Source organism: Nocardia puris (genome assembly GCF_003315035.1).
In the GTDB taxonomy this organism is placed as follows: Bacteria; Actinomycetota; Actinomycetes; order Mycobacteriales; family Mycobacteriaceae; genus Nocardia; species Nocardia puris.
On sequence record NZ_QNRE01000012.1, the window covers coordinates 170,236 to 223,659 of the forward strand.

General features: G+C 69.4%; 68 protein-coding genes, 2 tRNA genes and 1 pseudogene (1 of these 71 only partly in view). 12 read left to right on the plus strand and 59 right to left on the minus strand.

The features are described from left to right. Positions 1–298 precede the first annotated feature (298 nt). Complete coding sequence (locus DFR74_RS25890) at positions 299–1,600, plus strand: glycosyltransferase 87 family protein (RefSeq protein WP_084537390.1); 1,302 nt, start codon at positions 299–301, stop codon at positions 1,598–1,600. Between the two features lie 151 nt (positions 1,601–1,751). On the opposite strand, the gene DFR74_RS25895 is transcribed toward DFR74_RS25890, so the two are convergent. Then, positions 1,752–3,041, minus strand: coding sequence for a M18 family aminopeptidase (locus DFR74_RS25895; RefSeq protein ID WP_067504863.1), 1,290 nt, complete (start codon positions 3,039–3,041; stop codon positions 1,752–1,754). Between the two features lie 289 nt (positions 3,042–3,330). Between DFR74_RS25895 and DFR74_RS25900 the strand changes: the two genes are divergently transcribed. Continuing rightward, positions 3,331–4,383, plus strand: coding sequence for an ABC transporter substrate-binding protein (locus DFR74_RS25900; protein WP_067504866.1), 1,053 nt, complete (start codon positions 3,331–3,333; stop codon positions 4,381–4,383). 36 nt (positions 4,384–4,419) lie between these two features. On the opposite strand, the gene DFR74_RS25905 is transcribed toward DFR74_RS25900, so the two are convergent. Continuing rightward, positions 4,420–4,845: a MarR family winged helix-turn-helix transcriptional regulator gene (locus DFR74_RS25905; RefSeq protein WP_067504870.1), complete on the minus strand. Its 426-nt coding sequence runs from the start codon at positions 4,843–4,845 to the stop codon at positions 4,420–4,422. 47 nt (positions 4,846–4,892) lie between these two features. On the opposite strand from DFR74_RS25905, the gene DFR74_RS25910 reads away from it, so the two are divergent. Next, positions 4,893–5,966 (plus strand): substrate-binding domain-containing protein, encoded by a 1,074-nt coding sequence (locus DFR74_RS25910; RefSeq protein WP_067504874.1) that lies wholly within the window; start codon positions 4,893–4,895, stop codon positions 5,964–5,966. A 45-nt stretch (positions 5,967–6,011) separates the two neighbouring features. Here the strand turns inward: DFR74_RS25910 and purQ are convergent, their stop codons facing one another. Beyond that, positions 6,012–6,689, minus strand: a complete 678-nt coding sequence (gene purQ / locus DFR74_RS25915; RefSeq protein WP_067504878.1) for a phosphoribosylformylglycinamidine synthase subunit PurQ — start codon at positions 6,687–6,689, stop codon at positions 6,012–6,014. After that, positions 6,686–6,922 (minus strand): phosphoribosylformylglycinamidine synthase subunit PurS, encoded by a 237-nt coding sequence (gene purS / locus DFR74_RS25920; protein ID WP_067504881.1) that lies wholly within the window; start codon positions 6,920–6,922, stop codon positions 6,686–6,688. Before purS ends, purQ begins: the two co-directional genes overlap by 4 nt. A gap of 188 nt (positions 6,923–7,110) precedes the next feature. On the opposite strand from purS, the gene DFR74_RS25925 reads away from it, so the two are divergent. Both DFR74_RS25925 and DFR74_RS25930 read left to right on the plus strand, forming a co-directional pair. Next, positions 7,111–7,755 (plus strand): MBL fold metallo-hydrolase, encoded by a 645-nt coding sequence (locus DFR74_RS25925; RefSeq protein ID WP_067504883.1) that lies wholly within the window; start codon positions 7,111–7,113, stop codon positions 7,753–7,755. Between the two features lie 146 nt (positions 7,756–7,901). After that, positions 7,902–8,351, plus strand: coding sequence for a hypothetical protein (locus DFR74_RS25930; protein WP_147265926.1), 450 nt, complete (start codon positions 7,902–7,904; stop codon positions 8,349–8,351). Here the strand turns inward: DFR74_RS25930 and DFR74_RS25935 are convergent. The 3 genes from DFR74_RS25935 to DFR74_RS25945 are packed head-to-tail and all read right to left on the minus strand — an operon-like array spanning position 8,348 to position 11,577. Next, on the minus strand, positions 8,348–9,709 hold the full coding sequence (locus DFR74_RS25935) for a dipeptidase (RefSeq protein WP_067504888.1): 1,362 nt from the start codon (positions 9,707–9,709) through the stop codon (positions 8,348–8,350). The genes DFR74_RS25930 and DFR74_RS25935 overlap by 4 nt on opposite strands. A 9-nt stretch (positions 9,710–9,718) precedes the next feature. Beyond that, positions 9,719–10,156, minus strand: a complete 438-nt coding sequence (locus DFR74_RS25940) for a hypothetical protein (protein ID WP_067504891.1) — start codon at positions 10,154–10,156, stop codon at positions 9,719–9,721. After that, positions 10,153–11,577 carry an APC family permease gene (locus DFR74_RS25945; protein WP_067505098.1) on the minus strand — a complete coding sequence of 475 codons (1,425 nt, stop codon included), beginning with the start codon at positions 11,575–11,577 and terminating at the stop codon, positions 10,153–10,155. The genes DFR74_RS25940 and DFR74_RS25945 overlap by 4 nt, the downstream gene beginning before the upstream one ends. Before the next feature lie 199 nt (positions 11,578–11,776). On the opposite strand from DFR74_RS25945, the gene DFR74_RS25950 reads away from it, so the two are divergent. The 3 genes from DFR74_RS25950 to DFR74_RS25960 are packed head-to-tail and all read left to right on the plus strand — an operon-like array spanning position 11,777 to position 13,089. Continuing rightward, on the plus strand, positions 11,777–12,241 hold the full coding sequence (locus DFR74_RS25950) for a pyridoxal-dependent decarboxylase (RefSeq protein ID WP_067504894.1): 465 nt from the start codon (positions 11,777–11,779) through the stop codon (positions 12,239–12,241). Positions 12,242–12,288: 47 nt separating this feature from the next. After that, positions 12,289–12,813 (plus strand): hypothetical protein, encoded by a 525-nt coding sequence (locus DFR74_RS25955; RefSeq protein WP_067504898.1) that lies wholly within the window; start codon positions 12,289–12,291, stop codon positions 12,811–12,813. 15 nt (positions 12,814–12,828) lie between these two features. After that, entirely contained in the window at positions 12,829–13,089 is a 261-nt protein-coding gene (locus tag DFR74_RS25960) for a hypothetical protein (protein ID WP_067504901.1), read from the plus strand. Between the two features lie 147 nt (positions 13,090–13,236). Here DFR74_RS25960 and DFR74_RS25965 read toward each other — a convergent pair whose 3' ends face one another. Together DFR74_RS25965 and DFR74_RS25970 are read right to left on the minus strand one after the other, a co-directional pair. Continuing rightward, positions 13,237–13,470 (minus strand): hypothetical protein, encoded by a 234-nt coding sequence (locus DFR74_RS25965; protein ID WP_067504905.1) that lies wholly within the window; start codon positions 13,468–13,470, stop codon positions 13,237–13,239. Beyond that, on the minus strand, positions 13,470–14,804 hold the full coding sequence (locus DFR74_RS25970) for a helix-turn-helix domain-containing protein (RefSeq protein ID WP_147265927.1): 1,335 nt from the start codon (positions 14,802–14,804) through the stop codon (positions 13,470–13,472). The genes DFR74_RS25965 and DFR74_RS25970 overlap by 1 nt, the downstream gene beginning before the upstream one ends. A gap of 20 nt (positions 14,805–14,824) precedes the next feature. On the opposite strand from DFR74_RS25970, the gene DFR74_RS25975 reads away from it, so the two are divergent. The 3 genes from DFR74_RS25975 (at position 14,825) to DFR74_RS25990 (ending at position 16,295) form a co-directional block, all read left to right on the plus strand. Continuing rightward, entirely contained in the window at positions 14,825–15,073 is a 249-nt protein-coding gene (locus DFR74_RS25975) for a helix-turn-helix domain-containing protein (RefSeq protein WP_067504911.1), read from the plus strand. A gap of 190 nt (positions 15,074–15,263) precedes the next feature. Then, a complete protein-coding gene (locus DFR74_RS25985) occupies positions 15,264–15,566 on the plus strand; it encodes a hypothetical protein (protein ID WP_067504916.1) in 303 nt (100 codons plus the stop codon). A 324-nt stretch (positions 15,567–15,890) separates the two neighbouring features. After that, positions 15,891–16,295: a hypothetical protein gene (locus DFR74_RS25990; protein WP_147265928.1), complete on the plus strand. Its 405-nt coding sequence runs from the start codon at positions 15,891–15,893 to the stop codon at positions 16,293–16,295. Here the strand turns inward: DFR74_RS25990 and DFR74_RS25995 are convergent. The 38 genes from DFR74_RS25995 to DFR74_RS26180 form a co-directional block, all read right to left on the minus strand. Next, complete coding sequence (locus DFR74_RS25995; protein WP_067504920.1) at positions 16,292–17,572, minus strand: hypothetical protein; 1,281 nt, start codon at positions 17,570–17,572, stop codon at positions 16,292–16,294. The genes DFR74_RS25990 and DFR74_RS25995 overlap by 4 nt on opposite strands. A 13-nt stretch (positions 17,573–17,585) precedes the next feature. Then, positions 17,586–18,023, minus strand: a complete 438-nt coding sequence (locus DFR74_RS26000) for a hypothetical protein (RefSeq protein ID WP_067504924.1) — start codon at positions 18,021–18,023, stop codon at positions 17,586–17,588. Between the two features lie 10 nt (positions 18,024–18,033). Beyond that, on the minus strand, positions 18,034–18,441 hold the full coding sequence (locus tag DFR74_RS26005; RefSeq protein WP_067504927.1) for a phage upper tail fiber protein: 408 nt from the start codon (positions 18,439–18,441) through the stop codon (positions 18,034–18,036). Continuing rightward, positions 18,438–18,758, minus strand: coding sequence for a hypothetical protein (locus DFR74_RS26010; RefSeq protein ID WP_067504930.1), 321 nt, complete (start codon positions 18,756–18,758; stop codon positions 18,438–18,440). The genes DFR74_RS26005 and DFR74_RS26010 overlap by 4 nt, the downstream gene beginning before the upstream one ends. Further along, entirely contained in the window at positions 18,758–19,318 is a 561-nt protein-coding gene (locus DFR74_RS26015; RefSeq protein WP_147265929.1) for a glycine-rich domain-containing protein, read from the minus strand. The genes DFR74_RS26010 and DFR74_RS26015 overlap by 1 nt, the downstream gene beginning before the upstream one ends. A gap of 50 nt (positions 19,319–19,368) precedes the next feature. Next, complete coding sequence (locus tag DFR74_RS26020) at positions 19,369–20,550, minus strand: hypothetical protein (RefSeq protein ID WP_067504936.1); 1,182 nt, start codon at positions 20,548–20,550, stop codon at positions 19,369–19,371. 1 nt (position 20,551) lies between these two features. Then, positions 20,552–20,839 carry a hypothetical protein gene (locus tag DFR74_RS26025; RefSeq protein WP_067504945.1) on the minus strand — a complete coding sequence of 96 codons (288 nt, stop codon included), beginning with the start codon at positions 20,837–20,839 and terminating at the stop codon, positions 20,552–20,554. Continuing rightward, positions 20,836–21,123: a hypothetical protein gene (locus DFR74_RS26030; protein ID WP_067504948.1), complete on the minus strand. Its 288-nt coding sequence runs from the start codon at positions 21,121–21,123 to the stop codon at positions 20,836–20,838. The genes DFR74_RS26025 and DFR74_RS26030 overlap by 4 nt, the downstream gene beginning before the upstream one ends. After that, positions 21,120–21,593 carry a hypothetical protein gene (locus DFR74_RS37320; protein WP_232331662.1) on the minus strand — a complete coding sequence of 158 codons (474 nt, stop codon included), beginning with the start codon at positions 21,591–21,593 and terminating at the stop codon, positions 21,120–21,122. Before DFR74_RS37320 ends, DFR74_RS26030 begins: the two co-directional genes overlap by 4 nt. Then, entirely contained in the window at positions 21,593–22,030 is a 438-nt protein-coding gene (locus tag DFR74_RS37325) for a peptidoglycan recognition protein family protein (RefSeq protein WP_232331663.1), read from the minus strand. Before DFR74_RS37325 ends, DFR74_RS37320 begins: the two co-directional genes overlap by 1 nt. Beyond that, positions 22,014–22,547 carry a hypothetical protein gene (locus tag DFR74_RS26040; RefSeq protein WP_067504951.1) on the minus strand — a complete coding sequence of 178 codons (534 nt, stop codon included), beginning with the start codon at positions 22,545–22,547 and terminating at the stop codon, positions 22,014–22,016. Before DFR74_RS26040 ends, DFR74_RS37325 begins: the two co-directional genes overlap by 17 nt. A 16-nt stretch (positions 22,548–22,563) precedes the next feature. Beyond that, a complete protein-coding gene (locus tag DFR74_RS26045; RefSeq protein ID WP_084537391.1) occupies positions 22,564–24,270 on the minus strand; it encodes a Gp37-like protein in 1,707 nt (568 codons plus the stop codon). Continuing rightward, positions 24,267–25,187, minus strand: a complete 921-nt coding sequence (locus tag DFR74_RS26050) for a hypothetical protein (RefSeq protein ID WP_067504955.1) — start codon at positions 25,185–25,187, stop codon at positions 24,267–24,269. The genes DFR74_RS26045 and DFR74_RS26050 overlap by 4 nt, the downstream gene beginning before the upstream one ends. Beyond that, a complete protein-coding gene (locus DFR74_RS37330) occupies positions 25,184–29,425 on the minus strand; it encodes a lytic transglycosylase domain-containing protein (protein WP_067504958.1) in 4,242 nt (1,413 codons plus the stop codon). The genes DFR74_RS26050 and DFR74_RS37330 overlap by 4 nt, the downstream gene beginning before the upstream one ends. Next, positions 29,425–29,742 (minus strand): hypothetical protein, encoded by a 318-nt coding sequence (locus DFR74_RS26060; RefSeq protein ID WP_067504961.1) that lies wholly within the window; start codon positions 29,740–29,742, stop codon positions 29,425–29,427. Before DFR74_RS26060 ends, DFR74_RS37330 begins: the two co-directional genes overlap by 1 nt. 110 nt (positions 29,743–29,852) lie before the next feature. Next, positions 29,853–30,290 carry a hypothetical protein gene (locus tag DFR74_RS26065; protein ID WP_067504964.1) on the minus strand — a complete coding sequence of 146 codons (438 nt, stop codon included), beginning with the start codon at positions 30,288–30,290 and terminating at the stop codon, positions 29,853–29,855. Between the two features lie 86 nt (positions 30,291–30,376). Next, positions 30,377–31,297, minus strand: coding sequence for an Ig-like domain-containing protein (locus DFR74_RS36760; RefSeq protein WP_198161684.1), 921 nt, complete (start codon positions 31,295–31,297; stop codon positions 30,377–30,379). Between the two features lie 63 nt (positions 31,298–31,360). Further along, complete coding sequence (locus DFR74_RS26075) at positions 31,361–31,858, minus strand: phage tail termination protein (RefSeq protein WP_067504970.1); 498 nt, start codon at positions 31,856–31,858, stop codon at positions 31,361–31,363. Further along, positions 31,855–32,202, minus strand: a complete 348-nt coding sequence (locus DFR74_RS26080) for a hypothetical protein (RefSeq protein ID WP_067504973.1) — start codon at positions 32,200–32,202, stop codon at positions 31,855–31,857. The genes DFR74_RS26075 and DFR74_RS26080 overlap by 4 nt, the downstream gene beginning before the upstream one ends. Beyond that, the gene (locus DFR74_RS26085) at positions 32,192–32,545 is read right to left on the minus strand and encodes a hypothetical protein (RefSeq protein ID WP_067504976.1); all 354 of its coding nucleotides are present in this window, start codon (positions 32,543–32,545) and stop codon (positions 32,192–32,194) included. Before DFR74_RS26085 ends, DFR74_RS26080 begins: the two co-directional genes overlap by 11 nt. Next, complete coding sequence (locus tag DFR74_RS26090; RefSeq protein WP_067504978.1) at positions 32,529–32,912, minus strand: Gp19/Gp15/Gp42 family protein; 384 nt, start codon at positions 32,910–32,912, stop codon at positions 32,529–32,531. Before DFR74_RS26090 ends, DFR74_RS26085 begins: the two co-directional genes overlap by 17 nt. Further along, positions 32,912–33,319 (minus strand): hypothetical protein, encoded by a 408-nt coding sequence (locus tag DFR74_RS26095; RefSeq protein ID WP_067504981.1) that lies wholly within the window; start codon positions 33,317–33,319, stop codon positions 32,912–32,914. Before DFR74_RS26095 ends, DFR74_RS26090 begins: the two co-directional genes overlap by 1 nt. Further along, positions 33,316–34,350 (minus strand): major capsid protein, encoded by a 1,035-nt coding sequence (locus DFR74_RS26100; protein ID WP_067504984.1) that lies wholly within the window; start codon positions 34,348–34,350, stop codon positions 33,316–33,318. Before DFR74_RS26100 ends, DFR74_RS26095 begins: the two co-directional genes overlap by 4 nt. Positions 34,351–34,362: 12 nt before the next feature. Beyond that, positions 34,363–35,097, minus strand: a complete 735-nt coding sequence (locus tag DFR74_RS26105) for a head decoration protein (RefSeq protein WP_067504987.1) — start codon at positions 35,095–35,097, stop codon at positions 34,363–34,365. Between the two features lie 15 nt (positions 35,098–35,112). Beyond that, positions 35,113–35,865 (minus strand): hypothetical protein, encoded by a 753-nt coding sequence (locus tag DFR74_RS26110; protein ID WP_157115801.1) that lies wholly within the window; start codon positions 35,863–35,865, stop codon positions 35,113–35,115. Positions 35,866–35,999: 134 nt separating this feature from the next. After that, positions 36,000–37,082 (minus strand): hypothetical protein, encoded by a 1,083-nt coding sequence (locus DFR74_RS26120; protein ID WP_067504993.1) that lies wholly within the window; start codon positions 37,080–37,082, stop codon positions 36,000–36,002. Further along, positions 37,079–38,587, minus strand: a complete 1,509-nt coding sequence (locus DFR74_RS26125) for a phage portal protein (protein WP_067504996.1) — start codon at positions 38,585–38,587, stop codon at positions 37,079–37,081. The genes DFR74_RS26120 and DFR74_RS26125 overlap by 4 nt, the downstream gene beginning before the upstream one ends. Positions 38,588–38,591: 4 nt before the next feature. Next, complete coding sequence (locus DFR74_RS26130; protein ID WP_084537393.1) at positions 38,592–40,217, minus strand: terminase; 1,626 nt, start codon at positions 40,215–40,217, stop codon at positions 38,592–38,594. Then, the gene (locus DFR74_RS26135; RefSeq protein WP_147265930.1) at positions 40,217–40,663 is read right to left on the minus strand and encodes a phage terminase small subunit; all 447 of its coding nucleotides are present in this window, start codon (positions 40,661–40,663) and stop codon (positions 40,217–40,219) included. The genes DFR74_RS26130 and DFR74_RS26135 overlap by 1 nt, the downstream gene beginning before the upstream one ends. Positions 40,664–40,801: 138 nt before the next feature. Further along, a complete protein-coding gene (locus tag DFR74_RS26140) occupies positions 40,802–41,143 on the minus strand; it encodes an HNH endonuclease (RefSeq protein WP_067505002.1) in 342 nt (113 codons plus the stop codon). A gap of 92 nt (positions 41,144–41,235) precedes the next feature. Next, positions 41,236–41,895 carry a hypothetical protein gene (locus DFR74_RS26145; RefSeq protein ID WP_067505005.1) on the minus strand — a complete coding sequence of 220 codons (660 nt, stop codon included), beginning with the start codon at positions 41,893–41,895 and terminating at the stop codon, positions 41,236–41,238. After that, positions 41,892–42,203 carry a hypothetical protein gene (locus DFR74_RS26150; RefSeq protein WP_067505008.1) on the minus strand — a complete coding sequence of 104 codons (312 nt, stop codon included), beginning with the start codon at positions 42,201–42,203 and terminating at the stop codon, positions 41,892–41,894. The genes DFR74_RS26145 and DFR74_RS26150 overlap by 4 nt, the downstream gene beginning before the upstream one ends. Next, positions 42,200–42,532 carry a hypothetical protein gene (locus DFR74_RS26155; protein WP_147265931.1) on the minus strand — a complete coding sequence of 111 codons (333 nt, stop codon included), beginning with the start codon at positions 42,530–42,532 and terminating at the stop codon, positions 42,200–42,202. Before DFR74_RS26155 ends, DFR74_RS26150 begins: the two co-directional genes overlap by 4 nt. Before the next feature lie 130 nt (positions 42,533–42,662). After that, positions 42,663–42,734: transfer RNA gene (locus DFR74_RS26160), tRNA-Trp, on the minus strand. A gap of 301 nt (positions 42,735–43,035) precedes the next feature. After that, positions 43,036–43,107: transfer RNA gene (locus tag DFR74_RS26165), tRNA-Met, on the minus strand. Beyond that, positions 43,098–43,877 carry a DNA-methyltransferase gene (locus DFR74_RS26170; protein ID WP_067505015.1) on the minus strand — a complete coding sequence of 260 codons (780 nt, stop codon included), beginning with the start codon at positions 43,875–43,877 and terminating at the stop codon, positions 43,098–43,100. Before DFR74_RS26170 ends, DFR74_RS26165 begins: the two co-directional genes overlap by 10 nt. A 285-nt stretch (positions 43,878–44,162) precedes the next feature. Beyond that, positions 44,163–45,134: a hypothetical protein gene (locus DFR74_RS26175; RefSeq protein ID WP_067505018.1), complete on the minus strand. Its 972-nt coding sequence runs from the start codon at positions 45,132–45,134 to the stop codon at positions 44,163–44,165. Between the two features lie 24 nt (positions 45,135–45,158). Then, positions 45,159–45,695 carry a hypothetical protein gene (locus DFR74_RS26180; RefSeq protein ID WP_067505021.1) on the minus strand — a complete coding sequence of 179 codons (537 nt, stop codon included), beginning with the start codon at positions 45,693–45,695 and terminating at the stop codon, positions 45,159–45,161. A gap of 138 nt (positions 45,696–45,833) precedes the next feature. Here DFR74_RS26180 and DFR74_RS26185 point away from each other — a divergent pair, with 138 nt between their 5' ends. Next, entirely contained in the window at positions 45,834–46,319 is a 486-nt protein-coding gene (locus tag DFR74_RS26185; RefSeq protein WP_067505024.1) for a hypothetical protein, read from the plus strand. A gap of 69 nt (positions 46,320–46,388) precedes the next feature. Here the strand turns inward: DFR74_RS26185 and DFR74_RS26190 are convergent, their stop codons facing one another. The 12 genes and pseudogenes from DFR74_RS26190 to DFR74_RS26245 all read right to left on the minus strand — a co-directional run. Beyond that, positions 46,389–46,598 carry a hypothetical protein gene (locus DFR74_RS26190; RefSeq protein ID WP_067505028.1) on the minus strand — a complete coding sequence of 70 codons (210 nt, stop codon included), beginning with the start codon at positions 46,596–46,598 and terminating at the stop codon, positions 46,389–46,391. Between the two features lie 2 nt (positions 46,599–46,600). Continuing rightward, on the minus strand, positions 46,601–47,701 hold the full coding sequence (locus DFR74_RS26195; RefSeq protein ID WP_084537394.1) for a TROVE domain-containing protein: 1,101 nt from the start codon (positions 47,699–47,701) through the stop codon (positions 46,601–46,603). A gap of 104 nt (positions 47,702–47,805) precedes the next feature. Beyond that, positions 47,806–48,123: pseudogene (locus tag DFR74_RS38075) on the minus strand (TROVE domain-containing protein); the annotation flags it as partial. Positions 48,124–48,644: 521 nt separating this feature from the next. Further along, a complete protein-coding gene (locus tag DFR74_RS26205) occupies positions 48,645–49,430 on the minus strand; it encodes a DNA polymerase beta superfamily protein (RefSeq protein WP_067505031.1) in 786 nt (261 codons plus the stop codon). Beyond that, positions 49,427–50,407, minus strand: a complete 981-nt coding sequence (locus tag DFR74_RS26210; RefSeq protein ID WP_067505034.1) for a hypothetical protein — start codon at positions 50,405–50,407, stop codon at positions 49,427–49,429. Before DFR74_RS26210 ends, DFR74_RS26205 begins: the two co-directional genes overlap by 4 nt. Beyond that, positions 50,404–51,000, minus strand: coding sequence for a hypothetical protein (locus DFR74_RS26215; protein WP_067505037.1), 597 nt, complete (start codon positions 50,998–51,000; stop codon positions 50,404–50,406). The genes DFR74_RS26210 and DFR74_RS26215 overlap by 4 nt, the downstream gene beginning before the upstream one ends. 3 nt (positions 51,001–51,003) lie before the next feature. Continuing rightward, positions 51,004–51,228: a hypothetical protein gene (locus DFR74_RS26220; RefSeq protein WP_147265932.1), complete on the minus strand. Its 225-nt coding sequence runs from the start codon at positions 51,226–51,228 to the stop codon at positions 51,004–51,006. A gap of 4 nt (positions 51,229–51,232) precedes the next feature. Beyond that, on the minus strand, positions 51,233–51,634 hold the full coding sequence (locus DFR74_RS26225) for a RusA family crossover junction endodeoxyribonuclease (RefSeq protein ID WP_113975289.1): 402 nt from the start codon (positions 51,632–51,634) through the stop codon (positions 51,233–51,235). Continuing rightward, positions 51,631–51,996 carry a hypothetical protein gene (locus DFR74_RS26230; protein WP_113975290.1) on the minus strand — a complete coding sequence of 122 codons (366 nt, stop codon included), beginning with the start codon at positions 51,994–51,996 and terminating at the stop codon, positions 51,631–51,633. The genes DFR74_RS26225 and DFR74_RS26230 overlap by 4 nt, the downstream gene beginning before the upstream one ends. A 212-nt stretch (positions 51,997–52,208) precedes the next feature. Beyond that, on the minus strand, positions 52,209–52,547 hold the full coding sequence (locus tag DFR74_RS26235) for a hypothetical protein (protein ID WP_067505044.1): 339 nt from the start codon (positions 52,545–52,547) through the stop codon (positions 52,209–52,211). Beyond that, on the minus strand, positions 52,540–52,896 hold the full coding sequence (locus tag DFR74_RS26240) for a hypothetical protein (RefSeq protein ID WP_067505047.1): 357 nt from the start codon (positions 52,894–52,896) through the stop codon (positions 52,540–52,542). The genes DFR74_RS26235 and DFR74_RS26240 overlap by 8 nt, the downstream gene beginning before the upstream one ends. After that, a protein-coding gene (locus DFR74_RS26245; RefSeq protein ID WP_067505050.1) for a hypothetical protein crosses the window boundary here: on the minus strand, positions 52,896–53,424 show its 3' portion. The gene runs 23 nt beyond the window's last position; the window shows 529 of its 552 coding nt (coding positions 24–552); its start codon lies beyond the right edge, outside the window; the stop codon is at positions 52,896–52,898. Before DFR74_RS26245 ends, DFR74_RS26240 begins: the two co-directional genes overlap by 1 nt.

The following is a 53,424-nucleotide window of genomic DNA, read 5'->3' on the forward strand; positions in this document are numbered from 1 at the left end:
GCGGGTAGGCGAACTCGGTGCGGCGACGGACGTTGTCGCAGGGTTCCGGCGAGTTGCCCGGCTGCCAGTCTAGAGGGCGGGCGCGGCGGCCCCGCAGGTGAGGGGCGCGATCCGGGGGTGCGCGGGCCGGCTCCGGTGAAGTGCCGGTCGCTGGATTGTTGCCCGAGCGTTCGGGGCGGTGCCGCGGGCGGTGTGGTTTTGCACGGTCAGCGCGCGGTCGCGACGGGTCGGACCGGGCGGTTTGCCCCGCCGGGGTGCAGCGCCCCGACGAGCGGGCGGCACCGGATACTCTGTGCGGGTGAGCGAACGAACGGGGGTTGCGAATTCGGCCGGTGCCGCGCCCGGCGTCCAGGAGCCGAACCCCTCCTCCTCTCCGGCGGCCACCGCCTCGTCCCGGCACCTGCGGTGGCTGGCCGCGGCCCTGGCGCTGTTCCTGCTGTCCGCGGTGATCTCCCTGCTCGCGCACTGGTGGTACGGGTACATCGATCTCCAGGTCTATCGCAACGGCGCGCGGACCTGGCTGGACGGCGGGGATCTGTACGGACCGATGCCCCCGGTGTTCGGGATCGGCCTGCCGTTCACCTATCCCCCGCTGGCCGCGCTGTTCTTCGCGCCTTTGGCCCTGATGCCGTTGCAGTTGGCCGAGATCGCGGTGCTGCTGACCTCGCTCGGCAGCCTCGGCATCACGCTGTGGCTGGTGCTCGCGCGGGTGCGGCCGCAACTGGATCGCACGGTGGCGGTGCCGCTGGTGATCGCGGCGCTCGCGTTCTCGCTGTACCTCGAGCCGGTGCGCCAGACATTCGGATTCGGGCAGATCAACCTGGTCCTGATGGCCGCGATCGCGCTGGACTGCCTGGTGCGCAAGCCTTTCTGGCCGCGCGGCATGCTCATCGGGATCGCGGTGTCGATCAAGCTGATTCCGGCCGCATACCTGCTGTACTTCCTGCTGCGGCGGGACTGGAAGGCCGCGGGCACCATGGTCGCGTCGGCGATAGGCGCGGTCGGCGTCGGGTTCCTGCTCTTCCCCCGCGACTCGGTGGACTACTGGTTCCACACCCTGCACGACACCGGTCGCATCGGCCCGCCCTACTTCGCGGGCAACCAGTCGTTGAAGGGGTTCGCGTTCCGCCTCGGGGTGTCCGACGGGGCCGCGACCGCGATCTGGATCACGTTGTCGCTCATCGCGATCGCGCTGGCCGCCGTGTGGATGCACCGGCTGATCCAGGCCGGCGCCACCGTGGCCGCGCTGCTGGTCAACGCCGCCGCCATCCTCCTGGTCTCCCCGGTTTCGTGGTCGCACCACTGGGTCTGGATCGCGCCCGCCCTGCTCGTCGCCGCCGACGCCCTCGCCCGCATCCGCGTCGGCACCCGCCGCGGCCGTGGCTTCACCGCGACCGTCCTCGGCTTCACCGTGCTCTTCCTCATCGGCCCCCAGTGGCTGCTCCCCCACTCCGACGACCTCGAACTCGACTGGACCTGGTGGCAGCAGATCCTCGGCAGCAGCTATGTCCTCGCGACCTTCGCGGTGCTCGTCGTCGCCGTCGCCCTCTACCGCCCGGTGGTCGCTCGGGCGTCCGAAACCAACTCGGCCCCAGCCTGATCGGGGTCCGGTCGCACTGCCGAGTAGCCAGCCGATTCGGGTACCGGGGACGACCTTGCGCGCCGGGATGACCGAGGCGCTCGGCTCGCAGCTGCGCAACCGTGTGACATCGACGATCGCTCCGCATCTTGCGGACTCGGCCGCCTTGGGCTCAGGCGTTCACCGTGTCCGGGGTGAGGAAGGCGGTGAGGGCGGCGGCGTAGGCGGGGACGTCGGCGGTGCCCATGAGTTCGCGGGCGGAGTGCATGGCGAGTTGGGGGGCGCCGACGTCGACGGTGGGCATGCCGGTGCGGGCGGCGGTCATGGGGCCGATGGTGGAACCGCAGGGGAGGTCGGCGCGGTGGACGTAGCGCTGGAGCGGGACGTCGGCCTGGGCGCAGGCCAGGGCGAAGGCGCCGGCGCCGACGGAATCGGTGGCGTACCGGAGGTTTTGGTTGACCTTCAGCACCGGCCCGCCGTTCACCTCGATGCGGTGGGCGGGTTCGTGGCGCTCGGGGTAGTTGGGGTGGGTGGCGTGCGCCATGTCGCCCGAGGCACAGACCGAACCGGCAAGGGCCGCAAGGTATTCGGCGCGCCCACCCCCGCGCGCCAGCACGATGCGCTCCAATACCGAAGGCAGCAGATCGGATTGCGCGCCGCGATCGGACTGGCTGCCGACCTCCTCATGGTCGAACATCGCCAGCACCGGCACCGCCGCGCCGGGCTCCTCGATCGCGGCCAGGAACGCGCGCAGGCCCGCGTAGCAGGTGCCCTGATTGTCCAAGCGCGGCGCGCTCACCAGATCGGCGTCGCGGCCCACCAGCCTGCTCGGCGCGAGGTCGTGGGTCATCAGCTCCCAGCCCAACACGGCGGCCGGGTCCACCTCGGCGGTCTCGGCGACGAACGAGAGGAACGAGCGCGGCCGCTCCCCCACGCCCCACACCGCGTTCACGTGCCGCTGCGGGTCCAGCGTCACGCCGCGCCGGTCCTCGGCGAGGTGGATGGCCAGCTGCGGCACCCGCAAGATCGGCTCGTCGACGCGAATCAGGTGCTCGCGCACCGCGTTTCCGTCGCGCACGGTGAGCCGTCCGGAGACGCCCAGCTCCCGATCCAGCCACGAGTTCAGCCACGCGCCGCCGTACGGTTCCAGGCCCACCAGCTGCCAACCCGCCACCGCGAGATCCGGATGCTGCTTGACCCGCAGGTTCGGGCTGTCGGTGTGCGCGCCGACCACCCGGAACGGCGTGTCCCCGCCCGCGTCGGCCCACGCCACCAGCGACCCGCCGCGCACCACGTAGTAGCGCCCCGCCGCCTGCGGCCACGCCGCCGCCTCCGCCAACCGGGTGAACCCCAGCGCGTCCAGTTCCGCCGCGACCGTGCGGCACACGTGGAACGGCGAGGGCGAGGCATCGATGAACGCGCACAGCCCTTCGGCGGTCGCGCTGGTCGTGACAACGGGCATGCCGCCGATCCTATGCGCAGCCGCACAGCCGCGGCCCGCACGCCCGCGACGCTCCTCGGCGCATCCCCGATCCGGAGCAGCGAGCGGCCACGCAGGTCGCGACGATCCGCCTCGTCACCGGGTATCGGTTCCTGCGCCGCTGACCACAGCAAACGACAACACTCCGCATTAATCCCCTTGTATCGCACGGGTAATTGCCGGGAAACTCATCGCGATACTCCGGCGCTAGACTGTTCGGCGAGCTGGAAAAGAGAATGTCCGGTGAATTCTGGACGGAGGGGCGGCGATCATGAACGCGCCCGTGGAAATCATCAATATCGCGCCGCGCACCGGGGCGGGCGCGATCGTGGGGCCGTCGTGTGAGGCGGCCGCGGCGCTGGCGGCCGCCGAGATGAACGAGGGCACCGGCATCCTGGGCCGCGAGGTGTGCGTCACCACCATCGACGGCGGCGGGCCGCCGCAGCGCGTGGCCGACGAGGTATCCGCCCTGCTCGCCACGGGAATGGTCCACGCTATCACCGGAATTCCCATGCCGGAGAACCGCTCCGCCGTCACCAGGGCCGCGGCGGGTCGCGCGCCGTGCGTATTCGGCGTCGGCCACGACGGCCTCGACCCCGAACTGCCCGGTGTATTCATGATCGGCGAGCACCCCGGTATCCAAACGCTCGTCGCCGTGAACTGGCTGTACCGCGAATTCGGCGCGCGCCGGTGGGCGGTGGTGGCCAGCGAATACGGCTGGTCGCGCCGAATCACCCCGGCGCTGCGGACAATCCTCGCGCCCACCCACGAGATCGTGGCCGAACATTTCGTCCCACTGGGCGCGACCGCATTCGACGACGTGCTCGGCGATCCCCGTCTCGACGACGCCGACGGCGTGATCCTGCTGCTCGTGGGCGGCGACGCGGCCCGCTTCAACCGCGCGTTCACCCGGGCGGGCCGCGCCGACCGCCAGTTCCGCACCGGCCCGACGATCGATGAGAACGTCCTGCTGGCGGGCGGTCTCGACGCCAACCGCAACATCTACGTGCCCTCGCGCGTGATCCCCGACCGCCGCTGCGCGGGCGACCGCGACCTGCTGGACCGCTACCGCCGCCTGCACCGCGGCTTCGCCCCCACCTTCAGCCGCTTCGCCAACGGCGTCTACCGCTCCCTGCACGCGCTGCGCGCCGTAGCCGACGCCACGGGCTCCTTCGACACCACCACCATGCACCGCACCCTGGCCGACCGCCCGGTACTGGAGAGCGCCGTAGGAACATTCACTTTCCGAGGCGACCAGATCGTCACCCCCACCTTCCTCACTCGCGCGGCAGGCGCCGACTTCGAAACCCTCGACCTGATGTGATCGGGACCGGCGCAGCGAACATCGGAAGGTGTCGGCTCAGCTTCCTGCGACCAGTTCCAACAACCGCTTCAGCTCCGCGTACCGGCGCGCCCCCATCTTGGCCTGCAACTGGCGCTCGGCCAGTTCCTCCTCGGCCCGCACCGCCTCGACCAGCTCCACACCCAGTCTGCTCAGGCCGATCAGGATGCGCCTGCGGTCCTCCTCGGCGGCGACGCGGAAGATCAGGCCGCGCTCGGCCAGGCAGTCCGCGTGCCTGGTGGCCGAGGAGGGGGGTAGCTGGGAGCGCGCGGCCAGCTCGCTCATAGTGACGCCGGTCTCACTGGAGAGGTTGCACAGCATGGACCACTGATCGGCGGAAAGCTGCCTGGCACACAGTGCGGCGTCGAGGTGACGGAGCCAACGGTGTTCGGCGGCACGCAGCGCGCCGTGCAGCGTGTCGTATCCGTTTAGAATGGTCGTCATTTCCCCGCCTGCTTTCGAAATTCGCTCGAACAGAAGAAGAGTACCGAATGTCAGCGTTCGGCGAGAGCCCGGACGGCTCGATCGAGATCCTCGACATAGTCCCCGCGCAAGGCCCGGGCGGGATCTTCGCACCCTCCTGCGAAGCCGCGATTTCGCTCGCGGCGAGCGAAATCAACCGGGGCAGGGGAATTCTCGGACGCGAAATTCGGACCACGACGATCGACGGCGGACGCCCGCCCCGTGAGGTGGCCGCCGAGGTGTCGGCCCTGCTCGCCACGGGCATGGTGCACGCGATCACCGGCTGGCACACCTCGGCGGTGCGCCGCGCGGTCGCCCGCGTCAACGACGGACGGGTGCCGTACGTTTTCGCGATCAGTCACGAGGGACTGCCGGAGCCGCCCGGCGTGCTGATGCTCGGCGAGCACCCCGCCGGGCACACCGTGGCCGCCGTGCACTGGCTGCGCCGCGAACTCGGCGTGCGGCGCTGGGCGATCATCGGCAGCGACTACATCTGGCCCCGCGAGACGGCGAAAGCGTTGCGCCGCAGCCTTTCCGATCAGAGCGACATCGTCCTGGAACGCTACGTCCCGCTCGGCGCGACCGATTTCGGCGACTTCTTCACCCACCCCGATCTGGACCGCGCCGACGGGGTGGTGGTACTGCTGGTCGGCGCCGACGTGGTGCGCTTCAACCGCCGGTTCGCCGCCACCGGGCGGTCCGCCGACCAGGTGCGCGTGAGTCCGGCCGCCGATGAGAATGTGCTGCTCGGCGGCGGTGCGGGCGCCAACCACAACCTGTACGTGCCGTCCCGCTTCTTCCTCGACGACCGGCTCCCCGACGGCCGCCACCGCAAGGCCCGCTACCGCGAGAGGTACGGCGAGTTCGCGCCGGCGCTCACCAGCTTCAGCAACGCCACCTACGAGGCGATCCACGCACTGCGCGGCCTGGCCGAGGCGGTGGGCTCGCTGCACGTGCCGAGCATCCAGCGCGCCCTCGCCACCGGCGTGCGCTACGAGACCCCCAGCGGCCCAAGGGGTTTCGACGGCAACCAGGCCGTGCAACCCGGCTATCTCGCCAGAGCCGAAGGGGTGGAATTCGTCCTGCTCGACCGCATCTCGTGAAAAAGGCCCGGAACCAGCGGGTTCCGGGCCTTCACACCGAAAAGATCAGGCCGACACCAGGGTGTCGAGCACCGAGAGGAACAGGCCGAGCCCGTCGTCGCTCGGGCCGGTCAGCGGCTCGGTGGCGTGCTCGGGGTGCGGCATGAGCCCCACCACGCGACCGTTCGCCGACGCGATGCCCGCGATGCCGCGCTGCGAGCCGTTCGGGTTGTCGCCGGTGTAGCGGAACACCACGCGGCCCTCGCCCTCGAGCTCGTCGAGCACGGCGGCCGAGGCCTGGTAGCGGCCCTCACCCGACTTCAGCGGGATGAGGATCTGAGCGCCCGGCTCGTAGCGGGAGGTCCACGCCGTGTCCACCGACTCCACGGTGAGCCACTCGTCGCGGCAGATGAAGTGCAGGCCCTCGTTGCGGGTGAGCGCGCCCGGTAGCAGACCGGCCTCGCACAGCACCTGGAAGCCGTTGCAGATGCCAAGCACCGGCAGGCCCTGGCCGGCCGCGCGCACCACCTCGCCCATCACCGGCGCGAATCGGGCGATGGCGCCGGCGCGCAGGTAGTCGCCGTAGGAGAAGCCGCCGGGCACGACCACCGCGTCGACCTGCTTCAGGTCGGCGTCGGCGTGCCAGAGGCTCACGGCCTCGGCGCCCGCCCGGCGCACCGCCCGCGCCGCGTCGACGTCGTCGAGCGTGCCGGGAAACGTGATGACCCCGATGCGTGCCGTCATGGCAGCCGGACCACCTTCCACTCCTCGATGACCGTGTTGGCGAGCAGGCTCTCGGCGATCTGCTCGAGCTCGGCGTCGCTGACATCGTCGGCCACGTCCAGCTCGAATCGCTTGCCCTGCCGCACATCGGAGATCCCGGCGAATCCCAGGCGCGGGAGCGCACCGACGATGGCCTGCCCCTGGGGGTCCAGGATCTCGGCCTTCGGCATCACCTCGACCACGACTCGTGCCACGCGTTGCTCCTCATATGGGTGTGCGGGGTGTGTCTGAGCAGCGCGATTGGCCGCGCCGACCATGATTTGCGGCCGCGCCGACCGGTACCCGGTACCCGCGGCGCGACGGTCAAATGGTAGCCGCCGAGCCCGCGCCGCCCGCCGCCAGGGTCACCCGGCGACCGCGCCCGAGCCAATAGCATGGCGGCATGCGCATAGCCCACTTCGGTCACTCCTGCCTTCTCGTCGAGCTGCACGGTAAGAAGGTCCTGTTCGATCCGGGCACGTTCTCGCACGGATTCGAGGGCATCACCGGCCTGGACGCGATCGCCGTCACCCACCAGCATCCGGACCACATCGACCCGAACCGCATCGAGGCGCTGATCGAGGCGAACCCTGGCGCGCGCCTGCTCTGCGACCCGCAGACCGCCGCCCAGCGCGGCGGCCCCTGGGAGGCGGTGCACGCGGGCAACGTGCTCGACCTCGGCGATCTGCGGATCACGGGCGGCGGCGGCAGGCACGCCGTGATCCACCCCGAGATCCCCGTGGTCGACAACACCGTCTTCCAGCTCGGCACCGCCGACGATCCGGCCGAGCTCGTGCACCCCGGCGACTCGCTGTGGGTGCCGCCGGTCCCCGTCGGCGTGCTGGCCGCGCCCGCGGTCGCGCCGTGGATGCGCATCAGCGAGGCGGTCGACTACCTGCGGGCGGTGAACCCGCGCACCGCGTTCCCCATCCACTTCGGGATCATCCAGCCGGAAGCCCGGGGCATCTACTTCGGCAGGCTCTCCGAAATGGGGCCCGCCGGAACCGAATTCACCGTGCTGGAACCGGAGGATCAGCGCGAGTTCTGAGCGCCGCCGAGCGATCGCACGAATTCACAAGCTCCCAAGACTATTGTCTGCGGGCGGCTGAGTATTTCATTGCGCAACGTAACGTTTCGGGCCGTTCCGATATGCATGGGGTGATGCTCGGCTGTCGAACCTCAGGAGGAGAATCCATGCGTATGGTGCGGAAGATCGCGGCGGCGACGGCGCTGGCGGCAGGTGCGGCACTGGCGGGAGCCGGTGGCGCACAGGCGGATACGCTGGACTGGCTGCCGCCGCGCTGCATCGGCCTGAGCCCCTACATCGTCGACATGCCGCACGTGGGCTCGGTCGGGGTCTACCAGCGCGACGGCCGCGGCGGGCGCCCCGACATCCAGGTCGGCGACTCCCAGCACAGCTTCTGGGGCTATGACAGCCACCTCTCGGTGACCTGGACCAACCTGAACACGGGTGCGTCCGGGCTGCTCCAGGGCTCGCGCCGGGTGGGCTTCTACTCCCAGCCCGTCACCTTCTACGACGTACCGACCGGGGCCGGGCCGGTGCGCCTGGACCTGCGCGTCACCAATGTCGGCCCGGTGCCGCTGCCGCCGGTGACCTGCTCTCTGGACGCCAACGTCGGCTAGTTCGCGCCGTAGGTCGTCAGGAACAGCGCCTCGGCGAGAGCGATGTGCTCGATCTCGCTGGGATCGACGCTCTCGTTCGGGGCGTGGATGAGGCAGCGGGGTTCCTCGACGCCGATCAGCATGATCTCGGCGTCGGGGTAGGTGTCGGCGAAGACGTTGCACAGCGGGATCGAGCCGCCCTGCCCCTGCGTGGTGGTGGGGCGGCGGTAGGACGCGGCCAGCGCGGCGTCGAGCGCGGCGCGGGCCGGACCGCCGCTGGGCGAACGGAACGGCGCGCCTTCGGATTCCGGCTCGATCGTGATGCGCGCGTGCAGCGGGGTGTTGGCCCGCAGATGCGCTTCCAGCGCTTCGTGCGCCTCGGCCGGTGAAATACCCGGCGGGATACGGAGATTCAGCCGGGCGCGCGCGGTCGGCTGGATCGCCGCCGACGACCCGACCACCGGCGGGGCGTCGATGCCCAGCACGGTCAGAGCGGGCCTGGCCCAGAGCATTTCGGCGACGGTGCCGCTGCCCGCCAGATCGACGCCGTTCAGCACACCGGCGTCCAGCCGGAACTGCTTGGGCGAGTACTGCGCGCCGTCCCAGGTCTGGGTGTTGTCGAGCCCGGCGATCGTGGTGTTGCCCCGCTCGTCGCGCAGACCGGCCAGCACCTGGATCAGGGCGGCCAGCGCGTCGGGGGCGGCGCCACCGAACATGCCCGAATGCATCGGCCCGGCAAGGGTTTCCACCGTCACCACCACGTTCACGTTTCCGCGCAGCGTCTCGGTGAAGGTCGGCACGCCGACCGCGAAGTTGCCGCAGTCCGCCACCACGATGGCGTCGGCGCGCAACAGGTCGGGGTTGCTCTCCACGAATCGCTCCAGCCCGCCCGTGCCCTGTTCCTCGGAGCCCTCGGCCACCAGCGTGACGCCGACCGGCAGGTCCGGGCCCACCGCGCGCAAGGCCGTCAGGTGCGCCACCACATTGCCCTTGCAGTCGGCCGCGCCGCGCCCGTACCAGCGGCCGTCCTTCTCGGTGAGCGTCCACACCGGTGTGCGCCAAGCGGATTCGTCGAGCGGCGGTTGCACGTCGTAGTGGCAGTACAGCAGCACGGTCGGCGCACCGGGCGGCGCGGGACGCGACGCGATCACGGTCTTGCTCCCGTCAGGCGTCTCGTGCAGGCCCACCTTGGTGAGGCCCACCGCGGCCGACGCGTCCGCCACCCATTGGGCGGCGCGCTCACACTCCTCCGGCGGGAACTGACGCGGATCGGCCACCGATTTGAACGAGACAAGCTGCGCCAGATCCTCTTTCGCGTGCCCCATCAACCCGGCGACGCGAGCGCGCAGCTCGGCGGTATGCGGATCGTCGGTGGTCATGTCAGCGCCTCATTTCGTGGTGTGCTCGAGTTCGAAGGTGCGCACCTGGTCCAGATAGGTGCCGAGCCGGTCGGGACAGTAGGTCGCGATGGCCAGTTCGACGGCCATCACGGTATCGCGATCGCCGATCACCGGCCGACTGGCCGGACCGGACGCCCCGTTCACGATCGCGGCTTGATAGCGGGCCTTGACCAGCGGGTTGTCCGGGTCCGCGCAGACCAGTCCGCCGTCGTCGCCGAGGGCGGCGGCGATCACGCCGGGTGCGGGGGCGGGCAGGCCCGCATCGATCAGCAATTGGTGCAGCCGTTCGGCTTTCGCCGTGGCGATCTCGTCGTCGTGATGGTCGTCGAAGAGCACGACGCCCACCACCGCGAGCACCAGCAACAGCGCGCCGACCACCAAGTAGATCAGTCGGCGGGCCCGGTCGGGGGCATCGCCGAGCGTCATGCGGCCACCCCTTCCGGCGTCTCGGATTTCCAGCTCTCCCTGCGGAATCGGTAGAACAGGTACGGGATGAGCAGCCCGACCACACCCAGTCCGCCACCCACGATCAGCACGTACACGATCGGGGACCCGCCGCCGAACTGCGAGGGCGGCACGAACCCGATCACGAAGGCCGCCGACGCCGCAACGGTGCCGAGGCCACACAGCGCGAACAGCGCCGGCGCGCGATAGCCGCGCGGATGATCCGGTCGCAGCCGCCGCAAGCGCACGGCCGCCGCGAACATCAGCACGTACATGATCAAGTAGACCTGGGTGGTGATGACCGACAGGATCCAGTACGCGCTCGACACGTCGGGGATGAACGCGTAGAGCAGGGCGATCAAGGTGGTGAACACGCCCTGGGCGACCAGCATGTTCTGCTGCACGCCATGCTTGTTGAGCCGGGTGAGCACCGGCGGCAGGTACCCCTCGGAACGCCCGATCAGCAGCAGGCCCTTGGACGGGCCCGCCAGCCAGGTCAGCATGCCGCCGAGCGCCGCGGCCACCAGCATGATGCCCACCACCGGCGTCAGGAAACCGATGCCGAAGTGGGCGAAGAAGCCGTCGAACGCCTGCATCACCCCCGCGGTGAGGCTCAGGCTCGCCGCGGGCACCACCCAGCTGATGGCCAGCGCGGGCACGATGAAGATCACCAGCACCAGCCCGACCGCGAGGAACATCGCCTTGGGGTACTCCTTGGCCGGGTCCTTCAGCGACGAGACGTGCACCGCGTTCATCTCCATGCCCGCGTAGCTGAGGAAGTTGTTGACGATCAGCACCAGGCTGGCCAGGCCGGTCCACGCGGGCAGCAGGTGCGCGGCGTCCATCGGCGCGGCCGATGGGTTGCCCTGGGCCAGGAAGACCACACCGAGCAGTACCAACACCGATCCGGGCACCAGTGTGCCGATGATCAGGCCCATGCTGGACAGGCCCGCGACGGTCTTGGTGCCGTGCGCGGAAATGTACACTCCGGCCCAATAGACGGTGATGATCACGATCGCCACGTACACGCCGCTCGCGGCCAGCGACGGGTGGATGATGTAGGCGAAAGTGCTTGCGACATAAGCGAGCAGGCTCGGGTAGTAGAAGATCGTCATGGCGAACTGACACCAGATCGCCAGGAAACCAAGGGGTTTCGACAATCCCTCGCCGACCCACTTGTACACACCGCCCTGCCAGCCCGAGGCCAGCTCCGCCGCGACCAGCGAGGTCGGCAGCAGAAACAGCAGCGCCGGAACGAGATACAGGAACACGCAGGCCAGGCCGAACACCGCCATGGTGGGCGAGGCGCGCAGGCTGGCCACCGAACTGGTGGTCATGAGCGCGAGCGTCACCCAGGAGATGTACTTGGTGGTGACCGCCGCCTTCGTCGCCGTGCCGGTCATGCCCGCCGCCTTCCGCTCCATCCAGCTCAGGAAAAACCCATGCTCCGAACTCACGAACCACACCGCGTCTTGGCGCGATAGTAGCCGCTCAGCATCCTCGGCGTCCCGGCGAATTACTCACTTCAACAGCGGATTCGTTGCAGAATGAATCGGCAACCGTCACGTGGCAAACACCGAGCAGCTCGCTGGGAGAGGTCAGATGCCCGACGCACCGGATTTCGACGACCTGTTCGCCCTGCCCGAACTCGACGCGCCCGCGCCGCGCGACCGGTTCCCCGAGAAGGAGACCTTCTCGCGGGTCGCCTACCAGATGGTGCACGACGAACTGCTGCTCGACGGGGTCTCGCGGATGAACCTCGCGACGTTCTGCACCACCTGGGTGGACGACGAGGCGCGCCGGTTGATGAACGAATCGATGGACAAGAACATCGTCGACAAGGACGAGTACCCGCAGACGGCCGAGTTGGAGCGGCGCTGCGTGCGGATGCTCGCGCACCTGTGGCACGCGCCCGATCCGGGGACCACGCTGGGCACATCGACCACGGGGTCGAGCGAGGCGGCGATGCTGGGCGGATTGGCGGCGAAGTTCCGCTGGCGCAAGCGCGGCGGGTCCGGGATACCGAACTTCGTCTGCGGGCCGGTTCAGGTCTGCTGGGAGAAGTGAATATACGGGGGTAATTCATTCTTCCTGTTCAGAGGCGCAATCTCCCGATGACCGTAAACCGCACGCGCGCCGCCCGCCAGCTCGCCCGCCAGCTCAGCGACCGCAGCCACACCCGCGTGACCCTCGACTACCACGACAGCGTCCACACCACCGGCCGCGCGTGGCACATCCACTGGACCGACGGCCCCACCTGGCGGCAGATGCTCGCCCTCGCGGCCGGCCTCGGCCACCAGTCCCCCGGCATCGACGTCGCACAGCTGCACCCCGCGCGTTCGCACACCGCCCTCGGCGAGGCGGTATCGGTGCTCGGGTGGCTCGACGCCGACCCGGACCGCGTCCATCACTATCCCGGCGTCTGGCGCGAGTACGCCTGCGACGAAATCGCGTACCCGGAACGCGCTTCCGCGCAGTGGCGGCACCGCGGCCAAGCGCTGCTGGCCCTCGGCGAAGGCCGACTCGAGGGCGGTGCGCTCACCGCGCTCGAGACACGCGTACATGCCGCGGGCTGGGCGGCCGCGCTCGACTGGCTGGACGAGTTCGGCACCAGCGGCCGACGCCTCACCGCCATCTGAACGACGGGGACTCCGATGAAACTCACCCGCACTACAGAGATCTCACCCCCCCGCGGTGGCGAGGTGGTCTACGCCGCCCACGTCGACGGCCGCCGGATCGGCTGGGTCGGTGACGAACGCGCCTGGCGCGGCCACCGGTTCGGCGGGCGCCGATGGTGGGCCGCCTGGCGCGAGGACGGCGACACGGCCGCCCGCTGGAACACCGGCGACCACCCGCTGCGGACTCGCGCCGAGGCGGTCGCCGCGCTCACACAGGCCTTCATCTCGGGGACGTGATGCGGTCCCTGCGGGAACCGGACGCGGCCGCGCCGCGTCCAACCCTGCATGACGACACTCACCGCGTTCGTGCGCGCCAGGATCCAGGAGGAACAACTCACACCCCGCCGACGTGAGCCGGTGTGCAAGTGCCAGCGGCGTGGGTGACTAGCCGATGTCCGGGACTTCGACCCGACGCAGCGGCAGCACTGTGACCTGCGGTCCGGTCGCGAGATGCTCGAATGCCGTTGCGGTCATCCGTCCGGTGAACCGTCCCATGACCGGGGTCAGCTCTCCGTTGCCGAGGCGGCGTGCACCGTGCTCCCACAGGCCGTCATCGCCGAGGAGCCACAGGTCCCCCTGCGGATCCTCGTACCACCCGGGCTCGCTCGGCAACGCCATCAGTCCAGGATTCCCGCTGAGTTCGCCAGCGACCGCAGCGATTCCGTGGACCGGCGTTGCTGGTCACCAGCTGTGCGTACCGCGGTCTTGACCGTCTGAGAGTTTCGGAAGTGCTCCGGCGCCGCGGCTCGCGACTCCATCAGCGCCTCGATGGCTTCGTCGGTGTCACCGTTGAGCAAGTGCGCGCGGGCGGTGTCGAGCCAGAAGTACGTCTGCCGCTCACTCGCGAGGTCTTTCGGCAGCCGCGTGCCCTTCGCGATCTCGATCGCCGTCCCAGGGTTGCCGAGATCCACTTCCGCGGCGATCTGGTACAGCCGCACGTTCGTCGATCCCACGACCGTGTCGTAGACGACGCCCTCCGGGAATCGTGCCGCGAGCCGCGCGGCCTCCGCGAGGTGCGCACGCGACGCGTCGGCGTCGGTCAGCGTGGCGGTGATCGTGCCAGCACGCATGTGGAGCGTGGAGTACACCGCGGCCGCGGTCGGATTTGCCGCAACGAGGGGCTCGATCTCATCCATCGCCCGGAGCAGGAGCCGAATGGCCTGCTTCTGCGCGCCGATCCGCGCGAGCGTGGCCGCCTTCAGGTAGGCGACGGACGCGACCCGCAGCGGATCCCCGGACCGGCTGGCGGCCCACTCCATCCGTTCGGTCGCGGTCATGCTCAGGTCGCTGTACCCGAGCTTGTGCGCGAGCGAATTGGCGGCGCGGTAGGTGTCGCACAGCAGCGCGTAGGCGGGTTCGCCTTCTTCGCGCGCAGCCACCAGGAGCCGGTCGACGACATCTGGCAGGACGTCGCCGATTCGTCGGTATTTGGCTGCGCGCCTCCACTTTCCGATCTGTGCGACCAGCGGCGCGAGCTGGTCGACCGGTTCGGGCTCGAGGTCATCGTCCATCAGGTCGATGGCGGCGAGGGTGCGTCGCAGCACCGGGACGATGTCGAGAGTGTCGGTGTTCTCGACATCGTCTCCGCGCAGGAGTGATGCATCGATGCGGAGTGCCTCGGCCAGCTTCCCCACGGTGAACGTGCTCGGCGACGCCGCGCCGGAGCACACCTTCTTGATCATGCTCTCGCTGACGTTGGACGCCAGCGAGAGTTGCGCGTAGGTCATGTTGCGCAGGTGGGCGTACTGGCGCACGCGCGCGCCGAGAGACTCGCTGTCCTTCATGCCGTCTACGGTATCACCGCAATTTTGAACTTTTCTTGAACTTTCAGGGTCGGGAACAGCCTTAACGTGATCGTTGCACCCGCCGCCGGGTGAACGATCACCGATGCTGGCAGCCCCCGCATATGCCCAGCGTTGGCGGATGAATCCCAGGCGGCGGGTGCATACCAACCCGACCCGGAAGGGCCCCGATGCTGGAATCCGAAGCGCGCGTCATGGCTGCCCTGCGCAGTGGCACTCGCACCACCCGCGAGCTGCTCGCCGTGTCCGAGGTCGCCGAGAGCACCGCCCGCCGTGCGCTGAGGAACCTGTCCTGGCGCGGACTCGTCGCACCGGCCCGCGACCACTCCGGGAGCTGGGCACTCTCCGGCCGCGGCCGCGCCTGGGCTGAAACCGCCCGCGGCCGCGCCCTACTCGACGTCCCGGCCCGCGCGCGATGAGCATCCTCGCCGTCCTTGATCAGGTCTCGTGCGCGAACACGGCCTGGGCTACCCGCACACCCCGGCACGCGCACCACGCGATGCAGGTCCACCTCGACTGCACGGTCGGCGAGTGCCCCGCGAAAACGCACGCCTGGCGGATGCTCGTGCGCCTCGGCCACATCCGACCCGACTCAGGCCGCCCCCGGTCGTGAGCGGCGGACTGTCCGTCCTTTTCGAGGACGATGAGTACCAGCCGGAGGGGTGGGTCCAGCACGACGACGGCACCTGGTCCGTCGTCCTGCCGGACGGGACGGTTGTCCCCGCCGCCGAGGTCCCCGACCCCGAGCGTGAGCTCGCCGCCGCCTACATCGACGTCGACCCGATCGACGTCACCGATATCGAGCTGCAGGTGAGAGGAAGGAAGATGAACGTGCTCGGACCCGGGCCTGAGGGAAGCTCGCACGACAACTGGAACACCCAGGCGAACGCCGACGACGACGGACAGGACTGACAATGGACCAACGAATCCGCCAGCTCCGCGTCGCATCCGCAGTGCTCGCCGTGATCGTTCTGGCGCTCGCGACGGCACTCGTGATCATCGCCTAGACGGAGGAGGTACAGCGTGTCTCCACCCCCACAGTTCGATTGGCGCCGGTTCTGGATCGCCGTCGCCGCCGCCGCGATCATCGCGCTCGGTGTCGCGATCGCGATCAACGTCTGGATCCTGTAACGACGAAACCCGCCCCCAGCGCGAAGCTGGGGGCGGGTTTCGTGTATCAGCACGCTCGTGGTCGGCGATGATGTCGGCAACCACGATTCAAAGGGGAACACCACCATGAGGGCATTCGCCCTGGCGGCTCTGTCCGCCGCCGCGATCGCGATCACCGCATGCGGCACGAACGACACCACCACCGCCACCGCGTCGGCGGGCACCGACGACGAACTCGCCGCCGAGATCTCCCGCGAGGTGTACGGCAGGGAACTCGCCGACGCGAAAGCCGGCGAGGACGCCGCCCGCGCCGCCGCAGTGGAGGCTGCCGAAACGAACTGCCGGGTCATGCGCGCGCAGCTGTCCACCAACCCCGGCGAGGCGAACACCGCGGCGCTCACCAGCCTCGTCACCGAACTCCGTTCCACCGGCCTGTCCCGTGAGCAGGCGCTGCGGATGATCCGCATCAGCGCCGACTACAAGTGCCCCGAATTCATCGGCACGGTGCGGGTTTTCGAGGCCAGCAGCTAGGTGATCCGCACCCACGTGCTCGCTCCCGTTTGCACGGTGAGCGAGCTCGCCATCGCGGCCATACCCTCGACGGTGATGGCGTCGTCGTCGGCGACCGTGACACCGGTCGCGGTGACGGTGAGCGTGCCCGATCCGACCGCAGGGATGGCGATGTTCGCCCCCTCGAACAGTAGGCTGCCGTTGCGCATCAACCGCAGCCTGCCGTTGACGCTCGCGAACTGGCTGTTGTTGACCGGGATTGACGCTGCCACAGTCGCATTCGACTTGCCGCCGTTCGACACCAGGGCATGAGCCACCACCGTCGACCCGGGGTAGTTCGCAGTGTCGGCGACCCAGTTCGGGATCTGTGCGTAGGACGTTCCGAGTAACTGGGTGCCGTTCTTGGTCATGCCGCTGGGCTCGAACTGGATCGCGCTGACAACGGGCGTGTGGGCCTGCACCGACACCGTCATCACCGGCGCCGCCACGCCCGCGTCGGCATGCATCACGGGCGTGTGCGCCTGCGCGGCCACCGCCACCGCCGGTGGAGTAGACGAGCTGGCCGCCGTCACCGCCGGAACCTGCGCTTCAGCGGTCACCGCGACGACAGGCGGTGTGACCGCGATTCCCACGACGGGGACGTGCACCGTCGCACCGGCAGTCGCTGCGGGCACGGTGATCTCGCTGGCCGCGAAAACCTCCGGCACAAGAGCTGCGGTCGTGAGCTCGGCGGCTGGTGCGTAGGTGGCGATCTGGTGCGCGGGGACCGCCATCTCCACGGCGACAGCGATCAAGGGCACCTCGATCGCCGACGACGCGCTCACGGTGGGCAGCAGCGCTTCGCTGTCGATCTCGATCGCGGGCGGGGCCACAGCGATGCCGACGATCGGCGGCGGCATCATCACCGCCACGATCATCGCCGGAGCCGACACCACCTCGGCGTCGACGAAGCTGGGCGGCAGCATCTCCCACACCATCGTCGCGACCGGGGCCGGCGCGACCCGCGGCGTGTCCGGTGTGCGCGCGGCGAACTGCACGCTGGCACGCGGTGCCTGCACCGTCGCGTGCGACCGCACCACAGGAGCATGCGCCTGGACAGCGAACCCGGCGGCGGGCGCGCCGAATCCCGGCGTCACCCGAGGCACTGGCATGGCCAGCGTCAGTTTCGCTGCGCGGGCGCCGATCTGGCCCATCGCGGTGTCGGACCAGATCAGCTGGCCGCCCAGGTACGCGCGGGTGTAGCGGGTGCCGTCCCGGTAGATGCGCTGGATGGGTGCGCCGCGCGAGGAGATCCCCACGTGCTGGCCCTGGTCAGGCAGCCGTCGCGGTGATGATGCCCGCGGCGTCCCACACGATTGAGAATGTGCCCGCGGTCGTCGAAATGTTTTGATCGAAGTCGACGTAGCCGATCAGCGGCCTCGTCGCGTCCGAACCCGGGCTCGAGTTGTAGACGATCGCGTAGCGGGCGGTGATGGTCGAGTTCGGCCAGCTCACGTCCGCCGCGTCCAACGTCAACGTGTTGGTGCCGGCGTTGTAGGTCGCGGTGCAGGACCCGAGCGTCGCGCCGCCGGCGGTGTAACCGGTGCCCGTCACCTCATTCGTGATGTCGCTCTTGTAGGCGTGGGTGTCCTGGTTCGGCGTGTAGCTCGAGGTGCAGAGCATCACCTTGATGACGTCGGTGTCCCAATCGATCTCCTTGTTGACGATCGAACGCAGGGCGAGCCCGTAAAGCTTTGCGCTAGCGGCCATTTCGGCCTCCCTATCCAGTCGTGAGATACAGCGTTTCGGAGTCGGGAGAGGGAATGGCGTCGTACTCGGTTTGGGTGAGGGCTTGGATGCGGGAGATCCCGCCGCCGTTGCGCACCGCTGCGGCTTCCTGCTCCGGAGGGACCGGCAGTCCTTCTTGGATGCGCGGCCAGAGCCGGACCGGCGTTTCGGAGTCGGGGATCGTGATCCGGTATTCGTGGGCGCCGACGCGCACGACGGCGGGGCCGGGATCGAGATCCGGGGTGGTGAGGACGCCGTCGACGGCCTGACCGTGCCACAGCTGCGTGGTGACCATGCCTGTGCCGTCAGCGGATTCGCGCAGCAGCAGCGCGGAGAAGGTGAAGACGGTGCGCTCGTCGGCGCCCGCGATCGACGAGATCGGCTCGCTGATAACGGTCATGACGCCGCCTCGCTCGTTTCGAGCTCGGTGACGCCGAGCATCATCAGCGCCAGGGCGTAACAGCCCTCCACGTCGACGGGCGCGGCCGGTGTGAAGGACCCGGTCTGGCGCACCAGCTGGCGGGTCGCGCAGCCGCCATCCTCCCGCCCCGGATAGACGGACACGGACGGCCCGTGCATGCCGATCGCCGGGGACACGACGACGGTCACGAACTCCCGCTCGACACCGTCCAGCACCCGGGGCGGGTCGAACCGAAAGCAGCGCGCGTCACCGAAAAACCCTGGGACGCTGACGATATGAACAGACGCCTTGGCCATTAGATGTCCTCTCCGATGTATTCCAGGACCGTTACGACACCAGCCGCGCCCGCGGCGCCGGCGCCGCCGCCACCGCTGGGGAATCCGCCGGGTTGTCCGGTGTCGCCGCCGCCGCCCGTCTGCGCCCACTGCCACAGCGCGGGGTTGCTGGTGCCCGCGGGTACGAGGCCGGAGCGGCCGCCGGTCCGGCTGCCGGACCCAGCGCCGCCACCCGCTCCGGACAGCAGATGGAACGGGGCCAGGGTCACGGATTCGCCGTCCTGGCCGGCGGTTCCGCCGGCACCGCCGCGCATCCCGGCGACCAGGCCGCCCGCGCCGCTGTTGAGCCCGCCGCTCCCGCCGGGGACCACAACGTCCATGAACTGGCTGGGGCCGCCGCCGCCACCGCCTGCCCCTCCGGCGCCGACCAGCACGCTGGTCGACGCCGGAATGTCGTCGAGCGGGATGCGTTCGAGTAGCACGGCGGCCCCGCCCCCGCCGCCGACGGCGGAACTTCCCGCGCCGCCGCCGCTGCGGATCAGCACGTCGAGACGGATCAGACGGTCAGGTCGTGTCCACACATCCGACGTTGTGAAAACGTGCATGACCAGCACAATCCGTGCAGCCACAGTTACGCGAACCGTTCGATAATGTAGGCGACACCAGCCGCGCCCGCGCCGCCGCTCGCGTTCTCCGAGCCGCCTCCGCCACCGCCGGCCGGATAGGCGCCGGCCGCGCCTACCTGCACGGCGCTCCCGCCGCCGCCACCGCCGCCGCCGGTCGCGACGACCGCGCTTGGGGAGGTACCGGGCTGGCCGGTGATACCGCCGGGCGAGATGCCTCCCTGCCCGCCGAAACCACCCACGGAATTTCCCCCTATGTTGTTTCCGCCCCCGCCGCCCCCGCCGCCTCCACCTCCGTAGAGGTCGTGCGAGGCGTAGGAGCCGCCGCCGTGGCTGCCCATCGCCAGGTCGGCGTCACCGCCACCACCCGCACCGCCGTCGCCGCCGGGGATCATGCCGACGCCGCCGAGGCCTGGGTGGCTACCGCGCCCAGCGCCGCCCCCGCCGCCGATGCCGCCGCCGAGCCCCCCGCCGCCACCGTTGCCGCCGCCCGCGGTGAGCCACGGATCCTCGCCGACGGGTCCGAGGGTGGTGTTGCCTCCACCATGGCCGGACACCCCGTTACTGCCAGTGTTGGCCGCGCCGCCCGCGCCGCCTGCGCCGATCCCGATCTCCAGCGGCAGGAAGTTCCCGCCGCCGTCCTTCGGGAGTAGCGACGCTGGCAGCCTCATCAGGTGCACCTCGCCGCCGCCGCCACCGCCCGCGCCGCCGGAACGCTGGCCGGGCAGCGCGTCACCGCGGCCGCCGCCACCACCGGCGCCGGCCGCGATCAGGATGACCTCGAGGAACAGGACTCCCTCGGACGGTGTCCAGATCTCACCGTCGGTGAAAACCCATGCGTCGCCCTGGATGATCTGCGCTTGAAACGCGGCCTCGAGATCGGCGAGCTGCTGGGTGTGATCGGTGATGATCGGTAGATCAGCAACGTACGAGTTGTTCACGATCCCGAAGATCGCTTCGATCACGGAGGCGAAACCGCCCAGGATAGCGGCGATTCCGCCCGCGATCAGCGACAGGATCAGCCCGATCAGCCCGCCGCCGAGGCCAGGCCAATAGCTGTCCGTTTCGACCTGCTGTTGCAGGTGTTCGGTGACGGCGTCCTGGGTGCGGCCGGGCATCCCCGGGATAGATCCACCCGCCGACGCGCCCCACTCGGTGCCGTCGAACCCGCCGCCGACGGGGAACGACATCTCAGATCTCCTCGGCGAGCTCCGGCGGGATCACGACAGGGCTCGGCGGCGGTACCAGCCCGGCGCGGCGCATCGCGTCGCACAGGTCGTCGGCGTACCGGCGCAGCTGCCGAATAACCTTGGCGGCCGCGCGGAACCGCTGCTGCTCGTCCTTCTGCTGCTGCTCGAGCTCTTCCACCCGCTCACGGAGGCGTTTCACCTCGCGCGCCTGGTGCGCGGTCCATGCCGTGATCACCATCGCGAACGCTGCTCCCAGCGCCTGGATCACCTCGGCGGTCAACCACGTCACGACCGATCACCACCCTCAGTGTTGTCGCGCGGCGGCACCCACGGCAGCGTCGGGTCGGTGCCGAGAATCCCGCCCTTGTCGTACGGGCGCCACGGGGTGACCTTCGACCGCGCGGACGCCATGACGCCGCCGCCGACGAGCACGCCGACGATGCCGACGACGAGATCGGCTGTGCTGGAGTCGATCACGCCGCGGGCGAGCAGGTAGGCGACGAGCAGCGCGACTGCGGGCCCGACGCGGGTGAGGAGTGGTTCGTCAGCGAGGAGCTGACGTAGCCGGTTCACCGCGACTCCCGCAGCAGCCGCAGGATCTCGTCGGTGTTCCGGCGCGCCAGCGTCGCCTCCCGGTAGGTGGCGAGCACGTACGAGATCAGGGAGCCGCGACGCGCCTTGTTCGTCGAGTCCGGCTTCTGGTCGGGGTCGTCCTTGCCGTCGAGCAGGTCGACCTGATTGACGAACCCATCCCATACGACTTCGTTCCAGATGTCGGCGAGACCGGCGCGCGTCCAGAGTTCGCCGTCCCGCACGTTGTAGAAGATCTTCTGGAACGCTTTCCGCACCTGGTGCGGGACGCCGATCTGGTGGTGAATTTCGGCGAGCCGATTGTCAGACATGTTGTCTCCCGGTGGATTCGGGCCCGGAGTCGGGCCGTCGAGGATTCGTTGGACATCGCGGCGGAACGCGTTCATGTCGATGCCGAAGGGGTCGATCTTCCCCTCGCTGCTGTATTCCTTGTGGCCGACGACGTCGCCCATCAGGCGGCCCTCCGTCCCAGGCGGCGCATGATCGCAGCGCAGCCCCGCTTGTAGGCGTCGAGCTGGACGGCCGGCCATTCCTGGCCGACGCCGTTGTTGACGGCCTCGATGCCGATCGTGTGGAAATTGGCGTTGTTCGTGGGCCAGCCAGGCCAGGAGCCGCGGCCGGCGTGCCAGCACACGCCCGCCGCGATCACCCGGAACAGGCCGTCGCGCTCGAGAACGAGCTGCGCGAGCGGGCCCGGCAGGCCGGGGCGGCCGTTCTGCACAATGCGCCAGTCGTTCGCGCCGCCGCCCGCGGTGTGGTGGCAGATGATCCCGCGGATGTCGAGGAAGTCGCCGTGCCCGCGCTGCAGCCAGCCGTCGTGTTCCAGGACCCGAAGTCCCTCGGCGCGCAGCACATCTGCGAGCCAGACCGGGTCACCCCTCCATGTCATCGGCTGCCTCCTTCTGTCGTGCGGCCTCGGCCTTGTTGGTGAGGTCTCTGATGGCCGCGAGGTACTCCGGGATCGCGGCGGCCGCTTCGGCCGCCATCTGCGCGCGCAGTTCCGGGTCGGTGGTGGTGGTGATCCGGCGCTCCATGGCCGGGTCGACGGCGGCGAGCATCTGGCGCAGCTGTTCGGCCGTCCGCGCATCGCCGGTCGGCGCCGCCGCCGCGCCCTGCGTGGTCGCCGCGTCGGCGGTGGCCTGGTGCGCGGCTTCGTATTTCGCGCGGCTGACCCACGTTTGCGGTGCGAGCCACCCTGCCTCCGGATGGTCGGTGGAGGCGATGGGCAGTTCCTCCATCGCGTCGGGGTGCAGGCGCACGCCGCGCCGCAGCAGGGCCCGCGCCCACTTCTCGCGGACGCGGGGATGGATCGGGACGAGCACCCCGTCGTTCTGGCCGGGGAATGCGTCGAGGATCGCGGTCAGCATGGTCAGCTGGTCCGCGCCTTGGTAGAAGACGGGATGCACTGCGCTCCTTACCAATTCAGGAGATGAGGTGGACGCCGATGTTCTGCATCGTCTGCAGCGCCTTGTTGAGCAGGCGTGCGCTGCGCTCGGCCATCGACATCGACGCTTTCGCGTTGCCGACGGTCGTGGTCCAGCCGTAGGTTTGCCCGGCACCGAAATCCCAGGACAACTCCATGAATTCGACCTGGTCCACGAACAGTTTGTCCGTCACATGTGAGGCGAAGGACCCGATCCGGTGCCCGATATCGAAATGCAGGCCGGGCAGGTATTCACCACCGAATCGGATGGTGAATTGGTGCGCGGTCTCCGCCCTCGTGGCGAGGAACCCCGCCCGCAGCGCGGCGATCGCGGACAGTGACCACGAATTGTTTTCCGCGCCCTGCTGGTAGATTTCCCACAGGTGCACCCACCCCAAGTTGTGGGCGCGTGAATGGTTTGTCCACTGCAGCCACGCGAATATCGTTCCGACGAGGAACGGCATGACCGCGTCCGCGACAATTGATCCGAGGCCGGAGAATCCGGCCAGCAGGAAATAGCCGATCAGCGCGGCGATGGATTCGATCGTCAGCCGGGCGAGATTGTCTGCGAGCGGGTTGTCGCCGCCCACGATGACGGACACCGCGGTCGCGGGCGCCCATGTCAGCTCCCGCGTCTCGACCTGGCTGTAGGGGCCGTCACGGATGACGACCCACGGCCGGGACGGTACGGTCCCGAGCCAGTGCCCCTGGTAGTACTCGTCGGGGTAGATCTGCTGGTCGTCGGTGATCAGGACGCGCGTATCCTCGACGAACCCGGCGAGGAACATGGCGATGGATCGTTGCAGGCCACCGGCTATTCCACCCCCGGTGCCGGTGCCGTCAGCGGCGTAGAAACCGGAGTTGTCCACGACCTCCAGGACGAGCGCGCCGTTGGCGACCTCGTCGACGCCTTCGACCGGGGAGGTTTCGCCGTCGACCGTCAGGATGCGGCGATACGTCAGGGTCAGCTGGGCGTCCTCGAGGGCGTCAGCGATGACCATGTCCATGCGGTTCATGCGCGTCGCGAGGATCGTCCACAGCGACGAATCGTCCAGATCGAACGCTTTAGCCTTGATCAAGACTTGCCAGTCCGACCAATCAAATAAATCATCCCAAGATTCGACGTTGAATGGATCGTCCGGCAATGTCCACGGATGACCATTCAGGCGAATCAAATTCATCAAAATCAGGATAGAAATTGCCCATTTTGCAGGACCGAAAATTGGCAGCACCCGCGGAAATTGGAATACCGGAATGGGCAGTGCAGGATTAGGCGGTCCGAGCATGAATTGCAAGAATTGCAAATCATCGACCCACGTAACTTCAAGATAGTGAATGCGCCCTTTGGTGACGACCTTCCAATTCTTGAGCAGTCCGGACCATCGCTTCGCGCCGCCCATATGATCGACGGTGATGACGACGTTCTTTTTCACCTCCGGGTCCTCCGGAATGGACGTCAGCCAGCGCGCGAGGTGATGATCCAGGCGCAGCCGCAGCATGCCGGGCTGCGACTGATTCTTCCGCCACGGGAATTTCCCGGCCGCCGTCTCCGGCACGCGACCCTTCAGCACCAGCCCGGGTGAGCCGTCCTCGCGGTTCATCCAGAGCCGGATGTGCGGCGGGAGGCGGCGCAGGTCGTGGTACCAGCCGCGGATCTCCTGACACTGCGCGTGCAGCTCGTCGATGTTCGCCAGCGTGGAGGTCACAGTGTCACCCCCCACGGCCGCGAGAACCGGCGCGGAATCCAGACCTTCACCGCCGCACCGGGATACGCGTTGCGCACCATCACCGGCACATCGGTCGGCAGCAGCCCCGCCCGCAGCGGGTAGAGGAAGCCGTTGCCGTCCCACCGCCCCTGCACCAGCGCACCGTTCGCGGCCACGAGCGTCGGCTCGTCCGGGTCGGTGTCGATCGACAGGTCCTCACCGGGCAGCAACAGAGGGAGCCACTCCGCCATCCGGTTCGCGTCGTCGATCGCCCGGTGATAGGGCGGCGTCGTCTTCGCGTACAGCTTCTGACCCCACGAGCGGTCCTGAAACCGCCACTGCGCGGGCGCGGTCGCCTGCGCCCGCCAACACACCTCGACATCGCCGCGGTTCTCGAACGGCAGCATGGCCTCGCCGGATTCGCCGGACTCCAGTTCCCATTCGAGGACGAGCGGGTCGGCCTCCCAGAACGGGTTCTCGCACGCGGCCGCGATCGCGAGCGTCGAATCCCGGTACAGCCACGGATCTTTGCCCTCGTACTCGGCGGTCGCGTACGCGGTCGGCTCGGTGAGCTGCCGCATCTTCAGCCGCCGGATGCCGTAATTGGTGTGCGCTTCCAGTTCGAAGACGCCGTCGCCGACCTTGCCGAGGGCCATCCGGAACCGGGAGTCGAGGTCGGCCCACGCGTACGGGTCGCGGCTCGGGTGGTGCAGCTGCACCGAGAACACGGGATCGCGGCGGTCGTACCGCATCCCCTGGTAGTGGCTGCCCGTCGAGGTTTCCAGCCAATACGTGCTGGCTGGCGCGTCGAAGATCTTCTGCGGGCCCGGCCGCAACAACGCGCCCTCGGTTTCGTCGGTGAGGTTCCACCGCGAGCCGTCAGCCCCGTTGAGGAACAGGGTCAGGAACCGGCTCATCCGTACACCGCCAGCGCGCCCTGGGCCTGCATGCCCGTCCACCGATCCTGTTCTCGCACAAGCTCATGCATGTCCATCACCGACACGGGGCCGTGGAAGTTGACCGAGTGATCCCGCGCCGCCGGTCCGGTCTGCTGGCCGGTGCTGGGCTGCCACGCCGGCGGCGCCGGTGCAGGTGTGCCGATCGCGCCGCGGATCGACTCCAGCAGCGGAAGCGCCGACTCGAACACCTCGGTCTGCCGCGGTGAGAGGACCCGCTCGGGCCGGATGGTCTGTTTGAGCATCAGCCCGATCCCGTTGGCGATACCGCCCTGGTCGTAGCCGTGGCCCTGACCCCACACCCCGACAGGGGAGCCGTAGCGGCCGACCGTGTAGCGCAGGGACGCAGCGATATTCGCGGCCGGATGCCAGATGTCGTTCGGGTACAGTGCACTCCGGTTCGCGGCGAATGTCGGGTCGATCACCTGCATCAGACCCTTGGACGGCGTGCCGTTCTTGGCGTTGATGTCCCACAGATTGATGGCCTTCGGGTTGCCGCCCGACTCCGTTCTCATCTGCGCGAGACCGAGATCCAGCCACGACGCAGGCATCGACAACGCGGACAGGACCTGCGCGAACAGCCCACGCCACTGCTCCACACCACCGGCCGGGCTGTACTCGGGGACCGCCGAGCTGGCGTCGCTCGAGCTGGAATCTCCAGTGGACGAAGACGATTCGGTATCGCTGCTGGTGGTGGGCAGGTTCTTCGGCTCGTACGCATACCCCTCACCGCTGCTGGTGGTGTCCTCGCCCTGCTGGCCGGTGAAGTGGTCGATGGCCGCGTTGATGCCGCGGTTGTAGACGTTCGACGACGACAGGATCGAGTTCTCCAGCCCGAAGAACGAGAGCAGGCCCTCGGCGAGGATCCCGCCCGCGCGGGAGAAGATCCCCTGCAGCGAGTACTCCTCCGGCAGCCCGTCGCTCCCGCCCTTTCCGCTGCCGGACTTGAGGCTCTCCTCGTAGGCGTTCTGGGCGCGCTGGTAGTCGCGGTCGGCTGCCGACTTCTGCTCGGGCGTCGAGTTCGGGTCGTTGTAGACCTGGTTGCGTTTGGTGTTGGCCTGGTCGACGCGGGCCTGGGCGTCCTCCTGGTCCAGATCCTCATTCGAGCGGCGACCGGGCAGCGGCGCCTGCGGCAGCACGGTGGCGTCCGGCCCGCCCGCGATGCCCGACTTCCTGTTCTCCAGCTTCTGGGCCTTGAGCCGGGCCTCCTCGACAGCGAGCGCCGCGGCCCGCTTGTCGGCCTCAGTGGACTTCGGGTTGGCGTTGACCCTGGTCTGCTTCTCCTCGGCGCGGGTGATCGCGTTCTGCGCCTGCTGGAGATCGATCTCGTTCTGGTCAGTCCATTCGACGGCGCCGCCGGTGGCCATCGGCCGCACCAGGCCGGCCTTCAGCGCGGCCCGGAACCTATACACCCCCTGCTGCCCGCCGAGGCGGGCGACGTCGGTGGTGTCGAGCATGTGCTCGCCCGGCATCGCCAGGATCGGCACGCTGTCGCGGCCAGGGATACCGCCGAGGATCGACCCGCCGAGAGCGCGCGGGATCGGCTGCCGCATCCCCTCCGGCTTGTTGAACTCGCCGGTGTAGGTGATCGTGACGGGTTTCGTGGCCGGCTTGGTGATCTCCGCGATCGCTGCGCGCGCAGCCTCGTCCTCCAGGACGATCGTTGCGGTGCCGTTCGGCAGCCGCTCGATCTTGTAGCCGAACTCCTCGAGGCGGGTACGCAGGGAGTCGAAGTCGCGCTGCTGCTCGTCGGTCAGCTTGATCTGGACGGTGCGTGCGTCGGGCACGCTCATCACCGCGAGCCCGAGTGCCTCAAACCTCTGCGCACCTTCGTCGGTGAGACGGAATGTGCCGTTGAGGGTGGCGTTGATCCGCCGCGCCGCCTCACCAGCCTGCCCGGTGGCGGTTTCGAGACCGTTCATCTCGCCGCCGAGGGTGGCGGCTGAATCGGCGGTGTCGGTGAGGGTGCGCTTCAGTTCCGCCAAGTCGATGGTCGTGCCGGACTGCGCGTACTGTTCGACAGCGGAGGGGATGCCCTGCAGTGCCTGGGCGATCTGCTCGTCGTTGAGCCCGCTCTGGCGCCGCGCGAGTTCCCACCAGGAGCTAAAGCCGCGCGCCTGTTCCTCCCCGACGATGATGTCGGTGATCCGGTTGTTGATCCCGGTCCGGGCGTCAGGGTCCAGGCCGAGGCCTGCCCGCACGTACTCCCGCGGGTCCACGCCGAGCGTTTCCGCCTGCTCCAGAAGGCCTCTGGTCTCTAGGTCCTTGGTGGTGCTGGCGATGGTTTCGTCGGTGACTGCGCCGGTGTGCTTGTTCAGCGTTTCGCGGAGTTGCTCGAGCTTGCGGCGCTGTTCGTCGGCGGCCGCGGCGGCTTCCTGGTGGCGGGTGGCCAGCAGGCCGATGCCGATCGCGGCGGCGCTGATGGCCAGGGTGACCCATCCGGCCGGGCCTAGCATCGCGCCGATCCCGCCGATCGCCCGGCTGAGCGCGCCCGCACCCGCGGCGCCGCCCGCCGCAGCGGCACCTGCCTGGAATTTGTGCAGGTGCTGTGTGGTGCTGGCGACGGCGCTTTGGAGGCCGAGGAAGATGGGCGCCAGCGTCTTGTACGCGAGCCAGCTGATCAGGACCGCTTTCAGGATGGAGTCGTGCTCGCCGAGCAGGTCCGCCGCGACGTTCAGGAAGGGCAGCAGGATCGCCGACCAGGTCTGTGCGGCTTCCATCACCGTGCCGAGGATCTCGCCGATGCTGGACAGGACGGGTTGCCACTGGTCCATCTGCTCGCGCGCATCGCGGAAGAACAGGCGCAGTTCGGCTTGTCCCTCAGTGGATTTCAGCCACGACGCCCACCCCTCGGTCAGCTTGTCGGTGGTCGCGAGGAACCCGTCCGTCTCGCCGCGCACCGCGCGGAAGACGCTGGCGAAGATCGCACCGAGGTTGCCGAGCACGGAGACGAACCGGTCCACCGCGGTGATGCCCTCATCGATCCAGCGCGACAGGTCCCCGGAATCGTCGGCCCGCTGCAGGAACGCGTCGAACCGGTTCGCGGCGTCGGCGAATCCCTGCGCCAGCCGGGGCAGGACCGCCGAACCTGTCCCCGTGAGGGTGCGCAGCGATCCGACCACTCCATCGATGCCGGTTTCGAGGATGCCGACCGACTCGGCGGTGTTCCCGAAGATCCGCGACAGAGTGTCCTGCGACTCCTGGTTCCCCGCCTCGCTGAGCAACGTCCGGAACAGTCCGTTGAATTCGCCTGCGACGGACTGCATTCCGCGTTCGAGTACGGGAAGCTGGTTCGTCAGCAGGTCCCCGAGTGGCTGATCGAGACCGGCCAGGGTGGTGCTGCTGATGAGTGCGCTGATCCGGTCCCACTCACCGCTGAAACTCTTTGCGGTGTCGACGATCGCGCGGCCTTCGGCGCCGAGCTTGGCGTAGGCTTCGGCGGCCTTCTCCGGCTTGTCGGAGAGGGCGTCGCCGAGCCCGTCCAGGCCGACGGAGAGCACCGACACCGCGGCTGCCGCGCCCGCGAACATGCCGGGCAGTGCGACAGCGGACTGGAGGATGCCCTGCAGGTCCGCGCCGATGCTCGCGACGGCTGTCGCTGCGGCCGGGAGCGCGGACAGGCCGAGCACGCCGACGTTCAGCCCGACGGGCCCGAACATGCCGGCGAGATTCGACCGGTTCGCGCGGACACCGACGGTGATGTTGCGGCGGTTCAGGGCCGCGATCTGGGCGGCCGCGGCCGCGGTGTCCGCGTCGACGCGCATCGTCATCCGCTTGTACGCGGCTTGCAGCGCCGCGAGTTCGGACGCGGCCATTTTTGTGTTCGCCGACACGCGCACTTCGACGCTGAAACGCATTGCGGTCAGCCGCTTTTCGATGTCGGCCTGCAGCTTCTCGTACGCGGCCTCGGTGACACCGAGTTCGACGTTGAGGTCCGCACGGATCTTCTCGAGCTCGGTTTCGAGCTTGATGATGAAATTTGTGACCTCGGGATTCAGCTCGATGTCGAGCGGGTCGAGGCCGGCCTCGATCTCGCGGAGCTTGGTGTAGAGGGCCTCGGTGAACCCCGCCATGTCCGGGTTGATCTCGATCCCGAGACGCGCCTCGACCTTCTCGAGGTCCTCGCGCAGGTCTTGCACGAATCCGCGGAAGTCGGGCTTGATCTCGACGCTGGCCGAACCGGCACTGTAGGTGGGCATCAGCCTCCTTCCGGGATCAGTTGCAGCTCGAGGTCGCGCATGTCCGCGCGCCGGTTCTGCTCACGCAGCACCAGGTGCGGGTACTCGGGTCCGGGCGCGACCGGCGCGGTAGAGGGATCGGATTTCGCTGCGATCCAGGCGATTTGGGTGAGACGGTTCTCGATCCGGTTCAGTGCTGCGGACAGCGCCGTGTACCCCTCGATGGAGGGCGCGGGGTTGTCGTCTTTCGCGGCGGCGAGCGCCGCGACGACTTCGGGATCTCGCAGCCGCGCCGCGCCGTAGGCGGTGCCCGCGCGGGCCTCCAGGCGCGGCAGCATCTCCCAGAGGTCGACCCAGTTCCGCTCGCCGCGCAGCCAGTCGTCGAGGTCGAGGTGGAGGATTTCGTGGAGGTCCCAGCGCAGCGCGGCCCCGTACCCGCCAACGACGTCTACGAGGCCGGAGTACCCCCCGGCACATCACCCGCGCCGGCGCCGAAGAAGTGATCCTGGAGCCGCAGGTAGAGGCCGTACAGGATGCGTTTGGCGTCCGGCTGGTCGTAGGTGGCGGCGATGATGCGCAGCATGTCCGGGTCGGACACCAGCGCGCCGATGAACGCGACCGCGTCACCGCGGCGCGCCGCCAGCTCGAGCGACCAGCGGACGGCGTCGTTTTCGGGCCACTTGATCACGATCGGCGGGTCGAACCCCATGTCGGGCCCGAGCACGTAGGGCTCGATGTTGGCCTCGACGAATTCGATTCCGGCGGCGCGCTGGCGCAGCGATTCGAACGCGGCGTTGCGCGCGGCCGCCGCAGCGTCGGCGGGCTTCGGCGCGGCGGTCTTCTTGGCCGGGGCCTTGCGGGCGGGAGTCTTTCGAGGGGCGGGCATGAATCCTCCTGGAAGTCCGGCGCTTTCGGGAGATGAGGGTCGTCCCGCGCCGCGCCGGTGGGGGCGCGGGACGACCTGGTGGCCGATCAGACCGGGACGGTGACCGCGCAGGTGTCGGTCAGTCCGCCGAGGGTGGCGGTGATGGTCGCCGAGCCGGACGAGACCGCGGTGACCAGACCGGACGTCGACACCGTCGCGACGGCGGGAGTGCCCGAGCCCCAGGTGCATTCGGCCGTGCGGTTGTAGCCGTTGTTGTCGATCACGGTGAGCTGCAGGTGCTCGCCTTCCTCCAGCTCCACGGCGGAGGGGTGCACGACGATCGACGATGCCGCGGTGATGAACCCGGCGTCCTCGGCGATCGCGTCGAAACCTGCGCCCGAGACGCCGAAGTCGTACAGGCCGCCCTCGTCACCGTCGCCGAAGTCGGCGTCGTCGAAGATGCCGAGGGTGAGCGGCAGGCCGAGTTCGGTGCCCTGGTTGCCGGCCATCGGGCCGCGCCGCGAGACCGCGACCTTGGGCAGCTTGAAGTACGGGTACAGGTCTCCGCTCGAACCGCGGTCACGCGCGACGAGCAGTGCGCTGTAGTAGAAGATGTCCAGCGAGGACGTCTTGGACGCGTTGAAGCCCTTGCCCGGCGACGCGGTGGTCAACGCGAGATCGACGTTGTGCCACAGGCTCAGGTTGATCTTGCGCCATTCCTGCGCGGTGTAGTCGACCGTCAGGCCCTCGCTGGTGGGGACCAGGCGTCGGGGGCCGGACGAGCCGTAGCCCTCGATCGGGGAGGTCTGCAGGTCCGGTGCGATGCTGACGGCGGCCTGCTTCTGGATCTCACCGCTCGTCAGCCAGCCAGCGGGCAGGGTTTGCAGCACACCGGAGGCGTCGCACAGGTCGGCGGGCATGTACGGTGCACCCGGCGACCACACGTGCAGCATCACCAGCCAATCCAGCGCGGTGAAGACGAGCGGGTCGTTCTTGCCTTTGAGGGCGAGGAACGTAGTCGGGGCCATGAGGCACTCCTTATGGACGTGACGGACCGCCGCGCGCACGGCGCGGTGCCCGTCGAATTCGATTCAGAGGGAGAGGGATTCGCGGATGACGGCGTAATCCGGGAGGTTCGGCGGTCGTCGCATCAGCAGCCGGAACGTCATCGGCACGAGGCGGTGGTCGGGGTTGAGCCCGGGTAGCATCTGCGGCCCTTGGATCTCCTCCGCCGAGGCGAGGTGGGTGATGCTGCCGTCCTCTCGGCGCACGTCGCCGCCGTGCTCGTACGACAACAGCATCTGCCGGAGGTACTCCAGGACGGCCCAGGAGTCGCTGCGGGTCCGGGCGATCACCCCGAACTGCACTGCGGACGGGTCGAAAAGGCCGCTGGCCATGGCCATCCCGCCGCGGTAGACCCGTACGACCGGCGTCCCGGACTCGACGAGCGCGGTGTGGTCCGCGGTCAGCCACTGCACCGCCAGGCCCTGCGGTGTCAGCATGTCGAGGAACGTCTGCGCCAGGTCCATGGCCACGAGCTCGGCGTCCGGGAACCCGCCCTCGTACCAGCCCGGGAAGACGATGGTCACAGCAGCGTCCCCATGGCGTTGAGCACCAGATTCAGGTCGTGGGCGCCCTCGACGACCGTGACCGTTTCGTCCTCGTGCTCGATCTCGTACCCGAACTCGTGCGGCAGACCGTAGTAGGCTCCGGGCCCGCCGACGAGCAGCCGCACACACCAGCGGTCGTTCCGGTCGCCGCCCACGAACGTCTCCGGCCGAGCCGAACGCGCAAGCCTCGCAGTACGTTTCGACACGATCTCGCGGTAGAGGGCTTGGGCGATCTCGCCGCGCTCCCACATCAGCGCCCGCATCTCCCGTGACATCAGCAGCGCCGTGACGGCCGGATTCGGGACCGGGATGTCATGCTGCATCCGACACTCCTCTCAGCCGCACCACGACTCCCGGCTCCCAACCGGTGAACGGGGAGTGCACCGGCCAGGGCTGACCGTCGACGCGGTACTTGATGCCGCCGACGATGACGTGGTCACCGGATCGGATGTCCGCCCCTGGCGGGCAGAGCAACTCGATCCGGGTGATCACCGAGCTGCGGCGTTCCCCGCTGGCGCGGGTGTCGTTACGGGTGACGGCGTCGGTGGTGTCGACCATGGTGATCGCGCACCCATCGACCGTGTGCGTGGTCGCCGGGCCCGGATCGCCGGTACGGTCGCGCTCTCCCGGTCGCGAGACCGTGACGGTCTCACCGGCCGAAAACATCCACCCTCCACGGCGCGGTGGGGATGGTGCCGAACTTGCGGCGCTTCCCGTGCCCGCGCAGGGCGTCCAGCTCCGACTCCTCGAAATACAGCTGGCCGGAACCCGCGGCACGGGAGCGGGTCACGGAGTATACCGACGCCGATTCCTGTTGCGCGCCTGCGGGATTGCGGTACACGCGCAGCACGGCTTCGCACACCATGTCCCGGGCCCGGTCCAGCCGGACCGGGTCGGTCGTGGTGGCCATGGATGGGACCAGAGAGATCAGCAGCGTGGATGCTGCGGTGATCTTCGCGTCCAGCCACGCGTTCCGGCTGGTCGGGATGACGCCCTCGAAATGGCCGCGGACGTCGTCCCGGGTGGCGAACATCAGACCGGCACCCCGGCGGCCTCGCAGGCCGCGATGATGTCGGCGCGCTTCCAGTCCGGCAGCACCTCAACGCCATTCGCGGTCGCGTACTCCTCCCAGACGACGCGGGACGCGGCCGGACCGGTCTGGGGCGGCGGACCGTCACCCACCGCCGCCGGCGTGGCGCCGTGCCCAGCACCGTCGTCGCTTGCGGGCGGCGGTGTCTGCGGCGGTTCAGCCGGAGGCGCAGGCGGCGCGGGCTCCGGCTCGGGTTCCGGCTCGGGTTCCGGCTCCGGCGGGCGGGATTCCCACACCGCCGGGTTGGTGATCTTCGCCCGCGCCCACTTCGGGATGTACTGGTTCGGCCCGAATTCGTGCACGGCACCGGTCTCGTCGGTGACGTGCACGTGCCGCTTCAGGCGGGTCATGCGATGACCTCGCTGATCAGCAGCTTGCGCGGGTCCCCGAGGACCGGCATACCGACCGCATCCACCGAGGCGTGCTTGCGGTAGGGGAAACCGTCCTCGCGCTCGATGACGCCGAGGATGCCCGCCGCGGTCTCCAGCTCGACCTTGTTGGCCGCGAGCTCCAGCGCGGTAGTGGGAGTACCCCACGCGGTGAAACCGAGCTCGGCCGGATTGTCCGGCAGGAACAGCAGCTTGTTCTCCGGCAGCACGCGCACCGAGGTGCCGTCGATGTCGAAGTTGCTGTTGTACTCCGCGCCAAGCGGGGGCAGGCCCTCGCCGCCGAGGATGTCGTTGATCTCGGGGATCGTGACCCGCGTGCGGCCGGCCGCGGCACCGTGCACCGCGTTGATGAACTGCTTGTTGCGCTGCAGCAGCCGCAGCACTTTGCGGCTGGTCAGGAACTGCCCCGGCATGCTGCCGGTCGTCGCCTCCCACCGGTCGCCCCACGCGACGAAATCGTCGAGTGGCGTGGAGTTCTCGACATCCGACCACAGGATCGCGGGCGCGACCATGTGGTTGGTCGGGATGCCGTAGTCGAGGACCTGGTGCACCCCGTTCTCGTTGATCTCGAGGACGCCGTCGTCCAGCACGTCGCCCCACGCGAGCTCGATGCGGTTGTAGACCTGCTCGGTGAGGTTGTCGAGATCGTTGTAGACCGCAGTGGCCAGCGACTCGACCAGAGTGCCGCCCAGGCGCGCGAACTCGAGCTGGCGACGCTCGTACTCACCCATCGACAGGGTGGCGCCGAGCGGCAGCATCCGCACGCGGTCCTGCTTGCCGGTGTCGCGCGCCGAAACCCAGTGCGTACCATCCCAGTTCCGATACCTCGCGGCCCGGTTGGTCTTGGTGATGGTCGCGAAATCGATTGTGTCGCTATCGAATTCGCGGCGCGGGAACAGTCCCGACAGCGCCAGATTCGACGGCATCGGGATGGACTGCGTGTAGGTCGCGGTCGCGTCGAGGGGGACCGGACCGTCCAGGAAGAGAGCCATCTCGTCGTCTCCTTACGACTCGAACCGGATGCCGGGCAGATCGGCGACGGCGGCGGCGTCGAGCGATCCGGGGCCGGACTGGAACGGGAGCTTGGCGGGGCTGACGAACCCATGGATCAGGCGGCCGGTGCCGACCTGGCTGGCCAGGCTGCCGTTCGCGCGACGGGCGATCACCTTCGCGAACGTGAGCCCGCGGGCGACTTCGCGGCCGTCGTTCGCACTGTCGGAGTACGGCCCGTACAGGCCCGTGCTCGTGACGCGGCCGATGACGGTGCCCGACGGGATGTAGCCGTCCGGGAAGTGCGAGTTGACGCCCGGAGTCACGGTCGCCGGGGTGATGTTCGGCGAGGAGCCGCCCGTGAACTCGTGCGCGACCGTCAGCTGGGCGACGTTGCGCTGGCCGAGCGCGTTGATGAACGTCACGGTGTAGGGGCCGCCCGCGCTGCCGGTGACGGTGACGTTGCCCGCGCCGATCGTGGACAGGCCCTCGAGCTCGTCCTCGACGGTGGCGGCGCTGGCGTTGTGCGCGATGTCGTCGGTGGTTTCGCCGCCGAACGTCGCGGTGAACGTGCCGCCGGTCGGCGACCCGGAGATGGTGAGGGTCTGGACCTCGTTGGTGCCCGCGGCGGTGAACAGGCTGATGTCCAGCGTCGCGTTGGGGGTGTAATCGGTGCCGTGGATGTCGAGTAGCCACTGCTTGTTGTCCACCTGGTAGTGGGTGGTCTCGCGACCGATGTCCGTGGACATGGTTCGCCTCCTTCATCAGGTTGTCTTGGTGCCAGTGGGGTGCCGTTTGGCGGCCATGGCCTTGCCTTGCTCGATGCCGGACTGGCCGGAGGGGCGGCCGGAGTTCTGTCCCCAATCCCGGTGCTGGGGTACGCCTGCGCCGAACTTCTGCGGGTTGCCGTAGAGCGCGGTGAGATGGCTGACGACCTTGTCGGGGTCGATCTCGCCGGTCTCGGTGGCGAACTTGCTGGGCGAGGCGATCTCGAGGAACGCTTGCAGCTGCGCCGGGTCGGTGAGGATCGTCGCGGCGGCGGCCTTGAGCTCTGCGGCCTGCAGCTTCGACCTCCACTCCGAATCGGCTGCGGTGCGCGCGGTTTGGGCGGCCTCGGCCTTGGCGGCCTCGATCGCACGCTCGGACTCGGTGCGGTTCTTGTCCTCCAGCTCCGCGAGCTTCTTCTGCATCGCGGTGACCTGGTCGGCCGTCAGCCCGCCAAAGGCGTTCACGCGGCCTTCGTGCTTGCGGGACTGCGCCTTCCAGTACGCGGCCTGCTGTTCGGCGGTCATGTCCGCGACCGGCGTGTTGGCCGGGTAGCCGGGCTCGCCGTCGCCGCCCGTGCCGCCAGTGCCACCTGCGCCGCCAGTGCCACCTGCGCCGCCAGTGCCACCTGCGCCGCCGGAATTGCCGTTGCCGCCGGCCTCGCCGGACGCGCCGAGGACGGGCCAGATCGGGCCACGCTTGCCCATGCCGAGCGCACGCAGACCAGTAACCGGGTGGATCAGATCAAGCATCGAATTCCCCTGTCGGGATTGGTGTTTCGCCCCGTGACGGGGCCGGGTGTGGGTGCCCTGACGGGCCGCCGCCGACCCGGAGATCGGCGGAACGTGTTGAGTGCCGGGTTAGAGCAGCGCTTCGAAGCGCGCGATCATCCGGCGGTGATAGCGGACCGGATCGGCTCCGGCTTGGCGGTACCGCCCTTCACCGGTTTCACGGGCACGAGTATCGGCCCGAGCTCGGAGTGCTCCTCGACCTTGTAGCGGGTGCGCTTCAGCTGGTCGCGGCCGGTGCTGCCCGCCGCGTCGTACAGGGCGTCCAGGTCCTTGCGATTCAGGGCGTGACCGGGGTCGTAGTCCGAAAACACCGGTAGCACAGTGCATTTGCACTCCGCGTGGATGGCTTTCAGTTCCGCGATCCGGTAGATCCGGTCGGCGGCCACGATGCACATGCCGCACACCCCGCCCCGCGACCGCTCGGGGTGGACGATGCGCCGGTACCCGATCACCTCACGGTCGAGATCCACGGTCTGCTGCAGCGCCTCGGTCTCCACGAGCGCACGCGCGAGCTGCAGATTCCCTTCCACGATGGAGCCGATGCGCGTCTCCGCGACGCGGGTCGCCTCGACGTGCACGCGGCCCGTCGACCGCTCGTACCGGTAGGCCTTCGCGGCGCGCACCATCACCCGGGTCGTGCGCGAATCCTCCACGCGCACCGCGCGTTCGACGCCGCCGGCGTACTCGACGTGGACACGGGACCGCGCCGCTGACGTCGGCCTGTCGTAGCGGACGCGGGCGCGCCGCTCCCCCGCACTCGGCTCCGCCCGCACCGGATCAACCTCGGTATCGGTATCGGTGGCCGTTTCAGTTCGGGCGCCGCGCACGTCGTCGGGGATCTGCGCGGAGACCCGCAGTCGCGCGCCCAGCGCCTCGAGCTGAGCTGTCTGCGCGGCCGCAGTGGCGGTAGCGACGCTGCGCTGCGCGGAGATCAGGTGACGGCCGGCCGCCTCAGCGAACGCGGTCACCTGGTCGTCGTCGTAGGGGTTGGTGGTGCGCCACAGCGTCGTGATCGCCTCGACGACCGTCGTGTGGACGCCGTCGACGACCGTTGCGAGCGCGTCCGTTGTCGCGGCGAGCTGATCGAGCAGTTCCGGCCGCACCTGCGCTGCCGCGTAGGCTGCCGACGCCACGACCATCGCCTCCGAGTACGTCAGCGCCGCAACGGGTTGCGTCACGCGGCCGCGCCCGATCCGTCGCCGGGCTCGTCGTCATCGCCGGGTTCGGAGCCGTCGCCGGGCTCTCCGGGCGCGGGCGGCGATGTGGGTGAGTTCGTGGCCAGCGTGAGCAGCCGCTCGGCGTTCAACTCGATGATGTTCTGCTCGGCCTCTTCCGGCTTCATGCCCCAGATCCGGATCAGCTGGCTACGCGTCGAGAGCACACCACGGGACTGCGCGGTCGCCGAGCCGCGGTCGGCGAGACTGTTGTTCTCCAGCACGCCCCACTGCAGTTTCAGGCCCGCGCCGCGCGCGGCCTGACCCGCCATCGCGAAAGCCATGCGCAGCAACATCTTCAGACCGGGTTCGACGCGGGCCCGCCGGTCACGCACTTTGAACTCGATACCCTCCCTGGTCAGGGTGGCACCTTCCGCGGTCTGGTTCGCCGAATCGGGCGCGAACATGTGCAGCGGCGTCGACGTGAGAACGCCGAACTCCTTCACATCGTCGCGCTTGGCGTTCAGGATGCCGGTCAGGTCGGTCGGCGCGGACTCCCAGAACTTCACGCCTTCCGGGACGCGCCACATCGCGCCCGGGTCGCGGCGGAACATGTCGGCCCAGAACTCGTCGTCGACTTCCGGCAGGTCGCTTTCCTCGTCGCTGTCGCCCTCGAGGTCACCGATGACGGCCATCTGCCGAAACGACTGGTACCAGGTCAGGACGATCCGCTGCAGCGTGGTGTCGTTGATCCGGTCCAGCAGGTCGATGTGCTCCTCGAACTCGCCGAGCCCGTTCTCGTTGAGGAACTGGATGACGGGTATGCCGCCGAGATCGTCGATCCCGACGACCTGCTCCGGCTCACCCTCCCATTCCCACTTCGCCAGGTGCACAACACCATTCGGGTGCAGCGACCGCTTCGCCGTGTACCGCCACCCCGGCAGAAACAGGTGCGCGGTCTCGGTCCCGAGCAGCTCGTCGACGCTGCGCACCATCGCCGCGCGCAGAATGTTCGGGTTGGCGGGGTTCGGGACGCCGATCGCGTTCCGCGGATCCAGCGCGGTGATCATCGGCCGGCTGTCACTGCCCGGCGCCGACGGCACCACCAGGGCGTACGCCTCACTCATCGCGAACAGGAAGCCGAGCAGGTCCTGCACCTGGACCTGCAGGTTCGAGACCTCGGCGATCTCGGCCGCCAGGTCGTCACCGCCGACGTCGCTGTCCTGGTCGGTGCTCGCACCGACTAACACCATCCGGTCCCGCAGCGCCCGCACCGGAATGGGCGCGTAGTTGCAGCGCGCCTTGCGCATCACGGCCTGGAAAACCTCGGTGTAGTCGGCCGCAACCTGCGGAAGCGGCGGCCGCCCTGTGTAGTACGCCCACAGCCGCTCGAACCGCTGGCGGCGGGTCTCACGCACCTCCCGCGGCGCGCCCGGAGGGGTCCACGGCTGCGGCTCGTACCGGTCGAAACCGGCCATGAGCTGCTGGAACCACCAGTCCGGGGTGCCTTGGTCGGGTTTGAGCTCCACTCGGTCACCGCCTCCCTGTGATGCGTGCAGCGCGGCGGCCGCGGCGCTTCGCCGGTGGCGCGGTCAGCACGTCCATGCGGGCCTGCCACGCGAGGATGAGCGCCATCGCGGCGTCGAATTTCCTTGTCGGGTGCAGCTTCTGGAGGATCCACAACCGCTTGCCGTGCTCATCGAGCAGGTTGATCTCGCGTTTGCCCGCGTTGCCCAGATGGCGGGTCAGGTTCGGGTCCCCGTTGTGGCTCACGCGGCCGGTGTCGATCGCCTCGATCAGGGAGCCGATCGCCGCGACCATCGCACGCTGCCGGTTCGTCCACCACTCCTGCACGATGTCGCCCCACCTCGCTGACCATTCGCCGACCGTGTTGTTCCAGTGCGGCGGGTCGGCGTACATGCGCATCACGCGGTAGCGGGTCATGATCTCGGCGAGTTTCGCGGTCACCTCGGCCTCGTCGACTTCCCAGTCCTCGTCCGCGTCGTCCGGCCGCTCCCACAGGCCCACCAGCTCCGCGAACCCGGTGTCCACGTCGACCATCACCAGCGCGGTGGAGTCCCGCATACGTGCGCCATCGAAGCCCAGCACCACGCGGGCCCGGCGCGGTATCTGCTCCCCGGTCAGCTCGAGCGGCTTCCACTTCCGCACGTCGAACGCCTGCGCCGCCGACTGCGTCCACCGGTTGGTCCACACCCGCTCCAGGTAGGTCTTGTCGGCTTTCGGTCGATCCCACTGCGACGCAATGCCTTCGATGTCCGACCATTCGGCCACGTCCGGGCCGGACGCTTCGGTGATCGCCTCCACGCGGTCCTCGAACTTGTCCAGGTCGTAGCCGTCGGACGCCTGGCGGTGGAAGAAGAAGAACGAGGGCCGCTCGACCTCGCCGCGCGCGATCTTCTCGGCCTCGAAGTACTCGTCCTCGGCAACAGAGTCCTGGCCGGGTTGGCCGGCGGTGGTCGCCGACATCATCCACGGATCCTCGAGCGGCCGCTTAGGCAGGTTCGCGATCATCGTTTCGACCGCGGCCTTGTGGTTCGGCAGGTACAGGCGGTGCGGCTCGTCGATGCCCTGGAACGTCGTCCGCGCACCGTCGCGCGCGTTCGGCGCGCCGGCGATCGGCACGGCCTTGCCATCCGGTCGCCCGGCGTCGATCCGCACGATCCGGTCCAACCCGATATCGAACAGCTCCGGGTCCGCGCCCTCTTTACAGATCACCATCAGCGCGCCGTACGCGAGCTCGGCGACCTGCTCCTGGGTGTTCGCCAGCAGCGGGATGTAGGGGTCGCTCACCGGACGGCCCTGCCGCAACGTCCCATCCCGCTCGAACCCGTTGAACCGCACCGGCGATTCGGGATGCAGTTCGGCGTAGGCGACCCACGCCATCATCTCCGTCTTCGCTGAGCCCTTGCGCACCGAGATCCCGCCACGCTGGAACCGGCGCCGGCCTTCCCGCGGATGCCCTCGCGGGAACACCTCGTAGGCGCGATAGATCCAGAACCGCTGATCCGAATTCAGCCGCGCCGGTTGTCCTTTCAGACTGCCGGGACCGAATACCGCGCGCTCCTCGATGAACTCGCACACCTGGTCCCCGAGAGTGGGCCACGGCTCATCGTCCGGCGGCGGGACGATCAGCAGCACTACGTCACCTGGCGCATCGCCTCACGCGGATCCGGTGCTGCGCTCGGCCGGCGCCCGGCCCGCCGCGTCGTCGTCCGCTCCTCCGCAGCCTCACCGCGCTCGATCTCCCACTGCAGCGTGCGCCGCGCCATCGGCGTCAGCCCGCACTCCCGCAGCAGGTGCCGCGCCTCGGTCGCGCTCGTCACGCGCGACGCCGCCGAGGTCCGGTCGTCCCACACCTGCTGCATCAGCCGCGCGGCCAGGAACAGGGTGTGCCGATCGGACTCGGTCCACTCCGGCGCCATCGGCGAGGACCAGCAGTCCTCCCACCACGACAGCACCGCGGGATGCCAGCCCACGTGGTCGGGCAGGTCCGGGATCGTCGGGTTGCTCACCGGCCGCAGGGTCGCGCGGGTGGTCGTCTTGTTGCGGCGCTGCCGGAGGCCGGCGGGTTTGGAGGCGGCCACGAACACCACCTCCCTCCTGGTGCTGGCGCGCGCCGCGACCCCCGTGGTCGTACGCGGCAGATTGTGCAGAGCGTCCCGCTGCTTGCCTGACCTGGGGCGGGGGGGTCCTACCCCCTGGGGGTAGCGGTTGGGCGCTGGTCAGTGGCCGGCGGTGGGGCGGGCGCGGTCCTGGTTGGTCTTGGTGCGGTGGCAGTGGGGCCAGTTGCGGTCGTGGACGGCGCGGTAGTTGTCGAGTGTGTCGGGTCCGCCCTGGTGCTGTGGCTGGACGTGGTCGACGGTGTCGGCACCTGGTTGGCCGCAGAGGTAGCAGGTCCAGTTGTCGCGTTCGAGGACGTGCTGTCGGTCGCGGTCCCAGTTGGCCGGCCGCTGCCATCCGCTTGGGGTGGACCACGGGTCGGGTTGGCAGTCGGGGCAGTAGCGTGCGCTGCGGATGAGGTTGGTGCAGCCGTGTCCTGGGCAGCGTCGTGGTGCTTTGGGCATGCGGCCCGGCCTAGAGCCAGGGGTGGCCGGTGAGGCGGAGGGCCAGGCGGACGAGGTGCAGGTGCAGCTGGTCGAGCAGTTCGGTGAGGCGGCTACGCATTGGTGTGCCTGGTGGTGGCGATGTGGGGTCCGCGTTCGTCGAGGCGGCAGCCGCTGTCGAGGTGGGCTGCGATGATGACGGCGGTGCTGACGATGGTTTCGGCGGGTGTGGGTAGGGCGGGTTGTGTGGGGTCCAGGCGGCCGATGCCGAGTGCGTCGATGAGGTTCTGTGTGGTGTCGCCTATGGCGATGGTGACGCGGTAGGCGTGCATGGCGCCGAGGGCGAGGTCGCGGCCGGAGCCGATGGCGGCTATGCCGCCGTGGGTGGGGAGTGCTTCGTGTGCGTGGACGAGCCAGATGCGGTTGCGCCAGGCCATGAGGATGTTGCCGTCGAGGCCGGCTCCGTCGTCGTTGTGGGTGACGGGCGGGTTGGCGGTGGCGAGGATCTTGGTGATCGCGGCCGCGGTGGCGTTGGCCCAGTCGTCGACGTACCGGTTGCTGGGTCTTTCGGGCAGGACGAGGTTGCGGCGTAGGAGGGGCAGGATGGCGCCGTGTCCGGAGGCTCCGAAGAGGACGGGTTCGCCTGTGCCGGTGGTGAGTGTGAGGATCTTGGCGGTGCTGGCGCGGAACACGAATGTGCCGTCGTGGGTGGAGGCGGTGTCGCATCCCATGACGACGTGGTCGTCGGTGGCGTAGGCGGCGATGATGGTCACGGCGCCTCGATCCAGTTGCTGCGCTGGACGATTCGGGGTTCGGTGCCGCAGTGTGGGCACCGAACCTGCGGGTCGTGTTCGATCTTCCAGTGGTGGAGGACGTAGGTTGCGCGGGTGGGTCCGTCGTCGACGGTGACGTACCGCTGCTCCAGTGTTGCGGCTGCCTTGGTGAGCCATTTGAACGCGGGATGGCCTTGCGGGATCACGATTTCGAGCCGGTTGCCCGGCAGTTCGGTGACGGCGTGGTCGACGTCGCCGTAGTACTCCATTACGCCGTTCCAGAGGCGGATGAGTCGCGTGCTGGTCATCGGCGCAGCTCCGGGCGCAGGAGGTGGTCGAGTTCGGCGCGGCGGCTAGCGGCTCGGGTGGCTGCGTCGAGGTCGGTGACCGTGATGTGGTGGGCGTGCAGCTGCTGCTCGGCGGTGCGGGCGCGGCGTTGCCAGTGGCGGAGGTTGACGTGGAGCGCGCCGACTGCGGTGAGTGCGGCGGCGGCGATGAGGGTGTCCCAGCGCCAGTCGCCGCTGATGAGGCCGCCGACGATCTGGAGGATCAGGGTCAGGGTGCCGTAGCCGATGGCTGCGAGGGCGGCGAGGGCGGCGATGCTGGCGAGGCCGCGCGCGAGTTCGTGTTCGCTCACCAGGTCCACCAGCCGATCGGGGCGTGGTATTCCAGGGTGCGGATGGGTGTGCAGCGCCATGTGTTGATGAGCGCGGCGAGGCAGCAGTCGAGCATCGGGAGGTTCCTCTCGGGTGGGTGGGGGTGGTGAGCAAGCCCGCCAGGGGTCGAACCTGGACCGGCGGCTTTGGAGACCGCTGCTCTGCCGGTTGAGCTACGGGCCTAGGGGTTCGCAGCGCGCAGCAGACCCGCCCACACTTCGACGCAATGGGCTTGCGGGGCCGAGCGATGTCGGCCCGTTGGGGTGCTTTGCCGGCCCTCCCGAGGCGGGCGTTTCACGCGCTGCGAACGATCGGGGAACCATCCGGGATCCCCGGATGGTTGGGGGTCAGAGGATGGCGCGGATGATGGCGCCGGCGACGTTGAGGAGGGCTTCGCCGACGAGGCCCCAGTCGACGGCGGACGCGACAGCGGACAAGGTGGACAGCATGGGGTTGCTCCTTCGGGTGGTGAGTGGGTGTTCCGTGGCGGCGGCGGGACTCGAACCCGCGACCTTCGGCTTATGAGGCCGTTGCGCTGCCGCTGCGCTACGCCGCGTCGGTTGGTGGGGCCGATTCGATGTCGGCCAGTCGGCGCCGAGCGATGTCGGCGTATTCGGGGGATCCTTCGATGCCGAGGAACCGCCGTCCTTCGAGGATGGCAGCGACGCCGGTGGTTCCGGAGCCGGCGAACGGGTCGAGGATCAGGCCGCCGGGCTGGACAGTGCGCACCAGGTGTCGCATGAGTTCGACGGGCTTGGCGGTGATGTGCTGGCGCTGTCGCCCGGTGGGTCGGGTGATGCTGTACACGCCGGGGAGGCAGGGCGGTTTGTGGTCGGGGCCGAGGACTCCGTGGGAGCCCCAGAGGATGTATTCGGCGCCGTTGGCGAAGCCGGGTTGTGGGCGGGCGCCGGGTTTGGCCCAGACGACGATGCCGCGCCACCGCCAGCCGGCCACCTGGAGTGCGTCGGAGAGCGCGGGGAGCTGGCGCCAGTCGGTGAACGCCAGCAGCTGGCCGCCGGGCCGGGTCAGCCGCAAAGCTTCACCGAGCCAGATCGATGACCAGATGGTGAACGACCGTTGGTCGCGTTGGTCGCCGCCGAAGTCGGGTAGCGCGTGCCCGGACTTGGAGTCGGTGCTGACGTACTTCTGCGCGGCGGTGCGGCTGGTGCGGTCTGCGGCGGTGACGCCGCCGGAGCAGTAGGGCGGGTCAGCGATCACGGCGTCGAATTGGTGCTCGGCGAGCTGGCGCATGGTGGCCAGGGATTCGCCGTGGACGATTCGGGAGGTGCCGATCTCGAGGTGGGTGAGGGTGCTGTCGGCGTTCATGAGCAGCGCCTTCCTGCCGTCAGATGGAGCCCCCGCGGCCCATCTGGGGCACAGAAAAACCGCCACTGTCCCGGACGTGGGCACGGGTCGTCAGCAGCGGTTTCTGGTGCAAGGGTAACTCAGATTCCCGTGTAGGTGTGCAATCTGTACACCTACACGGGCCGGAAACCGTGCACATGAGTGAGGGCCCGCCGTAGTGGCGGGCCCTCTTACGGGCTGTAGGCGGTCGGGTCGAAGAACTGCCAGCCGAGGTTTTCGTCGAACATGTGCTGTGTGCCTTCCTGGTCAGAGTGCGGTGGCGACGAGGCGGGCGAGGGCGTCCTCGTCGAGGACCCAGGCACCGGGCTGCCCGAGTCGGTTGAGGGTGTCGGGGTCGTGGCGGGTCGGGCGCGACGCCCGGCCGCCGCTGATGAGGGGCAGCTCCATCTCGCGGGTGGTGACGGTGGCCGGCTCGTCGAGCCAGTCGGCCCCGAAGTGGCGGGCCTGGTCGGCGGTGGTGAGGAGGTCGCGCACGCGGCCGGGGATGGCGTCCTCGTGCCAGCGGGCGCGCACGCGTCCGACGGTGACGGTGCGCTCCTCCAGGCCGTCGTCCTGCTGGGCGCTGAAATCGGCCAGGACGACGGGGACGCCGCCGCGGGCGAGGTGCCATGCGGTGGTGCGGTCGCGGACGGTGGCCCAGCCGCGGGCGTGCATGGCGTCGACGACCCGCGCCCAGGTGGCGTCGCCGACACCGGCGCCGCGCAGGTACACGGTCGGGGTCGGTGCGGGAGCGGCGGGTGCGCTGCCGTCCTCGCTGCGCCCCAGGATGCGGGTGATGCGGTCGCGGCTCTGGCTGCCAAGGGCGCGCGCGGCCGCGCGGTGGGACAGCGGTCCGACCGGCTGGACGGAGTCGCGGACTGCGGCAGCGAAAGCGGCCTCGGCGTCGAGGACTGCCTGCTGGGCGGCTTGGATGCGCTGCGCGGCAGCTACTTTCGGGTCGTCATACTCCTCACCCTGCGCCTGAGCGACGAGCCACGCGACCTGATCGTCGGGTGCGTCGATCTCCAGGTAGGGGAGGCCGTTGAGCTCGGCGCTCCACAGCTCCTCGGGCACGACAATGGCGTAGGTATCGGTGTCAGCGTTGTCCCACGCGCCGTGTTCGTCCAGGAACGATACGACTTCAGGCGATTCGAGGGCGGGTATGCCCTCGACAGCGAGACCGTACTCGACGCCGGGGGCGTCGGTGGTGGTGTTGAGTACCACGATGGTGATGGTCATGATGCCTTCCTGGGTTCGGTGGGATCACACGCACTCGGTGCAGCGGCCGCGCCGGTCGAGCGGCTGGCCGCAGTAGTGGCAGCGGCCGGTCGCGGCCGGGGCGGGCAGGCCCATGAGGTCGGCGACGCGCATCGCCTGCCGATCGCGGGTCGCCGGGCGCTTGGCCGGCGCGGGCTGCACGGCTGCGGGTTTCGCGGCCTGGCGCGCCTTGGCGGCGGCCTGGCGGGCGGACAGGGTCGCGTACTCGCCGGAGCGCTTGAGGGTGATGTGCTCGGCCGCGGACTGCTCGGCGTCGGCCCGCTTCCACAAGCCGCCCCACGTGCTGACCCCGCCCCAGGGGTCGGTCACGCGCACGGAGAACGGCGCGTCAGCCATCCGCCCGGCGCGCTGCCGCTTCTCGGTGATCTCGACGTCGAACTCTTCGGCGGGCGGGGCGTCTGCGATCTCGACGGTGGGGGCGACACCGGTGGAGGTGATGCGCTCGATGATCTCGCGGGCCTCGGTGGCGTCGGCGGTGACGTAGTGGCCGCCGTCGGGGTGGGTGATCGTCCAGGTGGTCATCGGGTGCTCCGATCTCGGGTGAGGGACCATCTCCCTCTCGGTACGGTAACCATACCACTGGCACGGTCAACTCACAAGTGGCACGTTCGCAGTTCCAGTGGTACGATTACCGTACCGCCAACGAACAGGGAGCCCGAGATGACCACCATCACCGCCGCCGAGACCGCCATCCTCCGCGCCCTGGCGGCCCAGCTCGTCGAGCTCACCACCACCGAGGTCACCCGGATCGCGGGCGCCGCGCTCACCACCGCTCGCCGGGTCAAGCTGGCCGCGGCCCGCCTGATCCACTCCGTGCGCGTGGGCCGCACCTACCTGCACCTGATCACCGACGACGGCGCCGCGTTGATCCAGGGCCTGGACGCCGCCGCGATGCCCGCCGACCGCACCGAGGCCGCGATCCGCGCCGCTTACGCCGCGCTGGGCGGGGGCGCGGTGGCGCTGGCGGATCTGCGGGATCGGGTGGCCGCGCCCCGCGCCGAGGTTGACGCCGCCCTGGCCCGCCTCGCCCGCGCCGGTGCGCACGTCCGCTCCGAGGCCGACCAGAAGACGCTGACCGACCGGGACCACGCGGCGGCGGTGGTGCTGGGCGGGACGGCTCGCCACACCCTGCTGATCGCGGGGTGACCCGCGCAGGACAACTGCCCCTGGCCCGGAGGTCCGGCCAGGGGCAGTATCGGTACTTAACGAAACGAATTATCTGGTGCGGCCCTGGACGACGGCCGCGATGAGTTCGGGCGTGCAGCCCACCGCGCGCGCCAACGCAGGGTAGGTCCAGCGATCGGGGTCGGTCGCCCGCAACTGCCGGATGAGGCGGTTGCGGGCGGCGACGTGCTGCGCGGCCTGCTGCTTGCTGATCCCGGCCGCCTGGTGGTGTTCTCGCGCCTGTTGCGCGCGGATGTCCATGCTCAACCTCGCGCGAAGTCGGCCAGCAGCGTCGGGACAGCGGCGTCGAACCCAGCGACGTCGAGCATGCCCGCGTCGTCGGGGTCGGCGATGCTGAACCCGGTAGAGGTCATACCGACCACCACCAGCTTCGCGTTCGGGTTCACCTCGCGGCGGTAGCGGGCCAGCGCCTGGTGCGGGTGCACCGAACCCGACCAGGTCTCGCTGTCGGTGTAGATGGAGAACACGTCCACCTCGAGGCGCTTGTCGAGCGCGTACAGCATCGGCAGGGCGCAGTCGGTGCGGCCGAACGGCAGGTTAGAGGTGGTGCGCATGACGTCGTCCAGGCGCTGCCGCGGGCTGATCGAGAGCTCGGAGAGCCCGGTCATCCGGCGCTGGGCGAGCCCGATGGTCGCGCCGGAGAACCCGACGAGCTGGTGGAACGGCTCGGTGCGGGCGGTGACCATCGCGATCGCGGCCGAGGCCTCGCGCGCGCTGAGCGGCATCCCCGAGATCGGCGCCATCATCGACCCGGACACGTCCAGCGCGAGCAGGTGCCGGACGCGGGTCGGCTCGACAGCGTCGAACGCGGCATAGAACGCGGCGTCGAGCGCGTCGACGATCGGCGCCGACGGCGACCACGTGTTGGTGCCGCGGGCCGCGCGGCCGGCCGCGTAGGTGCGCAGCGCGACGAGCACGTTCACGGGGTGCACGCGCGCCTTCCGCAGTCGGTCGCTGTCGGCGAGCTGGCCGGCCACCTGGCGGGTCCGGCCGCCGAGGGGTGCGAGGAGGCCGAGGTTGGTGAGACGGGGCAGCTGCCGCATCAGCGCCGTCTGCGGGATCCCGTTGTCCAGCAGCGCTTCCCACACGGCGGGAGTGTTGAGCGCGGTGTCGGGCAGCATCTCCCACGTGAGCCGGTACTCGCGCACCAGGTTCGGCAGGTCGGTGACCGGGGTGGTCTGGGCGCGCTGGAAGCCCTCGACGAGGCGCAGCCCGTCCAGCGATGCGCCGCGTCCACATGCCCAGTCGAACAGCCGCTTGCGGGCGGGATCGTCGGTAGCGGGGTGGGCCAGGCGGAGCAGGTCGCGATGGGACCAGCCTTCGCGCTGCCGGTACTTGACCATCTGGTAGGCGACGTCGTCGACGGAGACAGGTGGGTGCCGGTGCGGGCGACCAGCGGCAGCGCGTCCAGTGCGGCGCGGCGGCCGTCGACGTCGCCGAGGGAGGCGGCCGCGGCGAGCGCGAACAGTGCGGGGTTCTGCTTGGGCGCGCGGCCGGAGGTGGAGATCGTGACGATCTCGGCGACGAGGTCCGCGGTACGGTTCCGGGCGAACTCCAGGGTGACTTCGCCGTTGTCCTTGGTGAGTTCCTTGTCGCCGACGTAATAGGTGCCGCCCTCGGTGCCGAGGGTGAGGAATCGGCGGAGCCGCACTGCCGGGGTGACCTGGAAGGTGTAGCCGCCGGCGTTGTTGCGGGCCTGGCGGGGGTCGGCCTGCTCGTTCTGCGGAGTGGTGCGGGTATTGATTCCGGCCAGGATGTCGCTCATCTCGTCCTCGTCTCGGCCCCCGATAGGGGGCGTGTCGTAGGTTTTCGCGAGGGAGAACGGGCGTGTGTGTCTACCGGGTTTGATCTCCCCAAAAGATAACCGGCAGAGTCCGGCCCGTTTCCGTTCGCGAGGTGCAGGAAGCGGAAGTACGGGCGTGGCATGCCGACCGGGGTTAGCGCTCTAGGCCGCTTGAGCTACAGCACCTTTCGGTACCGGCGGGATTCGAACCCGCGTCCTCTCCATTAGAAGTGGTAACCGACCGTCTCCGGCCCGCACCACCGCTTCCTGCTGAGCGATTCGGAGGTGGGCGGTCGTGTTATGCCAACCGGGTTTTAGGTGCTCTGCCAAGCTGAGCTACACCCCGTCTTCCGACGGGGTGACGGGATTTGAACCCGCGACCACCCGCTCCTCATGCGATAACCGGCCGTCTCCGGCCCGCCCACACATCCGAACTGCTTACGTCGGGACTGTAAGCAGTTACAGCGATCGCGGCAAACCACTTTCCTGGACACCTCCTGTTGTCAGGAGGCTTTCCGGTGCCACCAGGACTCGTAGGTGTCGGTCAGCCACCGGTCTATCGCGGCGCGGTCCGGATGCGGCGGCAGGTCGGAGGACTCGGCGAGTTCGTCGAGTCGGGTGAGGAGTTCGGTCGCGCGGTCGAGCGCCTGTTCCTGGGTGTGCTCACCGCGGCGCAGTTCGGCGAGCCAGGTACGGTCCGGCTCCGGGATGGGCAGGGTGATGCGGCCGGCGGTGAGCAGCTCCACGCCCTGCAAACCGAGGCGCACCATGTGGTACGCGAATTTCGTGTCGAAGCCGCACACGTCGACGAGCTCGGGACGGTTGGTGTGCTTCTTGGACTTTCGGCCGAGCAGCTGGTCGCGCTGCCTGACGAGGTAGCCGGCGAACCGGGCGGCGGCCTGGCGGGAGATGAACCGCTCCGGATGCGCCTGGATGTCGGCGCCGATGTCGCTCGTGACGGCGAGATCGTGCGGAGGCAGGAACATCAGCAGCAGGATGGTGGGGTTGCCCTGGGCGGCGAGGCGCGCCCACTTGCGCAGGCTGTAGATGGTCAGGTCGAGGTCGCCGGGCCCGGACCGGACGCCGGTCGGCCGGGTCCGGTACTGGTATTGCTCGAACGCGCTGATGCCGATGACGTGGGTGGGCGGTTCGATGCACACGCCCATTTCGTCGCGGTCGGCGGCGCCGGTGCTGACACCGTGCACGCTGGACCCGTATTCGCCTCGGAGGACGGTGTTTTCGAGGGCGATGCGGCGGGCTTCGCTGCTGGAGTGCGGGTTGCCGGTCATGCTGCGGGGTTGCCTTTCTGGTTCTGGCGCAGGGCCAGGGCGAGCGCGTCACCGAGGCGGTAGACGGCGACGTCGGCGGCGGAGATGCGGTGGTCGGTGATCCGGGCCCGGCCGTCGTTCTCGATGTGCTGCCAGCCGCGGGGTTCGAGGCGACGCGATTTGTGGGCCCAGTGGTAGAGGGTGCGTTTCGGGATCGGCGCGCCGATGGCGGCGGTGACGCGGACGAGGTCGGCGACGGTGTAGAGCTGCTGCTCGGCGGCCGCGCGGGCGGCGGCTTCGATCTGGGCGACTTCGTACTGGGTGCGGCAGCGGCCGCACCGCACCCAGGTCGCCACGCGCCCGTTGTCCTCGACGACGGCGCGCAGCGGGTGCCCGCACACGAGACCCTGCCGGTCCAGCACCGCCTCGCAGGCACCGAGGTAGCGGCGCTCCACCCTCCGATCGATGAACACCTCGACCGCGCGGGCCGCTCCTATGACGTCGGAGTAGATCTGTTCGGCGTAGTCGTTGGCGCGCAACAGATCCGGGTGCAGGGCCAGCCAGGCGGCGGCGCGGGCCGTCGCGTCGGGCAGGGCGGGCGGCAGTGCGGCCGCGGAGCGGTCCGCGACCACGGGGCCGCGGAGCTCGGTGGCCACCTCGATCAGGTACGGGTCGTCGAGGTCCACCTGGAGGCGGTGTTCCTGGGAGATGACGCGCGTCCAGGTCGTGATCGCGGTGACGAGGCGCCGGCGAGCCCGGTCGCCTTCGAGGACGGTGCCGCGGCCGCGGGCGGGACGTACCGGCAGCGGTGCTTCGGCGGAGCGGCCGCCGACGTGGCCGGAGGTCATGCGGGCCAGGCCGGCGCGGGTGATGTCCCACTCGGCCAGGAGCGCGGGGACCTGGTGCAGGTCAGCGACGATGGCGAGGCCACACTCGCCGCAGAGGGGTGCGCTGTCGCCGACAGGCCGCGAGCAGACACGGCACTCGGGCGCGCTCACCTCGCACCGCCACGATCATCGCCGTCAGGGCGGAGCATCCGGCGCACCCACGCCTCGCCCTCGCGGCGAGGTCCCTCGCTCGACGGCGTGAGCCCGTTATCCGGCGGCCCGGCCACCCACAGCATGCCGGAGCAGGGATCCGGGTCACCGGGGAACCATCTCGGGAACGTGACCGACGTGTAGGCGCTGACGCCCCACGGGAGGGCGAGGCGCCGGGCGGACTCCCCCACTGGCAGCTGCAGTCGCGGCGGCCGGTAGAACCACGGCAGCTCGGTGTCCGTTGGCAGCAGGGAGACGAATCCGGCGTAGTCCGTGAAGGTTTCGCCGCACATAGGGCAAGTGGCGTATCCGAAGTGGCCGACGACGACGGCGAATCGGTCACGGGCGGCCTGTACGCAGGCGTCGCACTGGTGCCCGGTGGTGCATCCGTGCTGGTCGTACCGGATGGTGGCTGGGTGGTATTCGAGTCCGTGGGTGGCCGTGTCGTTGCAGGCGGGGTGGTCGTAGAGGCTGTCTCGTGCTTGCTCGGCTGTGATGTTGTCGATCAGGGCCAGGCACTTGTCCAGGATTTCTCGGGCGAGTTCGGTCGTCAATCGTCAGTCCTCCTCGGGCACGGCGCAGTCGTGGGCGAACTGGTGGTCGGCGCAGTAGTAGTTGCCGCAGCCCGGTTCGTCAGGGTCGCGGTGACCGTCCGGGTTGCGGCCGCACAGGTGGCCGAGCCCTCGGTCGATCTGAGCCTGGCAGCCAGGATGATCGCACGCGGCTTCGACGGCGTACCCGGCCATGCGGCCGTCGGGGAGCTCGTATCTGGCGTATCCCACGGGGTCAGTCCTTCCAGGTGACTTCCAGCCAGAGCGCGCCGGGTAGGCCCTTCGCTGCTGGCGGGTGGATGATCGGTTCCGGTTTCGCCATCCAGCGCGGGATGTCGTCGGGCACCATCCCGTAGCCGGGGTGCTTCGCGGTGCCGGCGGCGAGGGCGTCGCAGATCGGTTTCAGGGTCGCGACGAGGTTGTCGGTGTCGCGGCGGCCGTTGTCGCGGGGCCGGTAGTGCAGTTGCACGGTGACGTGCGCGACGCCGCGCGGGAGGCGGGCGGCGGTGGCGAGTGTGTGCGTGGTTTGGCGCACCTCGCGGACAATCCGTGCCTTGGCGAGCGCCGCACCGCGTGTGAAACCTCGGTCGTTCATCGACAGCGGGGGCCGCGTCCACGGCAAGTCGATGCGGGTCACCGGTCGGCCTCCCGCCAGGAGGTGACATAGCGGCGGACGATGGTGAGCGGTGGTGCCGGGTAGTAGGCGGCGGCGTGCTGGCGGAGGGCTGTCTCGTGCGGGCTGGTGACGATCATCTCGACGTGGCGAGGGCTGCTGCTGTCGTTGCGGCCGCCCCACTCCACAGCGGTGGGCAGGAGGCCAGCGTCCGCGAGCGCGGTCACGATCCGTTCGGCGCGGGCGCGGTGCGCGAGCTGCATCACCCACTCCAAGCTGGCCCAGCGCATCCCCGTGATGCCGCGGCTCTCCGACCATTGGAGGAACAGGCTCTCGGCGATCACCTCGGCGGCGTGGGCGCGGATCTCGTCGGCGGGCTCAGGCATGGTGCTCCATCCTGTTCGGGCAGGTGATGCCGGTTTCGGAGGTCCAGGTGTTGGGGTGCCCGCAGGTGGAGCAGACACCGAAGAACCCGTGCTGGATATGTTCGGTGAGGACCCAGCGCGTCGCCTCAGTGGCGCCGTGGCGGAGTTCAGGGCGGTCGCGTTCCCGATCGGGGAGCGCCCACCGACCGAACGGCTCAGGCGCGGCGGCAGACTCAGGAGCCATGGGACATCCCCTCCCAGGCTCGGTCATAGTCGTCGGCCATGTACCACAGCGGGCAGCCCGGCACTCTCGGGCCGACCTGGATGCCGTCGGTGACCACGACCCTGATGCCGTCCGGGGTGTGGTTCCAGTAGCCGCCGAACGCGAGTGGCGCGGTGTCGCGGTGAATCTCGTCTGCGAAGTCGCGCAGGTGGCGGGCTATCCGCGCCCGCCACCGGTCAGGTATCCGCGCGTACGCGGCGCACAGGCACGGCCGCCCGAGCGCGGCGCGCCCCTTGCACACCTCGGCGCGGTAGAGGTGGGCGGCGCGGCGGTGGGTCTGATCAGGCATCGGGGTACTCCCAGGTGACCAGCTTGGGATGCCAGTAGCCCTCGGAGTCCACGGACTCGCAGAACTGGCGGAGGTCGGCCCTGGCTACGGTCGCGTACCACGCGCCCGGCGGGTACGCGCCGGGCCGGAAGCCCTCCCGCACCATGACCCTCTGCCGGTCCCAGTGGTGGGAGCCGATCCACGAGGATGACCCCCACTCATCGGCACGGTCGAACCGGTCGGGGTGGGCGTGCTCGTAACCGGCCTCCAGCTCGGCGCGGGTGCCCCACTGGATCGGGGCGTCCACGACGGAGGAGTAGACGACGTAGAAGTCCTCGTCGCGGCTGGGTTTGATGATCGTGTGTCCCATCAGGGCTCCTCTCGTTTGGCGTCCTGCGGATCCCACAGGAGTTCGATGGGGAGGTCGACCCGCTCGAATCGGGGCAGGTCGAGGTCGAAGCAGCAGTCGCCGTTCGGGTCGATCCACCCGTCCGACGTCCGCTGATAGATCTGGCCGGAGGAGACCTGCTTGACGAAACTCCCCACGGGTAGCGCGTCCTGCTCCTCGAGCGTCACGATCACGCGGACGGGCCGCCAAACAGAGGCTGCGTCGGCCGCGTTCTGATTGCCTTGCAATGCGATTCGCTCACCGGCCGCGCGGAACAGGACGTGCAACCATTCGCTGCTGTCGGTTGTGGCGACCTCGGTGATGTAGCCGTGCCGCATCGCGATCAGATCTGCCTGCGCCCTGTTGGCGGTGCGGATCGTGGCGGCGACGTCGTCCCACGATCCGGCGAGTCGGTTGTCGAGCGCACCCATCTCCCAGCCCGCGGTATAGGACTCGTCGTCGTGCGGGCCGCCCGCTGATACGACGGTCACGAACGGCATCACCAGGCCG

Coding starts and splice junctions, on each gene's coding strand:
- DFR74_RS25895 (WP_067504863.1), bottom strand. CDS start 3,041: ATGCCCGTTGTCACGACCAGCGCGACCGCCGAAGGGCTGTGCGCGTTC.
- DFR74_RS25900 (WP_067504866.1), top strand. CDS start 3,331: ATGAACGCGCCCGTGGAAATCATCAATATCGCGCCGCGCACCGGGGCG.
- DFR74_RS25905 (WP_067504870.1), bottom strand. CDS start 4,845: ATGACGACCATTCTAAACGGATACGACACGCTGCACGGCGCGCTGCGT.
- DFR74_RS25910 (WP_067504874.1), top strand. CDS start 4,893: ATGTCAGCGTTCGGCGAGAGCCCGGACGGCTCGATCGAGATCCTCGAC.
- purQ (WP_067504878.1), bottom strand. CDS start 6,689: ATGACGGCACGCATCGGGGTCATCACGTTTCCCGGCACGCTCGACGAC.
- DFR74_RS25925 (WP_067504883.1), top strand. CDS start 7,111: ATGCGCATAGCCCACTTCGGTCACTCCTGCCTTCTCGTCGAGCTGCAC.
- DFR74_RS25930 (WP_147265926.1), top strand. CDS start 7,902: ATGCGTATGGTGCGGAAGATCGCGGCGGCGACGGCGCTGGCGGCAGGT.
- DFR74_RS25935 (WP_067504888.1), bottom strand. CDS start 9,709: ATGACCACCGACGATCCGCATACCGCCGAGCTGCGCGCTCGCGTCGCC.
- DFR74_RS25940 (WP_067504891.1), bottom strand. CDS start 10,156: ATGACGCTCGGCGATGCCCCCGACCGGGCCCGCCGACTGATCTACTTG.
- DFR74_RS25945 (WP_067505098.1), bottom strand. CDS start 11,577: ATGACCGGCACGGCGACGAAGGCGGCGGTCACCACCAAGTACATCTCC.
- DFR74_RS25950 (WP_067504894.1), top strand. CDS start 11,777: ATGCCCGACGCACCGGATTTCGACGACCTGTTCGCCCTGCCCGAACTC.
- DFR74_RS25955 (WP_067504898.1), top strand. CDS start 12,289: ATGACCGTAAACCGCACGCGCGCCGCCCGCCAGCTCGCCCGCCAGCTC.
- DFR74_RS25960 (WP_067504901.1), top strand. CDS start 12,829: ATGAAACTCACCCGCACTACAGAGATCTCACCCCCCCGCGGTGGCGAG.
- DFR74_RS25965 (WP_067504905.1), bottom strand. CDS start 13,470: ATGGCGTTGCCGAGCGAGCCCGGGTGGTACGAGGATCCGCAGGGGGAC.
- DFR74_RS25975 (WP_067504911.1), top strand. CDS start 14,825: ATGCTGGAATCCGAAGCGCGCGTCATGGCTGCCCTGCGCAGTGGCACT.
- DFR74_RS25990 (WP_147265928.1), top strand. CDS start 15,891: ATGAGGGCATTCGCCCTGGCGGCTCTGTCCGCCGCCGCGATCGCGATC.
- DFR74_RS26000 (WP_067504924.1), bottom strand. CDS start 18,023: ATGGCCGCTAGCGCAAAGCTTTACGGGCTCGCCCTGCGTTCGATCGTC.
- DFR74_RS26005 (WP_067504927.1), bottom strand. CDS start 18,441: ATGACCGTTATCAGCGAGCCGATCTCGTCGATCGCGGGCGCCGACGAG.
- DFR74_RS26010 (WP_067504930.1), bottom strand. CDS start 18,758: ATGGCCAAGGCGTCTGTTCATATCGTCAGCGTCCCAGGGTTTTTCGGT.
- DFR74_RS26020 (WP_067504936.1), bottom strand. CDS start 20,550: ATGTCGTTCCCCGTCGGCGGCGGGTTCGACGGCACCGAGTGGGGCGCG.
- DFR74_RS37320 (WP_232331662.1), bottom strand. CDS start 21,593: ATGGGCGACGTCGTCGGCCACAAGGAATACAGCAGCGAGGGGAAGATC.
- DFR74_RS37325 (WP_232331663.1), bottom strand. CDS start 22,030: ATGACATGGAGGGGTGACCCGGTCTGGCTCGCAGATGTGCTGCGCGCC.
- DFR74_RS26050 (WP_067504955.1), bottom strand. CDS start 25,187: ATGAGCCGGTTCCTGACCCTGTTCCTCAACGGGGCTGACGGCTCGCGG.
- DFR74_RS37330 (WP_067504958.1), bottom strand. CDS start 29,425: ATGCCCACCTACAGTGCCGGTTCGGCCAGCGTCGAGATCAAGCCCGAC.
- DFR74_RS26060 (WP_067504961.1), bottom strand. CDS start 29,742: ATGCTGCCGCGCCTGGAGGCCCGCGCGGGCACCGCCTACGGCGCGGCG.
- DFR74_RS26065 (WP_067504964.1), bottom strand. CDS start 30,290: ATGCCCGCCCCTCGAAAGACTCCCGCCCGCAAGGCCCCGGCCAAGAAG.
- DFR74_RS36760 (WP_198161684.1), bottom strand. CDS start 31,297: ATGGCCCCGACTACGTTCCTCGCCCTCAAAGGCAAGAACGACCCGCTC.
- DFR74_RS26080 (WP_067504973.1), bottom strand. CDS start 32,202: ATGCAGCATGACATCCCGGTCCCGAATCCGGCCGTCACGGCGCTGCTG.
- DFR74_RS26085 (WP_067504976.1), bottom strand. CDS start 32,545: ATGTTTTCGGCCGGTGAGACCGTCACGGTCTCGCGACCGGGAGAGCGC.
- DFR74_RS26090 (WP_067504978.1), bottom strand. CDS start 32,912: ATGTTCGCCACCCGGGACGACGTCCGCGGCCATTTCGAGGGCGTCATC.
- DFR74_RS26095 (WP_067504981.1), bottom strand. CDS start 33,319: ATGACCCGCCTGAAGCGGCACGTGCACGTCACCGACGAGACCGGTGCC.
- DFR74_RS26100 (WP_067504984.1), bottom strand. CDS start 34,350: ATGGCTCTCTTCCTGGACGGTCCGGTCCCCCTCGACGCGACCGCGACC.
- DFR74_RS26105 (WP_067504987.1), bottom strand. CDS start 35,097: ATGTCCACGGACATCGGTCGCGAGACCACCCACTACCAGGTGGACAAC.
- DFR74_RS26110 (WP_157115801.1), bottom strand. CDS start 35,865: ATGCTTGATCTGATCCACCCGGTTACTGGTCTGCGTGCGCTCGGCATG.
- DFR74_RS26140 (WP_067505002.1), bottom strand. CDS start 41,143: ATGCCCAAAGCACCACGACGCTGCCCAGGACACGGCTGCACCAACCTC.
- DFR74_RS26150 (WP_067505008.1), bottom strand. CDS start 42,203: ATGACCAGCACGCGACTCATCCGCCTCTGGAACGGCGTAATGGAGTAC.
- DFR74_RS26170 (WP_067505015.1), bottom strand. CDS start 43,877: ATGAACGCCGACAGCACCCTCACCCACCTCGAGATCGGCACCTCCCGA.
- DFR74_RS26175 (WP_067505018.1), bottom strand. CDS start 45,134: ATGACCATCACCATCGTGGTACTCAACACCACCACCGACGCCCCCGGC.
- DFR74_RS26180 (WP_067505021.1), bottom strand. CDS start 45,695: ATGACCACCTGGACGATCACCCACCCCGACGGCGGCCACTACGTCACC.
- DFR74_RS26185 (WP_067505024.1), top strand. CDS start 45,834: ATGACCACCATCACCGCCGCCGAGACCGCCATCCTCCGCGCCCTGGCG.
- DFR74_RS26190 (WP_067505028.1), bottom strand. CDS start 46,598: ATGGACATCCGCGCGCAACAGGCGCGAGAACACCACCAGGCGGCCGGG.
- DFR74_RS26195 (WP_084537394.1), bottom strand. CDS start 47,701: ATGGTCAAGTACCGGCAGCGCGAAGGCTGGTCCCATCGCGACCTGCTC.
- DFR74_RS26205 (WP_067505031.1), bottom strand. CDS start 49,430: ATGACCGGCAACCCGCACTCCAGCAGCGAAGCCCGCCGCATCGCCCTC.
- DFR74_RS26230 (WP_113975290.1), bottom strand. CDS start 51,996: ATGCCTGAGCCCGCCGACGAGATCCGCGCCCACGCCGCCGAGGTGATC.
- DFR74_RS26235 (WP_067505044.1), bottom strand. CDS start 52,547: ATGCCTGATCAGACCCACCGCCGCGCCGCCCACCTCTACCGCGCCGAG.
- DFR74_RS26240 (WP_067505047.1), bottom strand. CDS start 52,896: ATGGGACACACGATCATCAAACCCAGCCGCGACGAGGACTTCTACGTC.